This is a genomic window from Psychroflexus sp. MES1-P1E, from assembly GCF_002836055.1.
GTDB lineage: Bacteria > Bacteroidota > Bacteroidia > Flavobacteriales > Flavobacteriaceae > Psychroflexus.
The window spans coordinates 1-41,395 of record NZ_PJBS01000319.1; the positions used below are offsets into that span (position 1 = coordinate 1).

At 36.2% G+C, this 41,395-nt stretch carries 26 protein-coding genes and 2 pseudogenes; 15 read left to right on the forward strand and 13 right to left on the reverse strand.

What is annotated here, in order from left to right:
- Nucleotides 1-789: 789 nt before the first annotated feature.
- The 4 genes and pseudogenes from CXF67_RS13610 to CXF67_RS13630 form a co-directional block, all read right to left on the reverse strand.
- Nucleotides 790-1,032 (reverse strand): hypothetical protein, encoded by a 243-nt coding sequence (locus CXF67_RS13610; RefSeq protein WP_102089247.1) that lies wholly within the window; start codon nucleotides 1,030-1,032, stop codon nucleotides 790-792.
- A gap of 66 nt (nucleotides 1,033-1,098) precedes the next feature.
- Nucleotides 1,099-1,236 (reverse strand): hypothetical protein, encoded by a 138-nt coding sequence (locus tag CXF67_RS18295; protein WP_180957966.1) that lies wholly within the window; start codon nucleotides 1,234-1,236, stop codon nucleotides 1,099-1,101.
- A 475-nt stretch (nucleotides 1,237-1,711) separates the two neighbouring features.
- Nucleotides 1,712-2,167: pseudogene (locus CXF67_RS13615) on the reverse strand (transposase).
- 610 nt (nucleotides 2,168-2,777) lie between these two features.
- A complete protein-coding gene (locus CXF67_RS13630) occupies nucleotides 2,778-4,400 on the reverse strand; it encodes a family 16 glycosylhydrolase (protein WP_102089249.1) in 1,623 nt (540 codons plus the stop codon).
- A gap of 138 nt (nucleotides 4,401-4,538) precedes the next feature.
- Here CXF67_RS13630 and CXF67_RS13635 point away from each other — a divergent pair, with 138 nt between their 5' ends.
- Together CXF67_RS13635 and CXF67_RS13640 are read left to right on the forward strand one after the other, a co-directional pair.
- Nucleotides 4,539-6,962 (forward strand): alpha/beta hydrolase family protein, encoded by a 2,424-nt coding sequence (locus tag CXF67_RS13635; RefSeq protein WP_102089250.1) that lies wholly within the window; start codon nucleotides 4,539-4,541, stop codon nucleotides 6,960-6,962.
- A gap of 604 nt (nucleotides 6,963-7,566) precedes the next feature.
- Nucleotides 7,567-9,399, forward strand: coding sequence for a CocE/NonD family hydrolase (locus CXF67_RS13640; protein WP_102089251.1), 1,833 nt, complete (start codon nucleotides 7,567-7,569; stop codon nucleotides 9,397-9,399).
- A gap of 77 nt (nucleotides 9,400-9,476) precedes the next feature.
- On the opposite strand, the gene CXF67_RS13645 is transcribed toward CXF67_RS13640, so the two are convergent.
- The 4 genes from CXF67_RS13645 to CXF67_RS13660 are packed head-to-tail and all read right to left on the reverse strand — an operon-like array spanning nucleotide 9,477 to nucleotide 18,020.
- Entirely contained in the window at nucleotides 9,477-12,266 is a 2,790-nt protein-coding gene (locus CXF67_RS13645; protein ID WP_102089252.1) for an alpha-amylase family glycosyl hydrolase, read from the reverse strand.
- Between the two features lie 58 nt (nucleotides 12,267-12,324).
- A complete protein-coding gene (locus tag CXF67_RS13650) occupies nucleotides 12,325-13,482 on the reverse strand; it encodes a SusE domain-containing protein (protein WP_102089253.1) in 1,158 nt (385 codons plus the stop codon).
- Between the two features lie 18 nt (nucleotides 13,483-13,500).
- On the reverse strand, nucleotides 13,501-15,096 hold the full coding sequence (locus tag CXF67_RS13655; protein WP_102089254.1) for a RagB/SusD family nutrient uptake outer membrane protein: 1,596 nt from the start codon (nucleotides 15,094-15,096) through the stop codon (nucleotides 13,501-13,503).
- A gap of 11 nt (nucleotides 15,097-15,107) precedes the next feature.
- Nucleotides 15,108-18,020, reverse strand: a complete 2,913-nt coding sequence (locus CXF67_RS13660; RefSeq protein ID WP_102089255.1) for a SusC/RagA family TonB-linked outer membrane protein — start codon at nucleotides 18,018-18,020, stop codon at nucleotides 15,108-15,110.
- 194 nt (nucleotides 18,021-18,214) lie between these two features.
- On the opposite strand from CXF67_RS13660, the gene CXF67_RS13665 reads away from it, so the two are divergent.
- The 12 genes from CXF67_RS13665 to CXF67_RS13720 all read left to right on the forward strand — a co-directional run bounded on the left by CXF67_RS13665 (nucleotide 18,215) and on the right by CXF67_RS13720 (nucleotide 35,787).
- Nucleotides 18,215-19,273: a LacI family DNA-binding transcriptional regulator gene (locus CXF67_RS13665; protein ID WP_102089256.1), complete on the forward strand. Its 1,059-nt coding sequence runs from the start codon at nucleotides 18,215-18,217 to the stop codon at nucleotides 19,271-19,273.
- Nucleotides 19,274-19,367: 94 nt separating this feature from the next.
- Nucleotides 19,368-20,891 carry an MFS transporter gene (locus tag CXF67_RS13670; RefSeq protein ID WP_102089257.1) on the forward strand — a complete coding sequence of 508 codons (1,524 nt, stop codon included), beginning with the start codon at nucleotides 19,368-19,370 and terminating at the stop codon, nucleotides 20,889-20,891.
- The gene (gene pgmB / locus CXF67_RS13675) at nucleotides 20,884-21,543 is read left to right on the forward strand and encodes a beta-phosphoglucomutase (protein WP_102089258.1); all 660 of its coding nucleotides are present in this window, start codon (nucleotides 20,884-20,886) and stop codon (nucleotides 21,541-21,543) included. Before CXF67_RS13670 ends, pgmB begins: the two co-directional genes overlap by 8 nt.
- 20 nt (nucleotides 21,544-21,563) lie before the next feature.
- Entirely contained in the window at nucleotides 21,564-23,849 is a 2,286-nt protein-coding gene (locus CXF67_RS13680; protein WP_102089259.1) for a glycoside hydrolase family 65 protein, read from the forward strand.
- A gap of 19 nt (nucleotides 23,850-23,868) precedes the next feature.
- Nucleotides 23,869-25,977 carry a glycoside hydrolase family 97 protein gene (locus CXF67_RS13685; RefSeq protein ID WP_102089260.1) on the forward strand — a complete coding sequence of 703 codons (2,109 nt, stop codon included), beginning with the start codon at nucleotides 23,869-23,871 and terminating at the stop codon, nucleotides 25,975-25,977.
- 9 nt (nucleotides 25,978-25,986) lie between these two features.
- Nucleotides 25,987-27,882: a glycoside hydrolase family 13 protein gene (locus CXF67_RS13690; RefSeq protein WP_102089261.1), complete on the forward strand. Its 1,896-nt coding sequence runs from the start codon at nucleotides 25,987-25,989 to the stop codon at nucleotides 27,880-27,882.
- A gap of 78 nt (nucleotides 27,883-27,960) precedes the next feature.
- Entirely contained in the window at nucleotides 27,961-29,397 is a 1,437-nt protein-coding gene (locus tag CXF67_RS13695; RefSeq protein ID WP_102089262.1) for an alpha-amylase family glycosyl hydrolase, read from the forward strand.
- A gap of 106 nt (nucleotides 29,398-29,503) precedes the next feature.
- The gene (gene pfkA, locus CXF67_RS13700) at nucleotides 29,504-30,490 is read left to right on the forward strand and encodes a 6-phosphofructokinase (protein WP_102089263.1); all 987 of its coding nucleotides are present in this window, start codon (nucleotides 29,504-29,506) and stop codon (nucleotides 30,488-30,490) included.
- 30 nt (nucleotides 30,491-30,520) lie between these two features.
- Nucleotides 30,521-31,516, forward strand: coding sequence for a type I glyceraldehyde-3-phosphate dehydrogenase (gene gap, locus CXF67_RS13705; protein WP_102089264.1), 996 nt, complete (start codon nucleotides 30,521-30,523; stop codon nucleotides 31,514-31,516).
- Between the two features lie 62 nt (nucleotides 31,517-31,578).
- Entirely contained in the window at nucleotides 31,579-32,439 is an 861-nt protein-coding gene (locus CXF67_RS13710; protein WP_102089265.1) for a BadF/BadG/BcrA/BcrD ATPase family protein, read from the forward strand.
- Nucleotides 32,440-34,074, forward strand: a complete 1,635-nt coding sequence (pgi, locus tag CXF67_RS13715; RefSeq protein WP_102089266.1) for a glucose-6-phosphate isomerase — start codon at nucleotides 32,440-32,442, stop codon at nucleotides 34,072-34,074.
- A gap of 174 nt (nucleotides 34,075-34,248) precedes the next feature.
- Entirely contained in the window at nucleotides 34,249-35,787 is a 1,539-nt protein-coding gene (locus CXF67_RS13720) for a YifB family Mg chelatase-like AAA ATPase (protein ID WP_102089267.1), read from the forward strand.
- Nucleotides 35,788-36,002: 215 nt separating this feature from the next.
- On the opposite strand, the gene CXF67_RS13725 is transcribed toward CXF67_RS13720, so the two are convergent.
- The 5 genes from CXF67_RS13725 to CXF67_RS13745 form a co-directional block, all read right to left on the reverse strand.
- Complete coding sequence (locus CXF67_RS13725; RefSeq protein ID WP_102089268.1) at nucleotides 36,003-36,362, reverse strand: hypothetical protein; 360 nt, start codon at nucleotides 36,360-36,362, stop codon at nucleotides 36,003-36,005.
- Between the two features lie 530 nt (nucleotides 36,363-36,892).
- Nucleotides 36,893-37,633: an SDR family oxidoreductase gene (locus tag CXF67_RS13730; protein WP_102089269.1), complete on the reverse strand. Its 741-nt coding sequence runs from the start codon at nucleotides 37,631-37,633 to the stop codon at nucleotides 36,893-36,895.
- 235 nt (nucleotides 37,634-37,868) lie between these two features.
- Entirely contained in the window at nucleotides 37,869-38,645 is a 777-nt protein-coding gene (locus CXF67_RS13735) for a DUF4349 domain-containing protein (protein WP_102089270.1), read from the reverse strand.
- 221 nt (nucleotides 38,646-38,866) lie between these two features.
- Nucleotides 38,867-39,265 (reverse strand): response regulator, encoded by a 399-nt coding sequence (locus CXF67_RS13740; protein ID WP_102089271.1) that lies wholly within the window; start codon nucleotides 39,263-39,265, stop codon nucleotides 38,867-38,869.
- On the reverse strand, nucleotides 39,258-40,262 hold the full coding sequence (locus CXF67_RS13745; RefSeq protein WP_102089272.1) for a sensor histidine kinase: 1,005 nt from the start codon (nucleotides 40,260-40,262) through the stop codon (nucleotides 39,258-39,260). The genes CXF67_RS13740 and CXF67_RS13745 overlap by 8 nt, the downstream gene beginning before the upstream one ends.
- Nucleotides 40,263-40,686: 424 nt before the next feature.
- Between CXF67_RS13745 and CXF67_RS13750 the strand changes: the two are divergent.
- Nucleotides 40,687-41,287 (forward strand): annotated as a pseudogene (locus CXF67_RS13750) (IS110 family transposase); the annotation flags it as partial.
- Nucleotides 41,288-41,395 lie beyond the last annotated feature (108 nt).

Consider the following 41,395-nt stretch of genomic DNA (forward strand, 5'->3'; position numbering starts at 1 on the left):
ACTACTGACCTCTAATTATTTATTCTTCTTAACTCATAACTAATCATTTGAAATACTCTCATTTTGTTTTATGATCTGGCTAATTTTATAAATCATTAAAACTTATAAAAAAGGTATACTCGTTTCTATTATTTGCATTTTATGTTGTGAGTACTTTTGCACGAAGGATAATGCTTCTTTTACAGACTGAGTTATCCAGTTAAAGTAATGGTTTTGCTAACAATTTGTGAAAAGTTAAACTTTCTGGTGGTAGTGTCAGACGGTCAATAACTTATGAAGACTATGAATCACTGCCTCATTTTTCATATGATGGTAAATAGATTTCGCTTAGCGCAGAAGATGAACGGCATACAGATGTTTACAGTATTTCTTCTGAAGGTTGAATCTCTAAACGATTGACTTATCCTCTTGGAGGTGATATTGTTTAAGGCAGGACTTTTTCTGGTGAAATACTACATTGTACTGGAAGAAAATCACATTCAACCAAAATCTCACAATTATATCAAATTTCGACTGGAGGAAGTTTTCCAAGACATTTAGTGGATATGAGGGCTTCTTGCGGAGAAGTTTTTTCCTGTGTCAATTATGTGGTGATATTAGTGAGCTGCGACTCATGTAGTTCGAATCTCTTCTCTTAGCATCTGCAAATACCAAAACCCAAACGAAGCTTACACCTTGTTTGGGTTTTGGTATTTGTGGGCAGTCTCGTGGTAGGACATTGGCCACGGTAAACTTGATAATTTAGTTATTTTGAGATTCTGATTTTATAGCCTCTAGAGCGTTAGCTAACTACACCTTACAATCAGTTGAAGGAATCACTAACGCTGCGGTTTTCCCTGTAGGAAGAGCATACACAACCTCAATACATTTATTAATATCGCTCAAATATCTACTGTATTTAACTCGAAATTTGAACTCAACAGCCCTATTTCCTTTTGGTCTATCTCCACCAACAAATACATCCATTGGTACACTAGTACCTGGAAAAACAGTTAGACTGGTTTTCTCAACAGCTTCAGAACTATCATGCATGTTTATAGCTGTATATTCTGTAATACTTATTGGTACCGAACTATGATTTTTTGCCCTTATTTCTACCTAACCTGTCAGAATATCTTTATCAAAACCTCTGAAATCATCTACAGTTAAGTAAAGGATTGGCTCTTTTTCAATTTCTGTCAATTCTACAAGTCGGTTGTTGATTTTGATTTGCTTTTGACCTATCAATACGGCCATGATTCCAGTAAATAAAACCACCAGAACTCCAGCAACACTAATACCAATCTGCCATATCTCAAAATTTGTCCAGAGCTAGCTTGGAGATGATGCGGAGAGTAATCCACTTATTAAATATATTATATCATTTTTAAAGAGTGTAGGAATTTATCTCGTTACACAAGTAGTCTCCTTTATCACTCTTTTCTCAAAAGTGCTGGCGATAACTTCGAATCACTCACTCTCCGCACTGACAACTTAGTATCGGTGTGACCCATGTATGATAGTTGTTGTATCAAAAAAAAGCGAGGAATATTGTTCTTTTTTGATACAACAAATTGAGTTTAAATAATCTAGAACTTTTCTTTCACTCTGCTAAATAAATGGGTCTGAAAGTTCATGGGGTGAAATTATTTTCCTAACTATTGCACTTAGTTTCTTTAGAAAGTAGTTCAATATGGGCAAATAATGCATTTGGATAGATCTGGCAATTGTACTAAATGAATTGAACTGAGTTTTTTTTAACTTTAGTATACCAATGCGCTAACTTTAATCGGGCAACATCTTCATGTGTATTGTTTTCAAAAATATAGGTTAATCCTTGTGCTAAATTATATACTTTTTCAATGTTTGGGTATAATATAAATAGGATCTCAGCTCTTTCTTTCTGTCCTAGAGTCCATTTTGTTTTGGATTTGAATAATAAATATCTGCTTCTAGCGAGTAGTTGTTTTTGCGTATCTCCATTGCTCGGAAGTTCATACTTATATGTATTTCCTTCCTCCAGGGCCTCTAGTGTATCTCTATTTTTCTGCTCTAATTCTTCCACCTTAATCGTATACGCTTTTCTTGTACTGCTTTGTGAGGCTTATTTTTGGACATGAAATTGATCAGTAACTAGTTCTGTTTTAGAAAAACATTTTTTAGTAATTAAATTCATGCTATTCTCCATATCAACTGTAACTTCTTCTACTACCTTTCGTCTCTCTAGAGGGATCTTATACCAAATTAAATTTATAATGTCGTATAAATAAATTGAATTATTTTTTGACTAATTGAAATTAAAAATAATTAGCATAGCCTTAGTTACGGTAATTATTTTTAATAAAAAGCAGGCGAAAAAGAAATGATTTATTGCGACATTATAGGTTTAAATTGGTATTATGGAGTATATTAATGACATCAATGGTTCTAGTTCCCTTTAAGATAGCAACTATACTCGCTCTTTTACCCTGAGCATTTTTGTTGGTTAAGATGGTGTATAGCTCACCATTAGATAAAGGGGTTTCGTCTAGACTTAAATAGGTGGCGATATTCTCTGCGAAGAGTAGTCAATTTTATACATGTTTTAATCCAAGAGAATAGAAACATAGTATAGAAATTTATAGTCCACAAAAATTTATAGATTTTGATTCTACAATTTCAGAACTACTGACTTATTCTAACTAAGATTCATCCTCTAATGTAGAATTTTTTATAAAAGCTATAATGTCATAGCCATTTAAAAAATCAAATCTCGTCCACAAATTAAATAAGTCAACCATTTTTATAAGATGTCTAACTTATTCTTTAATGATTTTATGGGTCTCGGTTGTTTGAGGCCCTCTTCTTTGTAAGAAGAATATCCCCGGCGACCAATTTGAGGTGTCGATAGTTGTGCTTTGAGAGCGGAGAACAAAATTATTAATAAGTTGACCTAGAAGATTATATATAAAGACTTCTTGTCCGAGAGCCTCCTTTGGAGAATGGATAGTGGTTTGATTTTGAGCAGGGTTTGGAAAGGCATTTAGTTTTACTTCAGAGTTCACTTCACTAATCCCTAAGTTACTTTCTTGGTATATCCTTACATAATCTATTTCCATAGTACTTTGCGTAAAGGTTGGATCTATAATGGATTGGATTGCCGTGTTTAATAAAATGTATTGGTCTTCATCAAAAGGCCAAGTCTGGTCGTTTTGTATATCAGGCTGATAAGTATAATGCACATTTCCATCTACACTAAACACCATGCGGTTTGGATACCAATCTAGAATGTAATTATGAAAAGCTGTTGAAGCCGTTTGAATAATTTGACCTCCAACATTAGATGTGTTTCCAAAGCTAGAAGGGGTGTGTAATGCACTTGAGATATAATTCTGGTCATCACCCCAATGCTCCATAATATCTATTTCTCCGCAGGCAGGCCATGGAGTGTTTCCAAAGCCTTCGTTATCCCAATATCCACCAGTTTCCTGGATATTTTGACCGAGTAGCCAGATAGCAGGCCAAGTGCCAACACCTGTAGGTAACTTTGCTCTCACTTCAACCCGTCCGTAGGTAAAAGCAAATTTGGAGTTGAGTCGGGCAGAAGTATATTCTTTAGTCACTCCTTGGTCTGTAAAAGTTTCGTTTTTAGCAACCAAGTTTAAGTTGCCATTTCCAACAAACGTGTTTTCAATTCTATTTGTATAATGTTGTATTTCTCCATTGAACCAAGAGTCACCCTGAGGTAATTTAGTTTGATGGAACCATTTATTTGTATTTATGGCACCGTCTGAATCAAACTCATCATACCATACTAATTCGTCGTAGACAGGATCATTTGGATTTCCAGGTTCATCTTCACTATCTCTACCTTCAAAATAAAAATTATCTATAAAGGCAATTACTTGGTCAGTATTGTTTTCTCCATTAAGTTGAAGCACCACTCGATTGAAATCGGTCCTCATTAATGGATCTGGAGAATCAGGGTTCAAATTGATAAATTCATCTTGAGAAAAACTGAAACTTACAGTTTGCCATTGATCCAATTCTATTGTTTTTATAATTTCACTTTGTGTGGACCATGGAGTTGATTGATTTCTATTTTGAAGTTTCAAAGAAATTTGATTGGTTTGATTTCCTGTTAGTTCTGAGGAGGGAACATAAATCTTCAAGCTAAAGGTTGAATTCTGGTCTAAAAGGATAGCAGAGGAACTATCAAATCCAATATTCGCATATTGTCCTTCTGCATCTTCATATCTCAATACTGTTGAAGAGGGATTGGAGGAATCTATAAATGGATTACTAAAGTTTATATCCATCAAAGCTTCGTCTTCATACCATGAAGATATGGTCGAATTCCCTTCAAAATCATCTTCCAAAATCTGGGAAATTCCTGTAAAATTTATAAATAATAATAATGAGGAAAGTAAAACTTTAAGCATTTTTTTTTAGTACAATATATTCATTTGCTTAATATTAATAAAACATGTAATGTTAAACTTAATAAACTTGATTTAAAAAATATATTTGAAAGTTACTCCTAGTTTTTATAAATTTAAAGTCAACTATTATCACATACTATGAAAAATAAATTATTACTGTTGTATGCCCTTTTGCCTTTAATAGGTTTTAGTCAATTGGATTTAAACTACCAACTACCGCACAAAAACATACTTGAACTTGCAGATGCCCCTATGCCACCCTCTATGAGTATAAATCCCAAGGGGAGCAAGGCGTTGCTTATTTACAGGAATCAATATCAAACTATTGAAGATCTAGCTGAAGATGAGTTAACATTGGCTGGTTTAAGAATAAATCCTAAAACAAATATCTCAAGTCGCACCCGTTTTTATGTGGATTTAAAATTAGTTGATCCTAATAAGAAAAAAGAATTTGAGATTCAAAATTTACCTGTCAATCCTAAGATTTCAAATATCAATTGGTCTCCAAACTACAACTATATAGCATTTACGAATACTCTATCTACAGGAAATGAATTATGGGTCATCGATTATAAAAACAAATCTGCTAGTCGGTTGACCTCAGCGGTGGTTAACGGAAATATGGGAACTACATTGACATGGTTGCCAGACGAATCTGGTATTTTGGTTAAGACTTTACCAGAAAAGCGACAAAATCTCATCGATGCGGATAATAAAGTACCCACGGGACCCACGGTTTCTGTTAATGAAGCAGGTGTTGAGGCTCAAAACAGAACCTATCAGGATCTTTTAAAGAATAAAGTTGATGAATTTAATTTTGAAGTTTTGGCCACTTCAGAAATTCAAAAAGTAGATTTAGAAGGCAACCAAAGTCTTTGGAAAACTGGGGCGATGTATGGAAGTATGTCTATTTCTCCAGATGGTAAGTATGTCATAGTTTCAGAAATTAAAAAGCCATTTTCTTATATAGTTACTTATGGTAGATTTCCAACTTCACACACAATTTATACAGCAGATGGTGACTTAGCTCACGTTATTGCAGATATCCCCCTCATGGAAGAAATGCCTAAAGGATTTATGTCTACTAGAACAGGCCCTAGAAATATGTCTTGGAGAGAGGATCAACCAGCAACCCTAGTTTGGGTAGAAGCTTTAGACGGTGGAGATGCCGATAAGGAAGTAGAGTTTAGAGATGAAGTGTATCAATTAAAAGCACCTTTTACTGCTAAAAAAGAGGATTTAGCCAAAACTAAATTGCGTTTTTCTGGAATAACTTGGGGAGATAAGACTACCGCTGTTTTAAGTGAATACTGGTGGAACACGAGAACCGTGAGAACTAGTATTTTTAATCCCTCCAACTCAGAAGCGGAGGCTGTCCTTTTTAACGAAAGAAATTATCAAAATACCTACGATGATCCAGGGCGTTTTGTCACCACAAAAAACAAATTCAATCAATCTGTCTTGCAGATCTTGAACGGAAGACTAACGCTAACTGGACAAGGGTATTCCGAAAAAGGAAAATTTCCTTTTGTGGATGAATATGATTTGAAATCTAAAACCAGTAAACGCCTTTTTCAAGTTAAAGAGTCGGACTATTTAGAGTCTTTTGTGAATATGATCAATGCTAAAAAAGGCTTGATTCTAATTAGATTAGAAAGTAGTAATGAATTTCCAAATTACTACTTTAGAAATTATAAAACCGGAAGTCTAGAGCAAATTTCAAATTTCGAAAATCCATTTAAAGCCATACAAAATGTAGATAAAGAAGTTATTACTTATAAGCGTGAAGATGGTCTTGAGCTTTCTGCTACCTTGTATCTTCCAGTAGGCTATGATAAAGAGAAGAAAGAAAAAATGCCAATGTTGATGTGGGCTTATCCACGGGAGTATAAGGATAAAAATAGTGCTTCTCAAGTGACCTCTAGTCGCAAAGAATTTACTTATCCATACTATGGCTCCCCAATTTATTGGGTTAACAGAGGTTATGTCGTTTTGGACGACGCGGCTTTTCCTATCATTGGAGAAGGGGAGGAGCAACCTAATGACAGCTTTAAAACTCAATTGGTCGCCAATGCCAAAGCAGCTATAGATGCTGTGGATGAGCTAGGCTATATCGACAGAAATAAAGTAGCTGTTGGAGGACATAGTTATGGGGCGTTCATGACCGCTAATTTATTGTCACATTCAGATCTTTTTGCGGCGGGTATTGCTCGAAGTGGAGCTTATAACAGAACGTTAACGCCTTTTGGTTTCCAGTCCGAAGAACGCAATTACTGGGAATCACCAGAAGTTTATAATACCATGTCTCCTTTTATGAATGCGCACAAGATGAAAACCCCCTTATTGCTTATTCATGGACAAGCCGATAATAATTCAGGAACCTATCCTATGCAAAGTGAGCGCTATTTCAACGCCTTAAAAGGGCTTGGGGCTCCTGCAAGATTGGTTATGTTACCAAAAGAAAGTCATGGCTATGCTGCGAAAGAAAGTATCATGCATATGTTATGGGAGCAAGATCAATGGCTAGAAAAATATGTCAAAAACAGAGGCATGGAGGAATAAATTTTCTTTTGAATTTATGTAAAGAAAAGACTAGAAGTTATCTTCTAGTCTTTGTATTTTAGGTTAATCTCTAGCCTTCAGAATGACAGTAGCAAAATGTCATTCCGATAGAGACGTTTTTTACGTCGATGAGGATTCTTTTTTATTTCAACACGAATTTTTTATTTTTTCGATAGGGAGAGATTCTTCAGTCGCTGAAAAGGCTCCTTAAGAATGACACTTGCAAATTGTCATTGCGACTTCAGCCACATCAAATTAAATTTTAAATGTCCTATAAATAGATTGAATTATTTTTTGATTGATTGAAATAAAAAATAATTAGCATAGCCTTAGCTACGGTAATTATTTTTAATAAAAAGCAGGCGAAAGGGAAACGATTTATGGTGACATTATAGGTTTAATTTGGTATTGTACCCTATAATTCAAGACGGATGTTGAGGTGAATTTTTTCACTAAAGCTGGTTATCGTTAAAAGTTTAAGTTAACGCAACCAAAATCTCGCTTGCGGAAATTAAAGCTCTTATTAATACGTTGTGACACTAACTTTTTTGTGAATTTAAACTTAAGCTGCATTTTTAAGTCCTAGATTTAAATTAAAAACTATATGAAACATTTAAAGTTTGGTTTCATCTTATTCTTGCTGTGCTCTGTATCTAGTGTGATGGCTCAATATGATGTCAAAGCCAATTACGACAAGCAAGAAGTAGATATCAAAATGCGGGATGGTTTAAAACTGCATACCACTATTTACACACCAAAGGACACGTCAAAATCTTATCCGATCTTGATGCAACGGACGCCTTATAGCTCTCGACCTTATGGCGAAGACCAGTATAGAAAACAAATAGGCCCCAACACATTCCTTATGGAACAGGGAAATATTATCGTGTACCAAGATGTGCGTGGTCGCTGGATGAGTGAAGGTAAGTATGATAATATGCGCGGCTTTATCCCAAAGAAAAAGCGCAGAGAAACAGATGAGGCCTCAGATACCTATGATACGATCGACTGGCTTGTGAAGAATGTTGACAATACTAATGGAAATGTGGGGACTTGGGGAATTTCTTACCCTGGGCACTATGCTGCCATGTCTGTACTTTCTGACCATCCTGCCTTAAAAGCAGCTTCGCCACAAGCGCCGATTGGCGATTTTTACTTTGATGACTTTCATCATAATGGGGCTTATTTATTGAGCTATTGGGTGGCTACGGCAGTGTTTGGTTATGATAAAGAGGGACCAACTACAGAATCTTGGTACCCCATTCCAGATATTGGTACTAAGGACGCGTATCAATTCTTTTTGGATATTGGTCCCTTGTCTAATCTCGATAAGTATTACGGAGAAGACAATGTGTTTTGGCAACAATTAAAAGATCATCCAGACTATGATGAGTTTTGGCAAAAACGCGGTCTTGTGCAGTATATGAAGGATGTAAAACCCGCTGTCTTGACGGTTGGTGGTCTGTTTGATGCGGAAGACCTTTATGGTCCGTTTGAAATCTATAAAAGCTTAGAAGAAAATAGCGATAATTTTAATGCTGTTGTTTTAGGACCTTGGAGTCATGGCGACTGGGCTAGACTCAAAGAGAGACAAGCGGTTGGCAATATGTATTTTGGAGATGATTTGTCTGAAAACTTTCAGGTCAATTATGAAACCAAATTCTTTAATCATTTTCTAAAAGAGGAAGGGGAGTTTGATGCTGCTGAAGCGACTATGTATGATACTGGAGCAATGCAGTGGGATGAATACGAGATGTGGCCTCCAGAAAATGCGATAGCTACTGACTTTTACTTGGGTGACAATCAAAACTTAAGTAGGGAGGCCAATCCAGATTTTGAAAATAAATTTGTGAGTGATATAAATAAGCCGGTCCCTTTTACTGAAGATATTAAGGTCACTTTTACACCGAGAAAGTTTATGACAGACGACCAACGTTTTGCCGCTCGTCGTCCAGATGTGATGGTTTATGAAACTGAAGTGCTAGAAGAAGACATGAAACTTTCTGGTGAAATTTTAGCAGCTCTTGAGGTAGCTACCACGGGAACAGCTTCAGACTGGATTGTAAAAATCATCGATGTGTATCCTGCCGATGCTGAAGATTCTGAAGAAATGCAAGACCACTTGAAGATGAGTAATTACCATATGATGGTAAGAAGTGAAGTTTTTAGAGGTCGTTATAGAGAAAGCTTTTCGGAGCCTAAGCCTTTTGTACCTCATCAAAAAACTAGTGTAGATTTCCAGATACAAGATGTTAATCACACGTTTAAGAAAGGGCACAAGTTGCACATACAAGTGCAGAGCACGATGTTTCCTTATATCGATAGAAATCCACAGAAGTATGTAGACAATATCTTTGAAGCTACAGAGGACGATTTTGAAACGCATACCCATACTATTTATGGAGATTCAAAAATTGTTCTTCCTGTAGTGAAGTAATAGAGCTATAGCCTACTATAAAAAAGACCTCGAGTGAATGCTCGAGGTCTTTTTGGCTAAAGCTAAAACATATAAAATTAGTTGATTATCAATTTTTTGGTCTCAGAGTTTTGTTGATTTCTATATTTTATAAAATATAATCCTGGGCTTAGATTTTTAATTCCAAATCTATGATTTGCATTGAAGCTACCCTTATAGTTTTTGATTAGCCTTCCATTTATATCATAAACCTGAACAGCATTAATTTCATTTGAAATTGAAAAGTAATTGGTTGCTGGATTTGGATATACCGTATAATTTAGGGCAGAAACCTCATATGTATTCAAAGAGGGCTGGTTATTGAAATAGATCTTAAATTCACCAGGAGCTAGAGTAAGGTTCATAGACGTATTGCTAACTTCTAAACTAGTTTCAGTTACCACATCATACCAAGTTCCAGCTTCTTGGAAAAAGGCTTGAGTAGTAAGTGAAGTCACTCCAAAGTTTCCAATAATAATGACGTACTTAGGTTCGCTACCAGTGGCATTATCATCTACCAAGTAAATTTTCTTCTCAAAGTCGTCAGCGACTTCCAAAGTAAAATTATCAGTTTTGAAAATGGGTTCATTTCGTTTTAAAGCAATTAATTTAGACCAAACGTCATAAACGTCTGTTCTGTCAGAATTGTTGAGGTAATCCCAACGTATTGGCTTAGGCCCAGTTCTACAGTCATTATTTATAGTTCCGTCTTCACAATAATTGATACTAAATTCATAGCCCAATTCTCCAAATTGCCAGATCATTTTGGGCCCAGGAATGGTAAAATAGAAGGCCCCTGCAAGTTCTAGTCTATCCAAAGCTGTATTGAGTTCTGTGATGTCATAAGCACCATTACCATTTCCAAATTCTAGATTTTTATACATCAATCTTTCCTCATCATGACTTTCCATATAACTCACGTTGGATGGAGTAGACCAGTCTCTATTTTGATAGGAAACATTGCTGAAATTCGAGTCTTCATAGCCCATCGTGGATTGGTTATAATTGTAATTGCTGTTTCCCCAGACCATCATACCAGATTCGCTAGCATTGTCTGTCGCTCTGTGGTTAATGAGTTGAGTTTCTTCAGAATTGGGAGCAAAATGTTCTAAAATAACATAAGTGTCTTCATTATAACTTCTAATGTCATCGTACATTCTATTTAAAAGATTAATTCTAGATTGATCGAAGCCACCGCCATCACCAACAGTGTTGGTAAAGCCCTTGGTAAAGTCGAATCTGTAACCATCGATATTGTACTCTTCTAACCAAAATCTATTGATTTGATCCATATAGTCTTGAGTAGCTAGTGATTCGTGATTGATATCATTAAAAAACTGAAACGCCGTATTAGGGTCATTTTCATTAAAAATAGGATTCTCTGAAGTCACTTGGCCATTGTAACAGCCACCACAATCGTTGTACATTCTATAATAAGGATGTTGCCCAGTCGCATGGTTGAAAACGACATCCAATAAAACAGCAATTCCTCTTTGATGACAAGCGTCTACAAAAGCTTTAAAATCCTGTGGTGAACCGTAATATTTATCCAAAGCCATGTGTAAAGCTGGATTGTATCCCCAACTAAGATTTCCGTCAAACTCATTCACAGGCATAAGTTCGATGGCATTGATGCCTAAGTCTTGCAGGTAATCTAATCTATTAATGACAGATTGAAAGCTATGGTTTTCATCAAAATCTCTGATAAGCATTTCGTAAATGACCAAATCTTCTTGAGCTGGTGGAGTAAAATTCTCTATTTGCCAATTGTAATCTGGTTGATTCAACTTTACCCAGCTTACCAATTCTGAAGTAGCTCCTTGTGGATAACTTGGAATATTTGGAAATATAGAATTTTCAAGAAACTGGTCGTTGAACGGGTCTAAAACAACTTTGGAATAAGGATCTGCTACGACCAATTCAGCTTCTATGCTGTATTGAAATAAGAAATCGGCATTGGGAGCGCTGAAGTTATTTAAGGTAATCCAATGTTGATTAGTACCATTATCAAAATTCAGTAAATAGGTGTTATCAATAGTCCAGTTGTTAGAGTTGAAGTTACCAATAAGATGAACAAATTCCTTTTCGGGAGCAAACAAGACTAAAGTGATTTCATTTGGATTCGAACTGTCATAATTAATACCGTTTTGAGCCCCTGTTGGAACAGGAGCAATAGTCACATTTGGAGTTAACACCGCATTAAATAGAAATTCAAATACCTCACCAGAATTAGGTTCTGTTGCTATGAGTTCAAAGTTTGAATCTTCAGTAACACTTAAGTTATTAGAATAAGAAGTAATTCCATTCTGAGTATCGATAACATTCCCATTTTGAGTCAATACAAAATTTGCATTTAAACTCGCCGTAGCTTCAATTGACAATTGATCACCTGAGTTGATTAGAGTGGTCGTTTCGGTTGGACTGTTCAAACTGACCTGAAAACTCCCTACAGGAATACGATTGTCCTGAGTTTTTTTATCTCCTGTCCCGTCTTTAGCCTTGGCAAGCATGCCTAATTCTACAATATCGTTTGAGTTATAAAGCAAAGTAGGAGTAAAGGTGAAGGAAAACGTTCCATCACCATTAGCTGTCATTTTTTGAGCTTCATTGGAGTTGATCCACTCCCCGTTGGTTGGTGAATCGGATTCCTGTCCGGCTGAATTTTCGTACCAAGCCCAAAAGTAAACCTCTGTAACGCCCCATATTGAGGGGTCTACATTGGAGACACTAATCGTAATCTCTTCATCCTGATCGAAGGTAGGTGGAGAGACGCTAAAGACCCCATCTTGTTGTTGTGCGAATCCTACGATAGAGCATAGTAAGGCTGTAATTTGTAATAGTTGTTTCATAGTATGAGAATATAAAAAAGTCTATCCTATTGAGATAGCCTTTAGAGTAATAGATGTGCTATTGAAGCGAAATTAGCATGTAATTTCCTGTAAGGTCATTAAACCAAACTTCGTAAGTTCCTGCACTAGAAGGAATATTTGGACCTCCTAAAGAACCAAATCCAGAAAATTCTGTATTGCTTCCCCAGTTAGCGACGTCCCAATCGTCTTCAGCTCTAAACTTCACTTCTCCATCAAAAAGTTCAATTTCAGAGATGTACCAGACATGAGGGTCAAAAGTAGATTGAGTCATGTTGATGTCTTGATTCCAACCCTGATCGCTTCCAGTTGTTCCAAATCCAATAATTCCAATACTTGCATAAGCCTCCGAACTTGCTTCATCAAAAGCTATCAAAGAAGAGGTTTTATTTTCTGTATCCACTTCTAGGGTATAGTATCCTTCACCATCAGTAATTTGGAAAGGTCCTGGATCTCCACCAAGATCTTCACTGGTTTCAAATGAACCATCTTGAAGACCCCACTGTGGCTGCCAAGCCCCTCTGTTTTCAATTAGTTTAAATTCATTAGTATCTCCACCTAAAAATTTACCTGTATAAGTAAAGACATTTTCGTTTTCGGGATCTCTTACTAATGGAAAATTGTTATTATCATTATTCCAATCTGCGGCTGTCGCATTACCTACAAAATATAGATTAGGAAATACGGGAAGTGGTTCTGGTCCACCTGTAGCAATTAAAGTCACAGTAAGTGTAGTCACTTCTGAAAGAGTTTCAGGAGAGTTTTCAGCATTTTCAGAACCAATTAAAGCTCTAACCCGAAAGTATAAATCGCCAGTATCTGGGTTTTCTGTCGCTTCATCATTATCTAAACCAGCAGCTTCTGCTAGGCTTAACAACTGTGCTACTGTAATAGAAGCTTGGAGGTTTGACGTTTCAGCTAAAAGTTCAGGAGCCGTGAATTCAAAATCAGCTGAACCTTCCAGTTGATAAGTTATTGGGGTAGGGATTCCAAAATCTGGAGATTCCCAAGTAAAGCGTTCTGCATTATTTTGAGCGGTTTGTTCACTCAATAAATATTCTCCCAAAAAGTCGTTGGTAAACGAAATTTGGTCTGGAGGTGTCTGAGCAGTGAACTGAATTTCATCATCTTCACTACAAGCATTAAACGCTACTATTGCGAAAAACACCATTATTAATTTTAAAATGTTCTTGTTCATAATTTTTAGTATTTAATATTAATAACCTGGATTTTGTGTTAAATTTTGATTGGTCGCTAAACTAGCTGAAGGAATAGGGTATATCGCTCTAAAATTGTCGATTGAAGTTCCTGCTGATGGACCCCCTTTAAACGTCCAAACATATTGATTTCCAGTATATAAGCCGAAACGGATAAGGTCTTGTCTTCTATGGCTTTCCCAGTACAATTCTCTAGCACGCTCGTCGATAAGAAAATTGAGATCGAGTTGAGCAGGAACAATACTTCCTGAAGTGTCTCCAAAGGCTCTCTCTCTTAGTGAGTTAACATAATTAAGAGCTGTATTTAGATCTCCGCCACCGCCTCTTAGATGTGCTTCTGCATACATCAGATAGGCATCTGCAAGCCTAAACATAGGAAAATCTGCATCAGTAAAGGTTCTATCAGAACCAAAACCACCTGTAGATGTTCTATTGGAATATTTGCTAGTAATATAACCCGTATTAGGATCTGTGACGACAAGAGAAATAGGTCTGTTTTCTGTGATAATTAAATTTCTTGCATCATTTTCAAAAAGTGGATTTAGAGTAAATTTCTCTGAAAATTGTGGTCTGAGTCTAAATAATCCTCCAAAGCCACCTGGATTTACGCCTAACTCTTCACCATTTTGTTCTTGAGCTCCCACTTGGCCTTGGATTATGATGGTTGTTCCTCCATAATTTTGAGTAGCTTGTCCATCATTGGCGATAGGAAAGATAATTTCATTCTGAGCACCATTACTGTTGTTATCTGCTAAAAAGTTAAATTGATAATCATTTACCAATTGATAACCAGAATTGATTACAGCTTCAGATCTTGATAAAGCCTCTGCATATCTAGGAGTCCCTGTATACACTTCAGCATTCAAGTAGATTTTAGCCAAAATCATATGAACAACTCCTTGATCAATCTGTCCATATTCTCCAGAGTTTCCAGCAGGAAGATCTTCTAAAGAGTTTAGCAATAATCCTTCTACTAAATCAAATAGCTCTGGTCTGCTTAACTCTTCTCCTTGAGTAAAGCCAGCTTCTGTGGTTTCATCATAGAACGGTGCTTTTCCAAACATATCCATAAGGTGATAATAAGATAAAGCTTTTAATACGCTGGCTTCAGCCCTATAGGTTTGTATATCTCCAAGAGAACCAATTCCTCTAGATTGTAGCAACTCATCTGTAGATTGTCTTAAGAATTCATTAGAGAGTGATACAGAAAACATAGCTCTAGAATAGACACCTCTTAATAAGACGTTTTCTGGAGAAGCAGAATTTCGCTGCACTCCTCTAATTCCTGGATCATTTTCAAAAGTGAAAATAGTTTCATCTGTAGAAAGATTTTGCAGATTAAATAAACCCCTCATATATTGTCCAGTACCAGCATCCAATCCTCCTATATTACTTCCTCCTGGACCGGTTAGTGAAGACAAAGAAAGGTTGGCATATACCCCAGCCAGAGATTGTTTATAAGCTTCTGCGGAAGTGAATATTTGGTCTGCTAAGGTGATGTTGGGATCTCTGATCTCCACATCCAAATCAGATTCACAAGACGAGAACAAAAATGCTCCAAGTAGTGTGAATAGTAAGTAGTGTTTAATTTTCATAATTGAATTATTTAAAAATTATAATTAACGCCAAGTAAGTAAGTTCTTCCTCTTGGATAGATTGTGTTATCGATACCACTGATGTTTAATTCAGGATCTACTCCAGAATAATCTGTGATCACAAAGGCATTTTGTAAGCCCATCCAGAATCTTAAGCTTGTCGATTCTCTATTAAAACCTCTGAGTGTATAGCCTAAAGTAATGTTATCCATTCTTAAGAAAGACGCGTCTTCTACAAAGAAATCTGATAAGATAACATCTGGGGTTCTTGCAAATCCTGTTTCTAAAACTTGTACAGGTAAGTTATTAGGAGATACTAAATTAAGATTACCCAATTGAGCTCTTGAAGAATTAACATTGTTGTAAATATCATTTCCAAAGCTAGCCCTTAGGTTAAAATTGAAATCGAAGTTCTTATACGTGAAGTTGGATTGGAAACCCATCAATACATCTGCTTGGCCATTTCCAGACACATAGCGATCTCTATCATCAACTGTACCGTCTCCATTTAAATCTGCATAGGCTCCTTCAATGGGTTGCCCAGCTTGATCATATAATTGAGCATAAGTAAAAAAAGAATTTGGCCATGCTCCTTCTCTTTGAACTTGTATCGTATTTCCGGTACCTCCAGCGATTCCACCTACAAAAATATCTTGTCCAAAAGCAAGTTTGGTAATCTCTCTGTCGATAGCGGTAAAGTTGTAGTTCACATTCCAGTTTATGTCATCTTGACGGATCACATTATAATCGAGATTTACTTCAATACCTTTTGACACAAATTCACCGATATTTTGGAAACCTTGGTTGGAGAAGTTTGCACCGTCTGGCACAGGAACATTCGACAAGAGATCATCTGCAGTTCTTTCAAAAACATCTACAGAACCAGACAGTCTATTGTTAAATAATTCGAAGTCTACCCCTAAGTTGATTTCGGTTAAGATTTCCCATTTTATATCTGGATTGGTATATAGTGGTTGAAAGGGTATAATTGGATTTCCGAAATTATACTGTTGGTTAGACAAACCTGTTTGGTAACGTCTTAGGTAATCTGAAGTAGAAGGAACGTCTTGTTGACCTAATTGCCCCCAACCAGCTCTTACCTTTAGACTGTTGATCAAGTTGCTATCTTCCAAGAAATCCTCTTCAGTTAATATCCAAGCACCAGAGACTGAAGGGAAATATTCAAACCTATTCTCTGGAGAGAATTTTGAAACCCCATCTCGTCTAATAGACGCATTTACAAAATATTTATCCTGAAAGCTAAAGTTTGCTCTACCAAAATAACCAATTAGAACAACGTCATCTGCAACTGTGGTTCTGGGTTCTTGTGCGTTTGGGTCTAAAATTTCGTTGGTAGTAAAACGTTCAGATTCAAATTTTTGATAAGAATAACCTGTCGTTAATTTTAAACCGAAATCGTTAAAGTTATTTTTATAAATAAAATAAGAATCGGCAGATGCATTAGTTCTAGTTTGTTCATAGCGAGATTCGTTACCGATAAATTCTCCTTGTTCTGCATTCACTCCTAAAGCACTCGTTCCAGGTCTGGTTAAAGAGCCACCACTATCTGTCCTGTCATAGCCAAGGTTGGTAACAAGCCTTAATTTTGGCAAAAAGTGAAACTTATAGTCTAGATTTAAATTACCAAATAAGCGATCGGCATTACTTATATTTCTAGTTTGAAGTAATTGCGAGACTGGATTTCTTGGGACATTTGAGGCTGCAGACCCATCATTGTCTAAAAACTCAAAGAAACCACCGTAGGGAGACCCAGGTGATCTTACTGGTTGAGTAGGATCAAAAGAGATAGCGTTGCCTTCAACTCCATCTGCAAATCTATTGTCTTCATTGCTATAGTTGGCATTTAAACCTACTTTAAGATGGTCATCAAAAAGTCTTGGATTTAAAGATAAAGAGGCTGTGGTTCTATCAAACTTAGAGGTTTGTCTTAAACCTTGTTGGTCTGAACGATTTAAGGATAATCTAGAAGGAATTTTCCCGAATAAGGCACCACGAACACTCAAGTTTATATCAGAAGATTTTGCATCTCTATATATTTCATCCTGCCAATTGGTATTGGCACTGCCCAATTCTCCAAGTCGACCCGGAAAATTCTCAGCTACTAAATTTCGAAATTGACCTGCACTTAACACATCTACAATATTTTCTATAGTGGTGATGTTTTGCTGAACATCTAAAGAAACACTGAGTTCACCTCTTCCTTTTTTGGTGTTGATGATAATGACCCCGTTTGATGCTCGGATACCATAAATAGCAGCTGCAGAGGCATCTTTTAATACAGAAAAGGATTCAATATCATTTGGGTTAATGGTAGAAAGGATAGACCGTGTTCCATCTGCAACAGAATTATCTAAAGGCAAGCCATCCAAAACGATTAAAGGAGAATTATTAGCATTGAAAGAAGACCCTCCACGGATTCTAATTTCAGATCCAGATCCTGGACCACCGCCCTTAGTGACAGACAAACCAGGGACTCTACCCTGTATAAGACTTTCTGAAGTGACAATATTTCCTTTGTTGAAATCTTTTTCTGTAACAGAAGCCACAGAACCTGAGATAGATTTCACCGTTTGATTTCCGTAGCCCACTACGACAACTTCGCTTAGGGCTTCGGCATCTTCAACCATAGACACCTCTATGGAAGTGTTCTTTCCATTAAAGACAATATCTTTAGTTCTAAAACCTACATAGCTAAAGGATAGCGTTTCACCGTTTTCTAAAACGATTAAGTAATTTCCATCAAAATCGGTCGTTGTTCCCTTATTAGTATTTTTAACAGCGATGTTTACTCCAGGTATTGGCATACCCGAATTATCGACAACGGTCCCACTTACTGTGGATTGTGCAAAAATACTCATAGGCAACAGCATTAGCAGCAGACCTAAAAGTTTAATTGTTCGCATAGAGTATTGTTTTGTGTTATTAATGAGTTATATTTTTACTTCCGATGTTAAAACTATATAAACTATGTTCAATAGCCTTAAAAACCTTGCAGCTACAACGTTTTCGTGTTGATAACTTTTTATTTTTAGTAAAATTTGAGACCATTTTTGATAGAATATCTTATTTTGAGTCAGAATTATTGTAAAATCGTAAGATGAAGCAAAAACCAACACTCAAAGTCATCGCTAAAGAACTAGATGTTTCTGTATCCACAGTGTCTAAAGCTTTGAGAGATAGTAAAGAAATTGGGGAGGAGACCAAAAAGAAAGTAAAGGCATTTGCTAAGCTTTATAATTACAGGCCCAATAATATTGCCTTAAGTCTCAAAAATAAAAAGACCAAAACACTTGGAGTTATTATTCCTGAAATCGTTCATCATTTTTTTACCACCGTAATTTCTGGTATAGAGCATTATGCCAATGATAAGGGATACAACGTCATTGTTGGTTTGTCCAATGAATCTTTTAAGAAAGAAGTGATTAATCTAGAGATGTTAGCCAACGGGAGTATAGATGGTTTTATTATTTCTGTAGCCAAAGAAACCCTTTCATTTAAAGATTTTCACCATTTTTCAGAAACGATAGATCAAGGTATTCCTATCGTCATGTTCGATCGTGTTATTGATGATATTGAATGTGATAAAGTTATTGTAGATGATGTCAAAACCTCAGAGAAAGCAGTTCAAAAACTTATTGATGGTGGATGTAAGAACATAGGGATTATTAGCACAAAAGACTATGTGAATGTAGGTAGACTGAGAACGGAAGGCTATAAAAACACACTAAATGCAAATCATATTAAAATTCAAAATAGCCGTATTTTAAAAATAGACGATAAGTTCAATTCAGATGATAATCTTGAATTTTTAGAGGAACAAATCTATACTTATTTTGAAGAAAATGAAGTTGATGGACTTTTTACGGTCAATGAGCTTTACGCGATTACAGCAATGAAGGTTGCAAGGCAGAAGGGTTTGACTATTCCTGATGATTTACAAGTAATTGGTTTTACAGACGGTGTACTGTCTAGACATGCATATCCTAGCCTAACAACAATAAGCCAGCATGGCTTTGAAATGGGAGAAGAGTCTGCAAAATTACTCATCGATAGGCTGGAAAACCCCAATGAAGAGGAAGAACTCTTTAAGACCATCGTCGTTAAAACTGATATCATCGATAGGGAAACTACAAAATTGCGTAACCCAAAAAAATAAATATATTTGCAGTTCAACTAAGCTATATTTTTACTTCCATAAGATGAGCTTTGTTAAATTATAAGGCTTATCGTTTTAACTTAAATTAGACGATATGCAAAAGCGAAAGCTTAGTTTTTGGGAAATCTGGAATATGAGTTTCGGTTTTTTAGGAATACAATTTGGATTTGCCCTTCAAAATGCTAATACTTCCCGCATTTTTGAAACTCTCGGTGCCGACGTAGAAGACATTCCCATTTTATGGATTGCTGCCCCAGTTACTGGCTTGGTCGTGCAACCTATTGTAGGTTATTTCAGCGATAAGACTTGGACCAGATTGGGTCGCCGTAAGCCATACTTTCTAGTTGGAGCAATACTAGCCTCCATCGCTTTATTTTTAATGCCAAATTCTCCAGAATTATGGATTGCTGCAGGAATGTTATGGATCATGGACGCGTCCATCAATATCTCCATGGAACCTTTTCGAGCTTTTGTAGGTGATAATTTACCAGAAGAACAGCGCACATTGGGCTTCGCTATGCAGAGTTTCTTTATTGGAATAGGAGCCGTTGTAGGTTCTGCTTTACCTTATGTTTTAACCAATTGGATGGGGATCGATAATACAGCACCAGCTGGTGAGATTCCAGATTCTGTAAAATGGTCCTTTTATGTAGGAGGTGTGGTCTTTTTTCTCGCTGTCATTTGGACGGTTTTATTTTCAAAAGAATATTCCCCAGAAGAGATGGAAGCCTTTGAAAAAGAAAGTGCTGTTATCACAATAGAACCCAAAACTGAACAAGAAATTCGTAAGAATATAACGACCCAGCAGAAATCTGGTTCGATCATGATTCTGGTGGGTGCCATTGTTTCGTATGTAATTTATGCCAATGCACTCACCAAGGAACTTTATATCTTATTTATAGGACTTATCATTGTTGGAGTTTTATTTCTCATCGTTTCCGAATTAAGAAAAAAAAGCGTGAGAAATGGCTTTACGATAATCGTTTCAGACTTGTTGAACATGCCTAAAACGATGAAACAATTGGCTTGGGTTCAATTCTTTTCATGGTTTGCCTTATTCTCTATGTGGATCTATACCACTCAAGCCGTTACAGGTCATGTATTTGATACACGAGACACCACTTCAAAAATTTACAATGATGCCGCCGACTGGGTTACGGTAATGTTTACTGTATACAACGGTGTTGCAGCTATTGTAGCTTTTGCTTTACCGGTTCTTGCAAAGAAAACGAGTAATAAATTCACCCATATGTTGGCTCTTATTTTGGGAGGTCTTGGTTTAATTTCTATTTATTTTATGACGACCAAAACAGGGCTAATTATTAGCATGGTAGGAGTTGGAATAGCATGGGCTTCTATACTTTCCATACCTTACGCGATGCTCTCTGGCTCTTTACCGTCTTCCAAAATGGGGTATTATATGGGAGTTTTCAATTTTTTTATTGTGATTCCACAAATAGTAGCCTCTACGATTTTAGGCTTTATCGTCTCCAATCTGTTTGAAAACCAACCTGTATATGCCCTAATTATAGGAGGTGTTTCTATGATTGCAGCAGGATTATTTACCCTAAAAGTAACTACAAATTCAAGAATAGACATAAATCATAACAATGACTAAAGCATTTATATTCGATCTCGATGGGGTCATCGTAGACACTGCGAAATTTCATTATTTAACATGGAAAAATTTAGCAGACTCTCTAGGTATTCCTTTTTCTGAAGAGAAGAATGAACAGCTAAAAGGGGTTTCCAGAGCAAAATCCCTTGAGAAAATTTTAGAATGGGGTCACAAAATTCTTCCTGAAACTGAATTTGAATCTCTTATGTTTAAAAAAAATGAAGAGTACTTGTCATTTGTCAATCAAATGACTGAAAAGGATATACTTCCTGGAGTCATGAAAACTCTAGACTACCTTAGATCCAATGGCTATGCTATAGCCTTAGGATCTGCTAGTAAAAACGCTAGGCTAATCCTATCTAAAGTTGGGCTTGAGGCTTATTTTGAAGAGATTATTGACGGAAACGAAGTCACTAAAGCCAAACCCGATCCCGAAGTTTTTCTAAAAGGAATCGATGCCCTTGGAGGTACTCCCAAATATGCTATTGTCTTTGAAGATTCTTTAGCAGGAATTAAAGCTGCAAACACGGCATGTATGACTAGTGTTGGCATAGGTGACAAATCTATTTTAAAAGAGGCGGATTTCAACTTTCAAGATTTCATTGAAATCGATAAATCTGTAATTGAAACGTTGATTAAATTCAAGAAATAAATTATTAAACGACTAAAGTTATGAATCAAGATTATATCACACCAGACCAATGGTCGATTAAAGAAGACGGATTTGAAATTGATAATGTTCAATCTTCAGAGAGCTTATTTAGTATAGGAAATGGCTCGATGGGACAACGTGCCAATTTCGAAGAATCGTATACAGGGCCAAGCTTTCAGGGAAGCTATATTGGAGGCGTCTATTATCCAGATAAAACTAGAGTTGGCTGGTGGAAAAATGGATATCCAGAGTATTTCTCTAAAGTGCTAAATGCACCCAACTGGATAGGAATTAATGTGATGGTCGATGATGAAACCCTTGATTTGTTTAGCTGTAAAAAGATAGATAAATTTAGTCGCGAACTCAATATGAAAGAAGGCTGGCTTGGCAGAAGTTTTGAAGCAACACTTCAGAACGACACCATTGTAAAAGTAAATGTCAAGCGGTTTTTGAGTTTGGAGCATGAAGAATTGGGTGCCATAAAGTATGATATTACTCCTTTGAATACAGAGGCGAAAATCACTTATCAACCTTATTTAGATTCTGGGATTACAAACCAAGATACCAATTGGGATGATCAGTTTTGGCAAACCACTTATAAAAAAGTTGACCAAAACCAGGGGTTTATAAGATCTCATACGCTTAAAACCTTTTATGAGGTTTGTTCTTTTATGGAATCTAAGGTATTTCTTAATAGTAAAAAACTCAGCATTCAGGGGGAATCTCTTCAAAAAGAGATGGAGGTTTCCATTTCCTTTTCAGAGTATGTGGCCAAGGGGAGCACATTCAGCGTTCATAAATTTGCAGGCTATACGACCTCTTTAAATCATGATAAAACAGAACTTATTTCTGCAGCAAAATCCATCCTGAAAATGGCGGTTGATAGGGGTTTTGATACTTTGCTTCAATCTCAAAAAGAAGCTTGGGATAAAATTTGGCAAACGAGTGATATTACAATTGAGGGGGATGTGAAAGCCCAGCAAGGGATTAGGTTTAATATTTTTCAACTTAACCAAACCTACACGGGGACAGATCATAGATTGAACATTGGTCCAAAAGGATTTACTGGAGAAAAATATGGTGGAAGCACTTACTGGGACACAGAAGCCTATTGTATACCTTTCTATATGGCTACCAAAGATCAACATGTCGCTAGAAACTTATTGAAATACAGATATAATCACCTAGGTAAAGCCATCGAAAATGCAGAAAAATTGGGTTTTTCAAATGGTGCGGCTCTATTTCCTATGGTCACTATGAATGGAGAGGAGTCTCATAATGAATGGGAAATTACCTTCGAAGAAATACATCGAAATGGTGCTATTGCTTATGCGATTTTTAATTACCACCGCTTTACAGGTGATTATTCCTATATCCAAGAAATGGGTTTGGAAGTTTTAATAGCCATTGCTAGATTTTGGCATCAGCGATCTACGTTTTCTAAGCCTAAGGATAAGTATGTTATTTTGGGGGTTACAGGGCCTAATGAATATGAAAACAATGTCAATAACAACTGGTACACCAACTATATGGCAAAATGGTGTATTGAGTATGCAGTAGAGAATATTAGAAAAGTCGAAAAGGAATTTAAAAACGATTATGGAAGAATCTTCCAGAAAACGGCATTGACGACTACTGAAGTTGATGACATGCTTAAAGTAGCAGAAAACATGTATTTCCCCTATTCAGATGAACATGGCGTTTATTTACAGCAGGATGGATTCTTAGACAAAGAAATGGTGAAAGTTGATGATTTGGATAAGAATTTGCGTCCTATCAATCAAAATTGGTCATGGGATAGAATTCTACGTTCACCATATATTAAACAAGCAGATACGCTGCAAGGATTTTACTTTTTCGAACATCATTTCAAGACAGAAGACCTCGAAAAGCATTTTGATTTCTATGAGCCATTTACAGTTCATGAATCTTCGCTTTCTCCTTGTGTTCATAGTATTCAAGCTGCACTCTTAGGAAGAATGGAACAAGCTTATTCGTTTTATTTAAGAACATCGCGTTTGGATCTAGATGATTATAACAAAGAGGTGAAAGAAGGATGTCATATCACGAGTATGGCAGGCACATGGATGAGTATTGTAGAGGGTTTTGGCGGTATGCGTGTCAAAAATGATCAGCTTCACTTTTCTCCAAAAATACCTAAAGAATGGAGGTCGTATTCTTTCAAAGTAAATTTCAGAAATCACATTTTAAAAGTTAATGTGAGTCATGATAGAACAGAATTCACTTTAGATAAAGGGGAAGCCTTAGCTGTAGACCTAGATGGAAAAACAATCAAAGTAGCTTAAATTAAAAAATAAAATGATTATGAAAAGAACAATTGCTTTAATCGCGGTTTTGTTAGTATCGATGTCATCTCTGGGACAAGACATAAATTCACCAAACTCAGACTTGACTATGAGTTTTGAGCTTTTAGCTGATGGAACACCTACCTATACTTTGCACTATAAAAAAAAGGAAGTTATTGCCCAAAGCAAATTAGGCCTGGAGTTAGTAAATGAGGAGATCTCTTTGAGGAATGGTTTTAAAGTTTCTAAAGTCAAGACTAATTCAATTGATGAGACTTGGACGCCGGTTTGGGGAGAACAAGCCAAAATCAGAACTCATTATAATGAGTTGGCCATCACTTTGGAACAAGCAGAAAAAGATCGACATATCATTATCCGTTTTCGGTTATTTGACGAAGGTTTAGGTCTGAGGTATGAATTTCCTCAACAAGATAACTTGGTGTATTTTGTGATTAAAGAAGAACATACGGAATTTGTGATGACAGGAGATCACACGGCGTTTTGGATTCCTGGAGATTACGATTCTCAAGAATACGATTACACCACCTCTAAACTTTCAGAAATTAGCAGCAAGTTTGATGATGCACTAACGGGAAATGCTTCACAAAAGCAGTTTGCTAAAACAGGAGTACAAACTTCGTTAATGATGAAAACCAAAGACGGTCTTTATCTCAATTTACACGAAGCAGCCCTTAAAGAGTATTCCCTCATGAACCTTAATTTGGATGAAACTTCAATGATATTCAAATCTTGGTTAACTCCAGATGCCATAGGAAATAAAGGCTACATGCAAGCTCCAGCAGTTTCTCCATGGAGAACTATAATAGTGAGCGATGATGCAACAGATATTTTAGCGTCCAATATGACTCTGAATTTAAATGAACCTAACCAGCTAGAAGATACCTCTTGGATAAAGCCAATAAAGTATATGGGCGTTTGGTGGCAAATGATCACAGGAAAAAGCAGTTGGAATTATACCGATGAACTACCTTCTGTAAAACTAGGAGAAACGGATTATTTTAAAACTAAGCCTAATGGAAAGCATGCTGCTAATACTGATAATGTAAAAAAATATATCGACTTTGCTTCAAAGCACGGTTTTGATGCACTGCTTGTGGAGGGCTGGAATGAAGGTTGGGAAGATTGGTTTGGAAAGTCTAAAGACTATGTTTTCGACTTCGTAACGCCATATCCAGATTTCGATGTCGAATTGATTCAAGAGTATGCCGCTTCCAAAAATATTAAAATGATGATGCACCATGAAACTTCTGGAGCTGTACGTAATTACGAGCGTCATCTCGATACAGCTTATCAATTTATGAATACATATGGCTATACTTCTGTAAAGAGTGGTTACGTTGGAGATATTATTCCAAGAGGCGAACACCACTATGGTCAATGGGCCATTAATCACTTTTTATATGCTGTGAAAAAGGCTGCAGATTATAAGATCATGGTAAATGCTCATGAAGCCGTGAGACCAACAGGATTGAGAAGAACTTATCCTAATTTAATTGGAAACGAATCTGCAAGAGGGACGGAATTTCAAGCCTTCGGTGGCTCAAAACCCAATCATGTTACAATTTTGCCTTTCACAAGATTAATAGGAGGTCCTATGGATTATACCCCAGGAATTTTTGAAATGGACATCAGCAAATTGAACCCTGATAACAATTCACATGTCAATGCGACTATTGCCAACCAATTGGCTTTATATGTTACAATGTATAGTCCATTGCAAATGGCCGCGGATTTACCAGAAAACTACAATCGTTTTTTGGATGCTTTTCAATTCATAAAAGACGTTGCTTTAGACTGGGACGAAAGCCATTATCTGGAAGCAGAACCAGGCGAATATATCACCGTAGCCAGAAAGGCTAAAGGTGAAAACAACTGGTTTGTTGGAAATGTAAATGGAGTTACTCCTAGGTCAACTCAACTGAAGTTGGATTTCCTAGAGAAAGGAAAAACTTATGAAGCTACCATTTATGCCGATGCTAAAGATGCACATTATAAAACAAACCCACAGGCCTATAAAATTTCTAAAAAGAAAGTGACTTATGAGTCTACCTTGAAATTGAATTCTGCGCCTGGTGGTGGTTTTGCGATTAGTATAATGGAACACTAAATTTTAGATATGAAACATAGGAGTTTTTTAAAACCACAAGTATTTGCTTTGGGATGTTTTTTTCTTCTGAATTTGTTTTCAGTGGAATTCAATGCACAAGATTTAAAAATTGAACCTCCTAATTGGTGGATTGGCATGCAAACAAATGATTTGCAACTTTTGGTTCATGCAAAGCATATCTCAACCTATCAGCCTGAGTTGAATTACGCCGGAGTTGAATTGATGAAGGTTCATAAGGCAGATAGTCCAAATTACTTATTTTTAGATGTAACTATTTCAGAAGAAGCAAAAGCGGGAACGTTCACTATCAACTTCAAAAGAAAAGGGGAAAAGAACTTGAAGTTCATTTACGAGTTAAAGCAAAGAGAAAAATCAGCAGAAGAGCATGTAGGTTTTAACCACACAGATGCAGTGTATTTAATCACACCAGATCGTTTTGCAAATGGCGATCCTAGTAATGATGTTGTAAAAGGGCTTAAAGAAGCTAAAATGAATCGCGATAATAACTATGCAAGACATGGTGGAGATCTACAAGGAATCATAGATCATCTGGATTATATTTCGGGAATGGGATTTACCAGTATTTGGTCTAGTCCTTTGTTAACAAATGATATGAACTCCTCTTCTTATCATGGTTATGCGATCACCGATTTTTATGACGTAGATCCCCGATTTGGAACTTTAGATTTATATAAAGAGTTATCTCAAAAAGCCTCCAAAAAAGGAGTTGGTCTTATCATGGATATGATTGCCAACCACTGTGGAAGTGAACATTGGTGGATGAAAGATTTACCTTTCAAGGATTGGCTCAACTATCAAGAGTTATATGAAAAAGGTCAAGACATACCAACTTCCAATCATCGGAGATCGACCAATCAAGATCTATATGCTTCAAAACTTGACTTTAAGATTATGCATGAAGGCTGGTTCGTACCGACTATGCCCGATTTGAATCAGCGGAATCCATTTCTAGCAGCCTACATCATTCAAAATAGTATTTGGTGGGTTGAAACTTTAGATTTGCATGGGATTCGCCAAGACACCTATCCGTATCCAAATAAAGTCTTTATGTCCAATTGGGCAGGAGCTATTATGGAAGAGTATCCCAATTTTAATATAGTTGGAGAGGAATGGACGACAGACCATTTGCTTGTGGGATATTGGCAGGATGGAGCACAAAATAAAGACGGTTACAAATCCAACTTAAGATCTACAATGGATTTTCCTATGCAGATGAAAATCGTGCAGGCCTTGAATGATGATAGCAAGGCTTGGGGGAGCGGTTTGATGAAAATTTATGAAGGGTTAGCAAACGACTTTTACTATCCAGAGCCTAAGGATATCATGATTTTCGCTGATAATCATGATATGGATAGAATTTTTACTCAGTTACAGGAAGACATTACTAAGACCAAAATGGCATTGGGGCTTATGTTAACTCTACCTAGAACACCCCAAATCTATTATGGCACTGAAATTTTAATGGATAATTCAGAAAAGCTTGGTGACCATGGGTTAATACGAACCGATTTTCCTGGCGGCTGGGCCGGAGATAAGGTGAATGCATTTACGGGTCAAAACCTTAGTAGCGAAAAAGCTTCCTTTCAATTGTTTTTAAAAAACATATTGAATTTCAGAAAAACTTCAGAAGCTATTTTAGAGGGGGAAATGGTCCATTTTGCACCTTCCAATGGTATCTATCCAGTATTCAGAATACATGAAAATGAAGTGGTGGCTGTATTTCTAAATACTGATGAAAGCAAAATTTCTTTAGACTTAAATGTATTTGAGGAGTTAGATCTTCAGGATACTTTATTTCAAGATATTTTGGGTGAAACTGATTTTATTTGGAAAGAAGAACTTCAGTTAAAACCTGGGCTTTCTGTTTTTAGTGCAAAGCTGTAAGCAAGCTTTATTAAATTCAGAATAAAAGGAAAATACTTTTACATCGCTAAAAAAAATATCAAATTATAACTCGATAAAATGAAAATAACCCAATATGTAAGCTTAGTGATATTGTCAACATTAGTGTTGACTTCTTGTCAGCAAAAAAAAGATAAAAAAGAGGAGGAGTCTAAGGCTTTAGAGCCAATTTCTAATGAAACTTTAGAATCTTCTGTGATTTACGAAGCCAATATTCGTCAATATTCACCTGAAGGAACCTTCGAAGCTTTTACAAAAGATATTCCCCAGCTTAAAGAGTTGGGTGTAAAGGTGATTTGGCTAATGCCTATTTATCCTATCTCTATAAAAAATAGAAAAGCTACTGCAGATTTGTCGATTGAAGATATTGAAGATCCTGAAGAAAGGGAAAAGTACTTAGGGAGTTATTATGCTATTTCAGACTATACAGCAGTTAATCCTGATTTCGGAACACTAGATGATTTTGATAAGTTGGTAGACACTGCTCATGAAAACGGTATGTACGTTATCCTCGATTGGGTGGCAAACCACACAGGTTGGGACCATGAATGGATAGAAAAATACCCAGACTATTATCATAAAGATAAAGAAGGGAATGTCACTGACCCTATTAACCCAGATACAGGAGAATCTTGGGGGTGGAGTGATGTTGCTCACCTGAATTATGAAAGCGATTCACTTTGGATAGCGATGAAGCATGAAATGTTATACTGGGTAAAAGAAAAAAACATCGATGGTTTTAGATGTGATGTAGCTGGTAATGTCACTACAGATTTTTGGAATTATGTCGTTCCAGAGTTAAAGAAAGAAAAGCCAGTATTTATGTTAGCTGAAAGTGAAGATAAAGAGTTGTTTTACGAAGCTTTTGATATGGGTTATAATTGGGAAGGTCATCATATTATAAACGAGATTGGTCAAGGTAAAATGTCAGTGAAAAATTGGGATGATTACATGGCTAAAATTGATACTACTTATCAGGATGATGATTATTTGATGAATTTTATAACTAACCATGACGAGAATTCCTGGAATGGTACCGTTAAGGAACGATTGGGAGAGGCTTCAAAAACTATGTTAGCGCTTACCTATGCCTTACCAGGCATGCCCTTAATATACAGTGGACAAGAATATGGAATGAATCATAGGTTAAAGTTTTTTGAGAAAGATACAATCCCCAAAACTAAAGGAGAAACTTGGAAGATCTTAGAAAAGCTAGGAGCCTTAAAAAACAATCGAAAAGCTTTGCATGGGGCAAAGAATGGAGCTTCTTATAAGCGACTATCAACTTCAAACGATGAGCACATCTTGGCTTTCCAAAGAGAAAAGAATGAAGATACATTCATATTTATAGCTAATTTTTCGGACAAGAAGCAAGAGTTTAAGATTTCAGTATCTGGAGATTTTGTAGGTTATGAATTATTTGATGAGGTAAGTTTAAAAACTGATGAAATTCACAATTTTGAGGCTTGGGAGCACAAAATTTTGTTATCTAAGTAGAAATTGACTATTTTTTATAAAATTTTAATAATGTTTACCCTTCGAAATCGTTTTAGTAGATAACTAAATTAGTGAGAATCTTATATTTAAAATATATTTGGAAAAAATGAGCAAGAAATTAACTAAAATAGCTGTTTTAACATCTGGAGGTGATTCTCCTGGGATGAATGCAGCCATAAGAGCAGTTGTAAGAAATGCTGCTTATTCCAGTCTAAAATGTGACGGTGTTTACAGAGGTTACCAAGGTTTAATTGAAAACGAATTTATTGAATTAGGTCCAAGGGATGTCAAAAACACTATTAATAGAGGGGGTACTTTTCTTAAGTCCGCTCGTTCAAAAGGCTTTATGACCAAAGAAGGTCGGCAAAAAGCCTACGATAACTTAATGGCTAGAGATGTAGATGCTCTTGTGGTTATTGGGGGTGATGGAACATTTACAGGGGCTTCTATTTTTAGTAAGGAATTCGATATCCCTATTATTGGTATTCCTGGAACCATAGATAACGACATCAATGGAACCGACTATACTATAGGCTATGATACAGCACTTAATACAGTGGTCGAGGCCATAGATAAAATTCGAGATACAGCAAGTTCTCACGATCGCCTATTTTTGGTAGAAGTGATGGGCAGAGATGCTGGCGATATCGCCTTAAATAGTGGGATAGGTGCAGGTGCTGAAGAAATTTTAATCCCTGAGGAAAACATGGGTATAGAGCGTCTATTGGAATCGCTTGATAAAAGCCGTAAAACGGGAAAAACGTCTAGCATTATAGTCGTCTCTGAAGGAGACCAAATCGGTAAAAATATTACTGAGGTGGCAAATTCTATCCAAACTAGGCTTCCAGATTATGAAGTAAAAGTAACTGTGCTTGGCCATATTCAACGGGGAGGTTCTCCAAGTTGCTCCGATAGGGTTCTTGCCAGTAGATTAGGAGTAGGAGCTGTTGATGCGTTGCTGGAAGGATATTCTAATATTATGGTTGGCATAGAACATAAAAAGATAGTTTACGTTCCTTTTGATACTGCCATCAATATTAAAAAAGTATTAGATAAAGATTTGATAAGAGTTGCAGATATTGTATCCTCTTAAATATATATTAAACCTTAAAATTCAATAATTATGACAAAAATAGGTATTAACGGTTTCGGCCGTATTGGTAGAATTGCTTTTCGCATAGCGATGGATAATAAAGATGTAGAAATTGTAGGAATAAACGATTTACTTGATGTAGATCATTTGGCTTATATGCTCAAATACGATTCTGTTCATGGAAGGTTCAACAAATCTGTAGAAGTTAAAGATGGACATTTAGTTGTAGATGGAAAAACAGTTAGAATTACAGCTGAAAGAGATCCAAAACAATTGAAGTGGGATGCTGTTGGTGCAGAAGTTATTGTAGAATGTACAGGAATCTTTAATGATAAAGCTTCAGCTTCTGCTCACATTGTTGCAGGTGCCAAGAAGGTAGTCATTTCTGCTCCGACTAAAGATACTCCTATGTTTGTGATGGGAGTGAATCATAAGGACGCAAAAGCAGAAGATACAGTTGTGTCTAACGCGTCTTGTACAACGAATTGTTTAGCTCCTTTGGCGAAAGTAATCAATGATAATTTCGGAATTGTAGAGGGCTTAATGACGACAGTTCACGCAGCAACTTCAACACAGTTTGTAGTAGATTCTCCATCTGCCAAAAATTACCGTGTTGGTAGAAGTGCAATGAATAACATTATTCCTACGAGTACTGGTGCCGCTGTAGCAGTGACTAAAGTTATACCTGAATTAAAAGGTAAACTAACAGGAATGGCTTTTAGAGTTCCAACAGCAGATGTTTCTGTAGTCGACTTAACGGTTAGAACAGAAAAATCAGTCTCGTATGAAGAGGTAAAAGCTGCAATGAAAAAGGCTTCTGAAGGAGACTTGAAAGGAATCTTAACCTATACAGAAGACGAAGTCGTATCTCAAGATTTCGTATCTCATTCGGGTATCTGCAACTTTGATGCGAATGCTGGAATTGCACTTAATGATAATTTCTTTAAGCTTATTGCTTGGTACGATAATGAATGGGGATTCTCTGCAAAAATGCTTGATTTAGCAGTTCATATCGCTAAAGTTTAATTTATAATTAATCTCAAAAGCTTGAATAGGTTACTGTTCAAGCTTTTTTAATATATAAGACTATGATACTTATTGCTGATGGTGGGTCTACAAAGTGTGATTGGATTTTATTGGATGATGAAGGAGAAGTTGTAACCAAAACTAGAACTAAAGGATTAAATCCTGCTGTTTTTAAACCCCATATTTTAAAGTCTCGCTTACAAGAAAATGATGCACTAAAGCAAATCATTCCTAAAGTGAGCAGAGTTGATTTTTACGGAGCAGGTTGTGGCACTCCGACACCCATAAAAAACTTAAAGGGAATTTTAGAAGACTACTTCAATAATGCTGAGGTGAATGTTGAAGAGGACATGGTTGCTGCTGCATTAGCGGCGACTACCGAGCCTGGTATCGTCTGTATATTAGGAACGGGATCTAATTCTTGTTTTTTTGATGGTAAAAAAGTCCACATGGAAGTGGAGTCACTTGGTTATGTCTTGATGGATGAGGCCAGCGGTAACTATTTTGGTAAACGTTTAATACGCGACTACTATTATAAGACGATGGGAATAGATATGAGTAAAGAGTTTGCTAAACGTTATGATCTCTCAGCAGACTGTATAAAACGAAATGTATACAAAGAGGAAAATCCCAATACGTATTTAGCTTCTTTTGCTGAATTTATTTTCACTGCACAAGAACGAAATGGGTATTTTTATAAATTGATTTACGAAGGGATGGAAAAGTTTATTGAGCGCAGAGTGATGTGTTATAAACAAGCTCAAAATGTCCCAATCCATTTTATAGGCTCAATTGCTTTCTTTTCTGAGGATATTATTCGTGATGTTGCTAAACGGTACCACTTAAACATTGGAAACGTCATCAGAAGGCCTATCGATGGTCTTATATCTCATTATAAAAAAAATGTTTTAAAAGTTAAATAAATGCCACTACATACACAGTCTCCTTTAGATTCAAAACATTGGAAAGCTTTAGAGACTCTTTCTAAAAAAGACTATAATTTGAAGCCACTATTCGCTTCAAACTCTAATAGATTCAAAGATTTCTCTATTCATTCTGCTGATTTTCTAGTAGATTATTCCAAAAACTTACTTGATAAAGAAGTTTTAGATCACTTAATATATTTAGCAAAAGAGGCGGGTCTGGATGAGGCTATCAACAGCTATTTTGAAGGAGACCTCATCAATCAAACCGAAGGCAGAGCTGTATTACATACAGCTTTAAGAGCCTCTAAAAACAACTCGGCTAAAGTGGAGGGTAAAGATGTTTATGGAGACGTACAAGAGGTGTTATCTAAAATTAAAAGCTTTGCAGATCAGGTAAATTCTGGTGAACGCGTATCTTTTAGTGGAGATAAATTTACAGATGTTGTCAATATTGGTATCGGTGGTTCAGACTTAGGCCCACAGATGATTGTAGATGCTTTAGCCTACTACCAAAAGGATATAAAACCTCACTTTATTTCCAATGTTGATGGAGACCACGTGATGGAAACCATAAAAGGTTTAAATCCCAAAACAACACTTTTTCTTATTGTTTCTAAATCCTTTACTACACAAGAAACTCTGACGAATGCTAATACTCTAAGAGACTGGTTTTTAAAGTCAGCCTCACAACAAGATGTTAAGCATAATTTTGTAGCTGTTTCTACCAATATAAAAGCAGTAGAAAAATTTGGAATAGATAAAGACAATATTTTCCCGATGTACGATTGGGTTGGCGGAAGGTTTTCTCTATGGAGTGCTGCTGGTCTATCGATAGCAGTTAGTCTTGGTTCAAAACATTTTCAAGAGCTTTTGGAGGGTGCCGAAGAGATGGATCAACATTTTAAGACTACAGATTTCAAGACTAATATTCCAGTTATACTTGCTTTACTTGGGATCTGGTACAATAATTTTTTGAAAGCTGAAAGTGAAGCTGTTATTCCGTACACACAATACTTACAAAAACTAGCTCCTTATCTTCAACAAGCTTCTATGGAAAGCAATGGTAAAAGCGTGGATAGAACTGGACAGAAAACGACTTATCAAACGGGTACAATTGTTTGGGGTGAACCAGGAACAAATTCTCAACATGCTTTTTTTCAGTTAATTCATCAAGGAACCAAGTTGATTCCATCAGATTTTATTGGATATAAAATTCCATTACACGGGAACAAGGAACATCATGATATTTTGATGGCCAATTATTTTGCCCAAACAGAAGCATTGATGATTGGAAAATCTAAAGAAGAAGTTACAAAAGAGCTCCAAGACTCAGGTATGAAAGAACATGATATTCAAAAGCTACTCCCTTTTAAGGTTTTTGAAGGTAATAAACCGACGACTTCAATTTTAATGGATAAGTTAACTCCAAAGTCATTAGGTAAATTGGTAGCGATGTATGAACATAAAATTTTTGTTCAAGGTGTTATTTGGAACATATTCAGTTATGATCAGTGGGGAGTGGAACTTGGCAAACAACTAGCCAAAAACACTTTGAAAGATATCCAGTCTTCGACTATAGAAGGCTCCCATGATGCATCTACTAATGCCTTATTAAAGCACTTTAAGGCTTAGGTTGTTCTTTATAAGTTTTAACTAAATCCGAAATGATTTCATTTCGGATTTTTTATGTGCCGTAATCTGAGAACAAATATTTACACCAAATTAAACACTTAAAAATGAGAGCAATCACGCGATATGTTTTTAAAAAAGCATATTTTTAGTTAACTAACTTTTAATCTGTGTATTATGCTAGTTAAAGTCTTTGGAAGTTCGGTTTTTGGAGTAGATGCTGAAATAATTACCGTCGAGATTAATATGGAAAAGGGGATAGGCTATCATCTCGTTGGTCTTCCAGATAACGCTATACGCGAAAGTAGTTTTAGAATTCAGGCAGCTCTCAAGAATACAGGCTTTAAGTTTCCAGGGAAGAAAATAATTGTTAATATGGCGCCAGCAGACATGCGAAAAGAAGGGTCTGCTTATGATCTAACTTTGGCTCTTGGAATTCTTTCTGCTTCCAATCAAATTAAATCTGAGGAGATTGGCAATTATATTATTATGGGAGAATTGTCTCTAGATGGGAGCTTACAGCCCATCAGAGGAGCTTTGTCTATTGCTATAAAAGCAAAACAAGAAGGCTTCAAGGGGTTTATTTTACCAAAACAGAATGCTAAAGAGGCCGCCATTGTAGATGATCTGAAGGTGTATGGTGTCGAAAGCATAAGTGAAGTCATTAATTTCTTTGATAAAGACGAAGCCTTAGAGCCAACAAGAATAAATACCAAAGAAATCTTTTATAATAACCTAGCTCATCCAGAATATGACTTTGCAGATGTTAAGGGGCAAGAATCCATAAAGCGGTGTATGGAAATTGCAGCAGCTGGTGGGCACAATATCATTATGGTAGGCCCGCCAGGCTCTGGTAAAACCATGCTGGCAAAACGCTTGCCTAGTATTCTCCCTCCGATGAGTTTGCAAGAAGCCCTTGAAACCACCAAAATACATTCAGTAGTAGGTCGTGTAAAAGAAAATGTAGGCCTTATGGCAGAACGGCCTTTTAGAAGTCCACATCACACGATATCTGATGTAGCTTTAGTTGGTGGCGGAGCTTATCCTCAACCTGGTGAAATTTCTTTAGCACATAATGGTATTTTATTTTTGGATGAGCTTCCCGAGTTCAAAAGAACAGTTTTGGAAGTGATGCGCCAACCTCTAGAAGATCGCGAAGTCACCATTTCTAGAGCAAAATTCACCGTCACCTATCCCTCTAGCTTTATGCTTGTCGCGAGCATGAACCCAAGTCCAAGTGGTTATTTCAACGATCCAGATGCTCCGGTGACCTCTTCGCCAGCAGAAATGCAACGCTATCTCGGGAAAATTAGTGGCCCCCTTTTAGACAGAATAGATATTCATATAGAAGTGACTCCAGTGCCTTTTGATAAGCTTAGCGATGAACGCAGAGGGGAAAGCAGTGTCGATATTCGGGATCGAGTGACAAAAGCCAGAGAGTCTCAAACGGAACGTTTTAAGGATTCTGAATTGGTGCATTATAACGCTCAAATGAGTGTTAAACACATTAAAACCTTTTGTAAACTCGAAGAGTCCTCTAAAGCACTTTTAAAAGCGGCGATGGAAAAGCTTAACCTTTCTGCTCGGGCTTACGACAGGATTTTGAAAGTAGCGAGAACCATAGCCGATCTAGAAGGCTCTCCAAATGTCACAGGAACACATATTTCTGAGGCGATACAGTATAGGAGCTTAGATCGTGACGGGTGGTTGGGTTAAACTCTCGCTGCAATACGAATCTCGATATTTTTGTTATGTGATGTTGTAAATAGTTTTATTAAATGCTCCAAACTTTCAATTTACCACCAAAATCTGCATTAACACGTTTTTATGCGCTACGATTCCGCTTTGCTATTTCCGATTCTTCTTATACCAGTCGGAGAAACGTCTGGCAAAAATATTTGTATGGTTTGTGGACGCATTTTTTATATTATTTATTCGGGTATAAAACCACCTTCTTGATACCAGTTAGAATTATATAATGCTTCATAAGTAGCAGTTTGCCATAAATTTATATTAGCATTCCTCATACTTAACCAACTATCTTCAAGAAAATTCTTAACAGATAACGCACCACTGGTTTCAAATAATCGATTGATCTTAAAGTAATTCATTGCCAATTTTTCACCACTATGCGATGCATATAATTTTTCTAGTTCAAATAATCTAAAATGATTATTTATTCTTTCATACTTGATGTCATGCCAAGTATCTGGTTTAATAGTATAAAATCTGAAGAAGGCAGGACTATAAATTCTGGTACTAATTCTAGGGCTACGCTCTGGACAGGCCAAGCAGGAACCTTATATAAGGCTATTAGGTTGGATAAGCAAGCACATCATTGTAAAGTCCAAAACACGAAAAGTGATAACCGAAATAGTAGATAAGGCAGGGATCACAAGAAAGAAGACGCTCTTACCCCGATAAAAATCGGGGCAGGCTCTAGGGAGGTCTCTACAACTACGAGTTGGTTAGGTAGAGAAGTCAGTCCCGAAGCCTCGGGATGATAGTACCCACGAGAAACGAGTTGCATAAAACTGCATAGGTTTCACAAGTGGGGAAGGACTGAAGGCATTCCTTCTGGAAATTATTCAGGGAGCATTAATTTTCGTTACTGGGCAACCCCCAGAAAATGTGTAGCCCTTTAATAAAGTACAGAATAGTTTCGATTGGTGTAAAGAGCGATTGAAAAGACGGATTGCGAACCGCCGTATACAGCCTGTCCCAATTTTTCCGGGAGGATGCCTATGTACGGTCGCGTGAAGGGTGCACTCCGTCATCTGATGGCGGAGCCATCCACTCGATTGGCTGCTGGCTTTATTAGTTAAGCAAATCCGCCATTTGCTCCAATATTTTGTCCTGTTATCCATTTTGAATCATCGTCTACAAGAAATAAGATGATTTTTGCAATGTCTTCAGGTTCGCCAATTCGATTAAAAGCTGACATTGAAGCCAAACGTTTTATAACCTCCTCATCTTTCCCTTGTTTGAAAAGTTCAGTATTAACTGGACCTGGTGAAATAGAATTTACTGTAATTCCTTTAGTTCCTACTTCTTTCGCAAACACTCTAGTGAGCTGTTCAACTGCAGCTTTAGTGGCGGAATATGTTCCATAAGTCGGCAACATTAGTCGTGTTACAGAGCTCGAAAAATTAATTATCCTTCCATTATCAGCTAAAAGTGTAGATGCCTCTCTCATAGTGTTGAACACCCCTTTTACATTTATATCAAAAATTCTATCAAAATCTTCGTCCGTTGTGTCTTTGATCAATTTATAAATTGCAATTCCAGCATTGTTTATCAAAATATCAATTTTTTCAAACCTCTCAATGGTTTTTTGAAATAATATTTTTACGTCTTCCGATTTACTAACGTCAGCTTGGATAGCAATAGCTTGTCCACCACTTTGTAAAATTTCATTTACTACATTTAAGGCTGTTTCTTCACTGCCTGAACAATTAACCACCACTTTTGCACCATTTTTAGCAAGAGTTTTGGCAATGGTCGATCCAATACCTCTTGAAGAACCTGTTATGATTATTACTTTTCCTTTTAATTTTTCCATTTATTATCTTTTTTTTTATTGGTTTGAGTCAGCCTGCAGCTAACGTTTAGTATATGGCGAGCAGGGCAGTAGGAGGCGATAAACTTTCGAGTTTGCACTGAGCCAAAACGTTGTATTTTGTTTTTAATTTATTCATATTAAAGACCAAATCAACGATTTGGCGGTGTTTCTTAATAGCACTGAACTTTCGTAAATCACTAAACGCCCTATTTGCTATATACAGTGTTACCCACTTTTATTTTCTTTTTCTCCACATTTTAATTCCAAGTATTAGTCCTATTCCGATTAAGATAAATGGCCAAATATTGGTCAAAAAAACGAAGAGCAAAATTAAGTTAACCCAACCGCTTTTAAATCCATTCTTAAATTTATTTCCAAATTCGGTTTCATTCGGTATTGATTGATAAAAAGTCATTGTTAGAGTGGATAACGAAACTTTACTTTTTAAATAATTTAATCGTCCTTCAATAGATTCTATTTCAGAACGTAATTGGCCGATTTGTTTTTCAACTTCCAATATTTCGGTTACGCTATTTGCTTTTTTGAGTAATTCTAAATATCTATTTTCAAGTTCCTTTTTAGTTTTAACTCGAGCCTGAATATCAAGAAATTCTTCAGTCACATCTTTTACTTCAATATTTTTGCTATCAAATTTTGCTACTCCTTTAGTAGCATCATTTAATAGTAAGTCAAAATTATTGGCAGGAACTCGAATTACTATCGTATTACTCACTCTACCAATAGATTTATATTCTTGGTCAGAAGAGGTGTATCCTTTGTATTTTCCAATACTTTCAAATATTAATTTTCGAGTAGAACTAATATTATCTGTTTCAAATTCGACTCGCCCTTCTTTTATTAACTTTCGTTCAACATTAATTTCTTCTTGCTGTTCGGTTTTTGAAGCTATTGCCTCATCATCCGCCATTTCAAATGAAGCATCTTCATTTTTTGCACAACTAAACATTAGAAGAAGAATAAGTAGTCCAACTATTTTTCCTTGTATTTTCATATTTTTTCTAATTGTGTACAACGGTTAGTACAAAGTTAGTAAGGCGTTTTGGAAACGCAATTTTCTTCGGTCTGCAAAGGTACGGAAAGAGCATAATGGCTTGGGTAGAGCGGTTTGCCCTATTAAATTTATACAGTGTTTTTAGCCAGTCTTTTATTGTATATCGTAAGGTCCGCTATCATTTTTTATGCGGCAGAAGGCCGTTTTTTTGTATGAACAACTTACAGTTCTTTAAATATTTCGATCAGCTTTTCTTTGGAAATGGGTTTAATAATGAAGTCGGTAACTAAACTTATACTTTTTGCCTTGGCAATATCATATGGTGATATGGAGGATGAAATAATATAAATAATAATCTTTCTGCCTAGCTTTGGGCTAAGCAGTATGTATTCTTCAAGAAATCCCCATCCATCCAGTACAGGCATGGAAAGGTCAAGAAGAATTATTTCAGGCAGGGTATCGGGATTGTCTGCATTTTTTTTTAAAAAATTTATCGCATCTAAGCCGTGGTCAAAAACTTTAATCATACCAACAAGATTTGTCTGTTCTATGGTTTTTTTGACCAGGAAAGTATAGATTTTATCATCATCAACGATTCCAAGTGTTTTAACTTTATTCATGTGTTTGGGTTTTAAATTCAACAAAAAAGGTACTACCTATATTAGGAATACTCGTAGCCCATATTTTTCCACCGATTGCCTCCACCTGAGTTTTGACAAGGTACAAGCCGAATCCTTTGGCATCTGTGTGCTTATGAAAAGTTTTTCTTATTTTAAAAAGATTGTCTTGATACTTTATCAAGTCTATTCCCAAACCATTGTCAGCAACAGATAAGATAATGTTCCCGTTTATTTTTTCGAACTTAATTTTGACAACTGGTTTTCTATCCGGTGATTTATATTTCAAGGTGTTACTTATAAGATTTGTAAGTATACTATCTATATATTTCCTTGGATTATAAATTTCATGGATATCATTAAAATTTATTTGAATATCTGCCTCGTAGGCTTCAATCTCGGATACAAATCCGATAAGAATACTATCTAAACAGTCCTTCAGAATTATCTTGTTTGATTTTACTTCGGTGTCTTGCCTTATCTGAACCGATTCCACCAATTCGTTAAACACATGATTTAAATGGGTGGTTACAAGTTTTGTTTTTTTCAACAGGTCATTTCGTTCATCTTCATCCTTGCTTTCCTGCATAAAATCAACCAGCATGGCAATGTTTACAAGCGGTGCTCTTAAATTATGAGACACAATGTTACAGAAATCAATAAGCTGTCGATTTGCAATTTCTAATTCAGCGGTTCTTTTCGTCTTCTCTTTATTCTGAAATATCAGCTCGTTATTTACAATTTCTAATTCAGCGGTTCTTTTCGTCTTCTCTTCATTCTGAAATACCAGCTCTTTATTTGCAATTTCTAATTCAGCGGCTCGTTTCTTTTTCTCTTCCTTCTGAAATACCCGTTCTTTTTTTGCAATTACTAATTCAGCGGCTCGTTTCTTTTTCTCTTCTTTCTGAAATACACGCTCTTTATTTATGGCAATTAATTCAACTTTAAGCACATCTGCTTCTTCCTGTTTTTCTTTGGTATTTTTATCGGTCCGGGCCATTTTAGTTCAATTAAGTATTGGTTTTGGAAATATTTTCTAATGTAGTGTTTTTTAGCATTGGATATAATAGTTACGTATATCAAAAGTTTGGCATTTCGAAGCACTTTCCTGTCAATTTACAAGTACTTTTGATACGAGCTGAAATACCTGATAACTCACTGATTGCCAAATGTTTTATATTCAACTTAAGTTTACAATTCATTAAATTTAGATGTAAATCAGAAAGTACCAAAGAGAGAATTAAGGTTAACATATACGCAGAGACTATGAACTTGTCAACCCCGAAGCTTCGGGATAAATCCCCTCTCTTTTCTTTCGCAGATTTCTATGAGGCTTTTAGACCTCGATTTTAAGCGTTGCACTGATCTTGTCGAAGTGTCGTTGAAACTCGCGTAGTATTTACTTTCAAAAAAAACATTTTTCTATAAATAAAGATATTAAATATTTTGAAATTGACATTAGTTATTTAGTGTTTGATGTTACAGATTCAGATGGTAATTACTATCAGTTTAAAAATAATCCTTCTGGCTTTAAAAAGTTTGCAAAACTCTTAAATCATGATAGCCATTGCGTGATGGAAGCTAAAGGGTATTATCATTATCAACTGGCTAACCATTTACTTGAGTCTAGTCTAAAAGTATCGGTAGAAAATCCATTAGCATTGAAACGCTTTATACAGATGAAGTTGTCAAAAATCAAGACCGATAAGAGCGATTCAAAACTTATTTGTGAGTATGCTAAAAAGGTAGATCTAAAACTGTGGCAAGGTAACTCCAAGCATCTAACAGAGTGCTTGCAAATGATTAGACTCCTTTTTGTATATACAAAACAGAGCACTATGCTGAAAAAACAAATTACATGGAGAATCCGTTATGGGCAATCCAAGTAAAGCAGTTGTAAGATCTTTAAAGCGCAGTGTAACACAGCTCAAAAAAGAGATAAAAACCTTAGAGGACAAATTGTTGGTTTTGGTAAAACGAGCACATCAAGACCTATTAACTCGTTTAAAAACTAGTCCAGGTGTTATACCAAACTAGACCTATAATGACGCAATAAATCGTTTCTTTTTCGCCTGCTCTTCATCAAAAATAATTACCGTAGCCAAGGCTACGCTAATTATTTTTGATTTCAAT

What these genes read in the sequence shown, in the direction of transcription:
- CXF67_RS13610 (WP_102089247.1), bottom strand. Translation starts at nt 1,032, where the DNA reads ATGCATGATAGTTCTGAAGCTGTTGAGAAAACCAGTCTAACTGTTTTT.
- CXF67_RS18295 (WP_180957966.1), bottom strand. Translation starts at nt 1,236, where the DNA reads ATGGCCGTATTGATAGGTCAAAAGCAAATCAAAATCAACAACCGACTT.
- CXF67_RS13630 (WP_102089249.1), bottom strand. Translation starts at nt 4,400, where the DNA reads ATGCTTAAAGTTTTACTTTCCTCATTATTATTATTTATAAATTTTACA.
- CXF67_RS13635 (WP_102089250.1), top strand. Translation starts at nt 4,539, where the DNA reads ATGAAAAATAAATTATTACTGTTGTATGCCCTTTTGCCTTTAATAGGT.
- CXF67_RS13640 (WP_102089251.1), top strand. Translation starts at nt 7,567, where the DNA reads ATGAAACATTTAAAGTTTGGTTTCATCTTATTCTTGCTGTGCTCTGTA.
- CXF67_RS13645 (WP_102089252.1), bottom strand. Translation starts at nt 12,266, where the DNA reads ATGAAACAACTATTACAAATTACAGCCTTACTATGCTCTATCGTAGGA.
- CXF67_RS13650 (WP_102089253.1), bottom strand. Translation starts at nt 13,482, where the DNA reads ATGAACAAGAACATTTTAAAATTAATAATGGTGTTTTTCGCAATAGTA.
- CXF67_RS13655 (WP_102089254.1), bottom strand. Translation starts at nt 15,096, where the DNA reads ATGAAAATTAAACACTACTTACTATTCACACTACTTGGAGCATTTTTG.
- CXF67_RS13660 (WP_102089255.1), bottom strand. Translation starts at nt 18,020, where the DNA reads ATGCGAACAATTAAACTTTTAGGTCTGCTGCTAATGCTGTTGCCTATG.
- CXF67_RS13665 (WP_102089256.1), top strand. Translation starts at nt 18,215, where the DNA reads ATGAAGCAAAAACCAACACTCAAAGTCATCGCTAAAGAACTAGATGTT.
- CXF67_RS13670 (WP_102089257.1), top strand. Translation starts at nt 19,368, where the DNA reads ATGCAAAAGCGAAAGCTTAGTTTTTGGGAAATCTGGAATATGAGTTTC.
- pgmB (WP_102089258.1), top strand. Translation starts at nt 20,884, where the DNA reads ATGACTAAAGCATTTATATTCGATCTCGATGGGGTCATCGTAGACACT.
- CXF67_RS13680 (WP_102089259.1), top strand. Translation starts at nt 21,564, where the DNA reads ATGAATCAAGATTATATCACACCAGACCAATGGTCGATTAAAGAAGAC.
- CXF67_RS13685 (WP_102089260.1), top strand. Translation starts at nt 23,869, where the DNA reads ATGAAAAGAACAATTGCTTTAATCGCGGTTTTGTTAGTATCGATGTCA.
- CXF67_RS13690 (WP_102089261.1), top strand. Translation starts at nt 25,987, where the DNA reads ATGAAACATAGGAGTTTTTTAAAACCACAAGTATTTGCTTTGGGATGT.
- CXF67_RS13695 (WP_102089262.1), top strand. Translation starts at nt 27,961, where the DNA reads ATGAAAATAACCCAATATGTAAGCTTAGTGATATTGTCAACATTAGTG.
- pfkA (WP_102089263.1), top strand. Translation starts at nt 29,504, where the DNA reads ATGAGCAAGAAATTAACTAAAATAGCTGTTTTAACATCTGGAGGTGAT.
- gap (WP_102089264.1), top strand. Translation starts at nt 30,521, where the DNA reads ATGACAAAAATAGGTATTAACGGTTTCGGCCGTATTGGTAGAATTGCT.
- CXF67_RS13710 (WP_102089265.1), top strand. Translation starts at nt 31,579, where the DNA reads ATGATACTTATTGCTGATGGTGGGTCTACAAAGTGTGATTGGATTTTA.
- pgi (WP_102089266.1), top strand. Translation starts at nt 32,440, where the DNA reads ATGCCACTACATACACAGTCTCCTTTAGATTCAAAACATTGGAAAGCT.
- CXF67_RS13720 (WP_102089267.1), top strand. Translation starts at nt 34,249, where the DNA reads ATGCTAGTTAAAGTCTTTGGAAGTTCGGTTTTTGGAGTAGATGCTGAA.
- CXF67_RS13730 (WP_102089269.1), bottom strand. Translation starts at nt 37,633, where the DNA reads ATGGAAAAATTAAAAGGAAAAGTAATAATCATAACAGGTTCTTCAAGA.
- CXF67_RS13735 (WP_102089270.1), bottom strand. Translation starts at nt 38,645, where the DNA reads ATGAAAATACAAGGAAAAATAGTTGGACTACTTATTCTTCTTCTAATG.
- CXF67_RS13740 (WP_102089271.1), bottom strand. Translation starts at nt 39,265, where the DNA reads ATGAATAAAGTTAAAACACTTGGAATCGTTGATGATGATAAAATCTAT.
- CXF67_RS13745 (WP_102089272.1), bottom strand. Translation starts at nt 40,262, where the DNA reads ATGGCCCGGACCGATAAAAATACCAAAGAAAAACAGGAAGAAGCAGAT.